At 48.3% G+C, this 55383-nt stretch carries 66 protein-coding genes and 3 pseudogenes; 45 read left to right on the forward strand and 24 right to left on the reverse strand.

Annotation, left to right across the window (positions count from 1 at the left end; all coding sequences use genetic code 11):
* Nucleotides 1-288: 288 nt before the first annotated feature.
* The 12 genes from C1A10_RS09605 to C1A10_RS09660 all read left to right on the forward strand — a co-directional run bounded on the left by C1A10_RS09605 (nucleotide 289) and on the right by C1A10_RS09660 (nucleotide 9401).
* Nucleotides 289-708 carry a sigma-70 family RNA polymerase sigma factor gene (locus C1A10_RS09605; RefSeq protein ID WP_101910061.1) on the forward strand — a complete coding sequence of 140 codons (420 nt, stop codon included), beginning with the start codon at nucleotides 289-291 and terminating at the stop codon, nucleotides 706-708.
* Nucleotides 709-1339: 631 nt separating this feature from the next.
* Nucleotides 1340-1726, forward strand: a complete 387-nt coding sequence (locus C1A10_RS09615; RefSeq protein WP_101910063.1) for a type II toxin-antitoxin system PemK/MazF family toxin — start codon at nucleotides 1340-1342, stop codon at nucleotides 1724-1726.
* Complete coding sequence (locus C1A10_RS18480) at nucleotides 1723-1881, forward strand: hypothetical protein (RefSeq protein ID WP_180951079.1); 159 nt, start codon at nucleotides 1723-1725, stop codon at nucleotides 1879-1881. Before C1A10_RS09615 ends, C1A10_RS18480 begins: the two co-directional genes overlap by 4 nt.
* Nucleotides 1882-1973: 92 nt before the next feature.
* Complete coding sequence (locus C1A10_RS09620) at nucleotides 1974-3554, forward strand: recombinase family protein (protein WP_101910064.1); 1581 nt, start codon at nucleotides 1974-1976, stop codon at nucleotides 3552-3554.
* 1 nt (nucleotide 3555) lies between these two features.
* Nucleotides 3556-4449 carry a recombinase family protein gene (locus C1A10_RS09625; RefSeq protein ID WP_101910065.1) on the forward strand — a complete coding sequence of 298 codons (894 nt, stop codon included), beginning with the start codon at nucleotides 3556-3558 and terminating at the stop codon, nucleotides 4447-4449.
* Nucleotides 4422-6041 (forward strand): recombinase family protein, encoded by a 1620-nt coding sequence (locus C1A10_RS09630; protein ID WP_101910066.1) that lies wholly within the window; start codon nucleotides 4422-4424, stop codon nucleotides 6039-6041. The genes C1A10_RS09625 and C1A10_RS09630 overlap by 28 nt, the downstream gene beginning before the upstream one ends.
* A gap of 14 nt (nucleotides 6042-6055) precedes the next feature.
* Nucleotides 6056-6796: a metallophosphoesterase family protein gene (locus C1A10_RS09635; protein ID WP_101910067.1), complete on the forward strand. Its 741-nt coding sequence runs from the start codon at nucleotides 6056-6058 to the stop codon at nucleotides 6794-6796.
* 8 nt (nucleotides 6797-6804) lie between these two features.
* Nucleotides 6805-7077 (forward strand): DUF7736 domain-containing protein, encoded by a 273-nt coding sequence (locus C1A10_RS09640; RefSeq protein WP_101910068.1) that lies wholly within the window; start codon nucleotides 6805-6807, stop codon nucleotides 7075-7077.
* Nucleotides 7078-7091: 14 nt separating this feature from the next.
* Complete coding sequence (locus C1A10_RS09645) at nucleotides 7092-7373, forward strand: DUF4314 domain-containing protein (protein ID WP_089608610.1); 282 nt, start codon at nucleotides 7092-7094, stop codon at nucleotides 7371-7373.
* Nucleotides 7374-7385: 12 nt separating this feature from the next.
* Nucleotides 7386-7862: a hypothetical protein gene (locus C1A10_RS09650; RefSeq protein WP_101910069.1), complete on the forward strand. Its 477-nt coding sequence runs from the start codon at nucleotides 7386-7388 to the stop codon at nucleotides 7860-7862.
* Nucleotides 7863-7872: 10 nt separating this feature from the next.
* Nucleotides 7873-8418 (forward strand): hypothetical protein, encoded by a 546-nt coding sequence (locus C1A10_RS09655; protein WP_101910070.1) that lies wholly within the window; start codon nucleotides 7873-7875, stop codon nucleotides 8416-8418.
* 83 nt (nucleotides 8419-8501) lie between these two features.
* Nucleotides 8502-9401, forward strand: coding sequence for a DUF1016 N-terminal domain-containing protein (locus tag C1A10_RS09660; protein ID WP_101910071.1), 900 nt, complete (start codon nucleotides 8502-8504; stop codon nucleotides 9399-9401).
* A gap of 519 nt (nucleotides 9402-9920) precedes the next feature.
* Here C1A10_RS09660 and C1A10_RS18755 read toward each other — a convergent pair.
* The 5 genes from C1A10_RS18755 to C1A10_RS09675 form a co-directional block, all read right to left on the reverse strand.
* A complete protein-coding gene (locus C1A10_RS18755; RefSeq protein WP_341456903.1) occupies nucleotides 9921-10787 on the reverse strand; it encodes a site-specific integrase in 867 nt (288 codons plus the stop codon).
* Nucleotides 10709-10936 carry a tyrosine-type recombinase/integrase gene (locus C1A10_RS18760; protein ID WP_341456904.1) on the reverse strand — a complete coding sequence of 76 codons (228 nt, stop codon included), beginning with the start codon at nucleotides 10934-10936 and terminating at the stop codon, nucleotides 10709-10711. The genes C1A10_RS18755 and C1A10_RS18760 overlap by 79 nt, the downstream gene beginning before the upstream one ends.
* A 166-nt stretch (nucleotides 10937-11102) precedes the next feature.
* Nucleotides 11103-11234: a hypothetical protein gene (locus C1A10_RS18845; protein WP_278309117.1), complete on the reverse strand. Its 132-nt coding sequence runs from the start codon at nucleotides 11232-11234 to the stop codon at nucleotides 11103-11105.
* 110 nt (nucleotides 11235-11344) lie between these two features.
* Entirely contained in the window at nucleotides 11345-12166 is an 822-nt protein-coding gene (locus C1A10_RS09670; RefSeq protein ID WP_180951080.1) for a sugar phosphate isomerase/epimerase family protein, read from the reverse strand.
* A 19-nt stretch (nucleotides 12167-12185) separates the two neighbouring features.
* Entirely contained in the window at nucleotides 12186-13232 is a 1047-nt protein-coding gene (locus C1A10_RS09675) for a substrate-binding domain-containing protein (RefSeq protein WP_101910073.1), read from the reverse strand.
* Between the two features lie 400 nt (nucleotides 13233-13632).
* On the opposite strand from C1A10_RS09675, the gene C1A10_RS09680 reads away from it, so the two are divergent.
* The 14 genes and pseudogenes from C1A10_RS09680 to C1A10_RS18225 all read left to right on the forward strand — a co-directional run bounded on the left by C1A10_RS09680 (nucleotide 13633) and on the right by C1A10_RS18225 (nucleotide 22299).
* Nucleotides 13633-13965, forward strand: coding sequence for a cupin domain-containing protein (locus C1A10_RS09680; protein ID WP_101910074.1), 333 nt, complete (start codon nucleotides 13633-13635; stop codon nucleotides 13963-13965).
* Between the two features lie 24 nt (nucleotides 13966-13989).
* Entirely contained in the window at nucleotides 13990-14463 is a 474-nt protein-coding gene (locus C1A10_RS09685) for an RpiB/LacA/LacB family sugar-phosphate isomerase (RefSeq protein ID WP_101910075.1), read from the forward strand.
* Nucleotides 14464-14508: 45 nt separating this feature from the next.
* A complete protein-coding gene (locus C1A10_RS09690; RefSeq protein ID WP_101910076.1) occupies nucleotides 14509-15057 on the forward strand; it encodes a TRAP transporter small permease in 549 nt (182 codons plus the stop codon).
* Entirely contained in the window at nucleotides 15054-16346 is a 1293-nt protein-coding gene (locus C1A10_RS09695; protein WP_101910077.1) for a TRAP transporter large permease, read from the forward strand. Before C1A10_RS09690 ends, C1A10_RS09695 begins: the two co-directional genes overlap by 4 nt.
* A gap of 10 nt (nucleotides 16347-16356) precedes the next feature.
* Complete coding sequence (locus C1A10_RS09700) at nucleotides 16357-17103, forward strand: 5-deoxy-glucuronate isomerase (RefSeq protein ID WP_101910078.1); 747 nt, start codon at nucleotides 16357-16359, stop codon at nucleotides 17101-17103.
* Between the two features lie 15 nt (nucleotides 17104-17118).
* Nucleotides 17119-17778 (forward strand): ribulose-phosphate 3-epimerase, encoded by a 660-nt coding sequence (locus C1A10_RS09705; RefSeq protein ID WP_101910079.1) that lies wholly within the window; start codon nucleotides 17119-17121, stop codon nucleotides 17776-17778.
* 69 nt (nucleotides 17779-17847) lie between these two features.
* Nucleotides 17848-18906 (forward strand): TRAP transporter substrate-binding protein, encoded by a 1059-nt coding sequence (locus tag C1A10_RS09710; RefSeq protein ID WP_101910080.1) that lies wholly within the window; start codon nucleotides 17848-17850, stop codon nucleotides 18904-18906.
* Between the two features lie 111 nt (nucleotides 18907-19017).
* A complete protein-coding gene (locus tag C1A10_RS18850; protein ID WP_278309118.1) occupies nucleotides 19018-19386 on the forward strand; it encodes an FAD-dependent oxidoreductase in 369 nt (122 codons plus the stop codon).
* Between the two features lie 31 nt (nucleotides 19387-19417).
* Nucleotides 19418-20167 (forward strand): NAD(P)/FAD-dependent oxidoreductase, encoded by a 750-nt coding sequence (locus C1A10_RS09715; RefSeq protein WP_278309119.1) that lies wholly within the window; start codon nucleotides 19418-19420, stop codon nucleotides 20165-20167.
* A 279-nt stretch (nucleotides 20168-20446) separates the two neighbouring features.
* A complete protein-coding gene (locus C1A10_RS18210; RefSeq protein WP_242968904.1) occupies nucleotides 20447-20548 on the forward strand; it encodes an FAD-dependent monooxygenase in 102 nt (33 codons plus the stop codon).
* Nucleotides 20549-20553: 5 nt separating this feature from the next.
* Nucleotides 20554-20754, forward strand: coding sequence for a ParA family protein (locus tag C1A10_RS09720; RefSeq protein WP_180951081.1), 201 nt, complete (start codon nucleotides 20554-20556; stop codon nucleotides 20752-20754).
* A gap of 304 nt (nucleotides 20755-21058) precedes the next feature.
* Nucleotides 21059-21469 carry a COG3415 family protein gene (locus tag C1A10_RS09725; RefSeq protein ID WP_101910081.1) on the forward strand — a complete coding sequence of 137 codons (411 nt, stop codon included), beginning with the start codon at nucleotides 21059-21061 and terminating at the stop codon, nucleotides 21467-21469.
* Nucleotides 21470-21563: 94 nt separating this feature from the next.
* Nucleotides 21564-21959, forward strand: a pseudogene (locus C1A10_RS18765) (transposase); the annotation flags it as partial.
* A gap of 43 nt (nucleotides 21960-22002) precedes the next feature.
* Nucleotides 22003-22299, forward strand: coding sequence for a hypothetical protein (locus C1A10_RS18225; RefSeq protein ID WP_145997721.1), 297 nt, complete (start codon nucleotides 22003-22005; stop codon nucleotides 22297-22299).
* Between the two features lie 452 nt (nucleotides 22300-22751).
* Here the strand turns inward: C1A10_RS18225 and C1A10_RS09735 are convergent.
* Nucleotides 22752-23718 (reverse strand): annotated as a pseudogene (locus tag C1A10_RS09735) (IS481 family transposase).
* A gap of 308 nt (nucleotides 23719-24026) precedes the next feature.
* Complete coding sequence (locus tag C1A10_RS09740; RefSeq protein WP_145997722.1) at nucleotides 24027-24851, reverse strand: hypothetical protein; 825 nt, start codon at nucleotides 24849-24851, stop codon at nucleotides 24027-24029.
* A gap of 33 nt (nucleotides 24852-24884) precedes the next feature.
* Here C1A10_RS09740 and tnpA point away from each other — a divergent pair.
* Nucleotides 24885-25199 (forward strand): annotated as a pseudogene (gene tnpA / locus C1A10_RS09745) (IS200/IS605 family transposase); the annotation flags it as partial.
* Between the two features lie 64 nt (nucleotides 25200-25263).
* Here the strand turns inward: tnpA and C1A10_RS19005 are convergent.
* A complete protein-coding gene (locus C1A10_RS19005) occupies nucleotides 25264-25497 on the reverse strand; it encodes a DUF4368 domain-containing protein (RefSeq protein WP_479724266.1) in 234 nt (77 codons plus the stop codon).
* A gap of 30 nt (nucleotides 25498-25527) precedes the next feature.
* Entirely contained in the window at nucleotides 25528-25656 is a 129-nt protein-coding gene (locus C1A10_RS19010; RefSeq protein WP_479724267.1) for a hypothetical protein, read from the reverse strand.
* Between the two features lie 115 nt (nucleotides 25657-25771).
* Here C1A10_RS19010 and C1A10_RS09755 point away from each other — a divergent pair, with 115 nt between their 5' ends.
* The 6 genes from C1A10_RS09755 (at nucleotide 25772) to C1A10_RS09785 (ending at nucleotide 30222) form a co-directional block, all read left to right on the forward strand.
* Complete coding sequence (locus tag C1A10_RS09755) at nucleotides 25772-26293, forward strand: TRAP transporter small permease (protein WP_101910084.1); 522 nt, start codon at nucleotides 25772-25774, stop codon at nucleotides 26291-26293.
* Nucleotides 26290-27567, forward strand: coding sequence for a TRAP transporter large permease (locus C1A10_RS09760; protein ID WP_101910085.1), 1278 nt, complete (start codon nucleotides 26290-26292; stop codon nucleotides 27565-27567). Before C1A10_RS09755 ends, C1A10_RS09760 begins: the two co-directional genes overlap by 4 nt.
* A gap of 30 nt (nucleotides 27568-27597) precedes the next feature.
* Complete coding sequence (locus tag C1A10_RS09765; RefSeq protein WP_101910086.1) at nucleotides 27598-28044, forward strand: tautomerase family protein; 447 nt, start codon at nucleotides 27598-27600, stop codon at nucleotides 28042-28044.
* Nucleotides 28045-28058: 14 nt separating this feature from the next.
* Nucleotides 28059-28469 carry a tautomerase family protein gene (locus tag C1A10_RS09775; RefSeq protein ID WP_207654723.1) on the forward strand — a complete coding sequence of 137 codons (411 nt, stop codon included), beginning with the start codon at nucleotides 28059-28061 and terminating at the stop codon, nucleotides 28467-28469.
* A 74-nt stretch (nucleotides 28470-28543) separates the two neighbouring features.
* Nucleotides 28544-29404, forward strand: coding sequence for a DUF6282 family protein (locus tag C1A10_RS09780; protein WP_101910087.1), 861 nt, complete (start codon nucleotides 28544-28546; stop codon nucleotides 29402-29404).
* Nucleotides 29405-29487: 83 nt separating this feature from the next.
* Entirely contained in the window at nucleotides 29488-30222 is a 735-nt protein-coding gene (locus tag C1A10_RS09785; protein ID WP_180951082.1) for an N-acyl homoserine lactonase family protein, read from the forward strand.
* A 531-nt stretch (nucleotides 30223-30753) separates the two neighbouring features.
* On the opposite strand, the gene C1A10_RS09790 is transcribed toward C1A10_RS09785, so the two are convergent.
* Together C1A10_RS09790 and C1A10_RS09795 are read right to left on the reverse strand one after the other, a co-directional pair.
* The gene (locus C1A10_RS09790) at nucleotides 30754-31089 is read right to left on the reverse strand and encodes a carbohydrate ABC transporter permease (RefSeq protein ID WP_101910089.1); all 336 of its coding nucleotides are present in this window, start codon (nucleotides 31087-31089) and stop codon (nucleotides 30754-30756) included.
* Between the two features lie 61 nt (nucleotides 31090-31150).
* On the reverse strand, nucleotides 31151-31408 hold the full coding sequence (locus tag C1A10_RS09795) for a type 2 periplasmic-binding domain-containing protein (protein WP_145997723.1): 258 nt from the start codon (nucleotides 31406-31408) through the stop codon (nucleotides 31151-31153).
* Between the two features lie 426 nt (nucleotides 31409-31834).
* Here C1A10_RS09795 and C1A10_RS09800 point away from each other — a divergent pair, with 426 nt between their 5' ends.
* The 11 genes from C1A10_RS09800 to C1A10_RS09850 all read left to right on the forward strand — a co-directional run bounded on the left by C1A10_RS09800 (nucleotide 31835) and on the right by C1A10_RS09850 (nucleotide 42444).
* Nucleotides 31835-32626, forward strand: a complete 792-nt coding sequence (locus tag C1A10_RS09800; RefSeq protein ID WP_101910091.1) for an IclR family transcriptional regulator — start codon at nucleotides 31835-31837, stop codon at nucleotides 32624-32626.
* A 173-nt stretch (nucleotides 32627-32799) separates the two neighbouring features.
* Nucleotides 32800-34467: a thiamine pyrophosphate-dependent enzyme gene (locus C1A10_RS09805; RefSeq protein ID WP_101910092.1), complete on the forward strand. Its 1668-nt coding sequence runs from the start codon at nucleotides 32800-32802 to the stop codon at nucleotides 34465-34467.
* 94 nt (nucleotides 34468-34561) lie between these two features.
* Nucleotides 34562-35464: a sugar phosphate isomerase/epimerase family protein gene (locus C1A10_RS09810; protein ID WP_101910093.1), complete on the forward strand. Its 903-nt coding sequence runs from the start codon at nucleotides 34562-34564 to the stop codon at nucleotides 35462-35464.
* 20 nt (nucleotides 35465-35484) lie between these two features.
* Nucleotides 35485-36453, forward strand: coding sequence for a D-2-hydroxyacid dehydrogenase (locus tag C1A10_RS09815; protein ID WP_101910094.1), 969 nt, complete (start codon nucleotides 35485-35487; stop codon nucleotides 36451-36453).
* Between the two features lie 1174 nt (nucleotides 36454-37627).
* Complete coding sequence (locus C1A10_RS09820) at nucleotides 37628-37942, forward strand: ArsR/SmtB family transcription factor (RefSeq protein ID WP_101910095.1); 315 nt, start codon at nucleotides 37628-37630, stop codon at nucleotides 37940-37942.
* 91 nt (nucleotides 37943-38033) lie between these two features.
* On the forward strand, nucleotides 38034-39047 hold the full coding sequence (locus C1A10_RS09825) for a permease (protein ID WP_101910096.1): 1014 nt from the start codon (nucleotides 38034-38036) through the stop codon (nucleotides 39045-39047).
* A 12-nt stretch (nucleotides 39048-39059) separates the two neighbouring features.
* Nucleotides 39060-39821 carry a DUF2703 domain-containing protein gene (locus C1A10_RS09830; RefSeq protein WP_101910097.1) on the forward strand — a complete coding sequence of 254 codons (762 nt, stop codon included), beginning with the start codon at nucleotides 39060-39062 and terminating at the stop codon, nucleotides 39819-39821.
* Between the two features lie 35 nt (nucleotides 39822-39856).
* The gene (locus C1A10_RS09835) at nucleotides 39857-40201 is read left to right on the forward strand and encodes a thioredoxin family protein (RefSeq protein WP_101910098.1); all 345 of its coding nucleotides are present in this window, start codon (nucleotides 39857-39859) and stop codon (nucleotides 40199-40201) included.
* 209 nt (nucleotides 40202-40410) lie between these two features.
* Nucleotides 40411-41013 carry a TetR/AcrR family transcriptional regulator gene (locus C1A10_RS09840; protein ID WP_242968905.1) on the forward strand — a complete coding sequence of 201 codons (603 nt, stop codon included), beginning with the start codon at nucleotides 40411-40413 and terminating at the stop codon, nucleotides 41011-41013.
* An 87-nt stretch (nucleotides 41014-41100) separates the two neighbouring features.
* Nucleotides 41101-41718: a class I SAM-dependent methyltransferase gene (locus C1A10_RS09845; RefSeq protein WP_101910099.1), complete on the forward strand. Its 618-nt coding sequence runs from the start codon at nucleotides 41101-41103 to the stop codon at nucleotides 41716-41718.
* 27 nt (nucleotides 41719-41745) lie between these two features.
* Entirely contained in the window at nucleotides 41746-42444 is a 699-nt protein-coding gene (locus tag C1A10_RS09850; RefSeq protein ID WP_207654724.1) for a class I SAM-dependent methyltransferase, read from the forward strand.
* A gap of 117 nt (nucleotides 42445-42561) precedes the next feature.
* On the opposite strand, the gene C1A10_RS09855 is transcribed toward C1A10_RS09850, so the two are convergent.
* From C1A10_RS09855 to C1A10_RS09865, 3 genes are read right to left on the reverse strand one after another with little or no spacing between them, the layout of a single operon-like run.
* A complete protein-coding gene (locus C1A10_RS09855) occupies nucleotides 42562-43038 on the reverse strand; it encodes a methylated-DNA--[protein]-cysteine S-methyltransferase (RefSeq protein ID WP_101910101.1) in 477 nt (158 codons plus the stop codon).
* Complete coding sequence (locus C1A10_RS09860; protein ID WP_101910102.1) at nucleotides 43035-43583, reverse strand: bifunctional transcriptional activator/DNA repair enzyme AdaA; 549 nt, start codon at nucleotides 43581-43583, stop codon at nucleotides 43035-43037. The genes C1A10_RS09855 and C1A10_RS09860 overlap by 4 nt, the downstream gene beginning before the upstream one ends.
* Complete coding sequence (locus C1A10_RS09865; RefSeq protein ID WP_101910103.1) at nucleotides 43580-44236, reverse strand: DNA-3-methyladenine glycosylase family protein; 657 nt, start codon at nucleotides 44234-44236, stop codon at nucleotides 43580-43582. Before C1A10_RS09865 ends, C1A10_RS09860 begins: the two co-directional genes overlap by 4 nt.
* 367 nt (nucleotides 44237-44603) lie before the next feature.
* Here C1A10_RS09865 and yaaA point away from each other — a divergent pair, with 367 nt between their 5' ends.
* Nucleotides 44604-44828, forward strand: coding sequence for a peroxide stress protein YaaA (gene yaaA / locus C1A10_RS09875; RefSeq protein WP_101911622.1), 225 nt, complete (start codon nucleotides 44604-44606; stop codon nucleotides 44826-44828).
* Between the two features lie 32 nt (nucleotides 44829-44860).
* Here the strand turns inward: yaaA and C1A10_RS09880 are convergent, their stop codons facing one another.
* The 10 genes from C1A10_RS09880 to C1A10_RS09925 form a co-directional block, all read right to left on the reverse strand.
* Entirely contained in the window at nucleotides 44861-46033 is a 1173-nt protein-coding gene (locus C1A10_RS09880; RefSeq protein ID WP_101910105.1) for a YibE/F family protein, read from the reverse strand.
* A 438-nt stretch (nucleotides 46034-46471) separates the two neighbouring features.
* The gene (locus C1A10_RS09885) at nucleotides 46472-47491 is read right to left on the reverse strand and encodes a zinc-dependent alcohol dehydrogenase (RefSeq protein ID WP_101910106.1); all 1020 of its coding nucleotides are present in this window, start codon (nucleotides 47489-47491) and stop codon (nucleotides 46472-46474) included.
* A gap of 30 nt (nucleotides 47492-47521) precedes the next feature.
* Nucleotides 47522-48490: a D-2-hydroxyacid dehydrogenase gene (locus C1A10_RS09890; RefSeq protein ID WP_101910107.1), complete on the reverse strand. Its 969-nt coding sequence runs from the start codon at nucleotides 48488-48490 to the stop codon at nucleotides 47522-47524.
* A gap of 28 nt (nucleotides 48491-48518) precedes the next feature.
* Entirely contained in the window at nucleotides 48519-49415 is an 897-nt protein-coding gene (locus tag C1A10_RS09895) for a sugar phosphate isomerase/epimerase family protein (RefSeq protein ID WP_101910108.1), read from the reverse strand.
* Nucleotides 49416-49447: 32 nt separating this feature from the next.
* The gene (locus tag C1A10_RS09900) at nucleotides 49448-50383 is read right to left on the reverse strand and encodes a transketolase family protein (RefSeq protein ID WP_101910109.1); all 936 of its coding nucleotides are present in this window, start codon (nucleotides 50381-50383) and stop codon (nucleotides 49448-49450) included.
* Nucleotides 50383-51216, reverse strand: a complete 834-nt coding sequence (locus C1A10_RS09905; RefSeq protein WP_341456905.1) for a transketolase — start codon at nucleotides 51214-51216, stop codon at nucleotides 50383-50385. The genes C1A10_RS09900 and C1A10_RS09905 overlap by 1 nt, the downstream gene beginning before the upstream one ends.
* A gap of 16 nt (nucleotides 51217-51232) precedes the next feature.
* A complete protein-coding gene (locus tag C1A10_RS09910; RefSeq protein ID WP_101910110.1) occupies nucleotides 51233-52729 on the reverse strand; it encodes a tripartite tricarboxylate transporter permease in 1497 nt (498 codons plus the stop codon).
* 85 nt (nucleotides 52730-52814) lie between these two features.
* On the reverse strand, nucleotides 52815-53882 hold the full coding sequence (locus C1A10_RS09915; protein ID WP_101910111.1) for a tripartite tricarboxylate transporter substrate binding protein: 1068 nt from the start codon (nucleotides 53880-53882) through the stop codon (nucleotides 52815-52817).
* Nucleotides 53883-53917: 35 nt separating this feature from the next.
* Nucleotides 53918-54427 (reverse strand): tripartite tricarboxylate transporter TctB family protein, encoded by a 510-nt coding sequence (locus C1A10_RS09920; RefSeq protein WP_101910112.1) that lies wholly within the window; start codon nucleotides 54425-54427, stop codon nucleotides 53918-53920.
* A gap of 19 nt (nucleotides 54428-54446) precedes the next feature.
* On the reverse strand, nucleotides 54447-55208 hold the full coding sequence (locus C1A10_RS09925; RefSeq protein ID WP_101910113.1) for a GntR family transcriptional regulator: 762 nt from the start codon (nucleotides 55206-55208) through the stop codon (nucleotides 54447-54449).
* Nucleotides 55209-55383 lie beyond the last annotated feature (175 nt).

Here is a 55383-nt window from a genome sequence, read left to right on the forward strand (position 1 = left end):
AGGTTTCGTCCCTTTCCGAGGTGTAAATAGAGACAGAGCAACTCGTACATATCCTCCTTCACCTCTACAATTTAATTATACAAGGTTAAAAAAGTTAGCACTTTGCCGTGGGCATCGTGCTGACTTTTTTCTTTCGACAAGAAAATCTATACAGCGACTAAATATTCCATATAATGGGATTTTTTTCGCTGTTTTTTATATAGGCGAAGTTATTCCGCACTGCCGCTCTCCTCCGCTTCTGACATTTTGATTCACCATCAAAATTTCAGAAAACGGAGGACAAGCCATATGGCAGAGAAAAAAGAATATCGAATCAAGGTGCAGGGGCAGCTCGTCCCTGTCAGCGAAGAAGTCTATTTGACCTATCACCGCATGAAGCGCCGCGAAACTTATCTGGAGGAAAGGGATACGACAAACGGCGTCTTTTATTACAGTGCCCTGGATACGGAGGGAACCAATGGTGAGGATGTAATTCCAGACCTTGTTTCTCCCCGTGTGGAGGATGCCGCAGTGGACAAGCTGTTGGCAGAAAAGCTCCACCAGTGCCTCTCACAGCTCACCAAAGAAGAACAGGAGCTGATTTTTACTCTGTTTTTTCAGAATAAAAGTGAGCGTCAACTCGCTGCGGAAACCGGCATTCCACAGAAAACCATCAATGACCGGCGGCACAGAATTCTGGTCAAACTAAAAAAACTTATGAAAATTTAAAAATAAGTCCGCTCAACCCCCTCACGAAATCGGCTTAGTAGTGAGGGGGTTTTTCTATTCTCCCTCACGGCTCTTTGAAAACTTCATATCCGATGACCTGAATACGTTAGCTGACGGACCCCGAAAGGGAAAGCGACCCCGGAGGATGCGCCAAGACCACCTGTAGGCAGGCAGCAAGAAAAGCGGAATCACTCATTTTTCTGTTCGCTCGTTTCTTTCTGCTCCTATCAAAGACGGCCAAATAAGGTGCAAAGCGGTACCCATCCGGCCGGAAAACAGGCTGTGGCAGCCTGTCTCGCAATGACCCCGTCAGCCTATATTGATACTTCTGTCCAGTCACAGCCCCCCTTGACCGGGGGATCACGCAATGAGGGCAGCCGGCAGAGATCCTGGCGGGGGTGGAATTCCCATGATGCGGTGAAGCCAGCCGCAGTTCAGGCCGTCGCCTTTGTTGTGCAAGGCATTGCTTTGCACAGTGCGCTTGGGGAGTAGTGTCGAATTAAGCGCCTTGATTACAGAAAAAAGACTTAATGTCAGAAGCGATGGGGATCGCTCTGCCTTCACAGCAGGGCGGTCCCTATATTTGTGTCATTAAGAAAAAAGAGGATTTCACATCAAGGAGGTGTAAAGTTTGGACACAATAAAGCAAGGTGTCAGCCGTGGCGATATTTACTACGCCGATTTAAACCCCGTTGTAGGCTGTGAGCAGGGAGGCATCCGCCCCGTACTTATCCTGCAAAACAATATCGGAAACCGCCACAGCCCCACCACCATCGTCTGTGCCATCACCGGCAGGCCGAAAAAGCCCTTACCAACTCATACAGCTATTACCGGTGCGGGCAAATTGTCCAGGGAGTCCTTTGCACTTCTGGAGCAGATACGCACCATTGACCGGTTCCGGCTTCGGGGCTTTATCGGCAGGCTGGACGAGCAGGAGATGGAAGAAATCAACCAGGCACTTTCTATCAGCGTCGGACTGAGTCCGGCGATTTTTTTATTTGGGAGGGAAACGCCATGACAAACACCCAGGTAACCGATAACCTTATGTTCGTTGCCGCCCTGCAGCAGCTCGTGCAGCTTGCGGCCGCCAAGGGCATGACGGAGTCGGAAATCGAAAAGGTCAAAAAGGACTTGGAACGCAGGCTGCGGCCCACCATTATCGCTCCTTGCTGACCCCCTGTCTTGTTTTCTGTTTGTTTTCAATGATTCAGTAGCTATGTGCGGGGAGGTGTGGTAGTGTATGTCGTTGAAAGGAGGGAAAAAAGATGTATAACCCCAATTTAGCATCGGCGGAACCGCCGAAAATCACTGTCATATCAGCAAAATCGCAAGAGATCGCAAAGCTCCGCGTGGCGGCATACGCCCGTGTGAGCAGCGACTCGGATGACCAGCAGAACTCCTACATCGCACAGGTGGACTACTACACCAAAAACATTGCCGCCCATGAGGGCTGGGAGCTGGCGGACATCTACGCCGACGAAGGCATTACCGGCCTTGTGGCAAGCAAACGGGACGATTTCAACCGCATGATACAGGACTGCCGGGACGGAAAAATCGACCGCATCCTCGTTAAATCCATATCCCGCTTTGCGAGGAACACCAAGGAGTATATCCAGTATGTGAGGGAGCTCCTCCGACTGGGCGTCTCCATCCACTTTGAAAAGGAAAACATCGACACCGGCAAGATGACGTCGGAGCAGATCGCCACCATCTACGGCGCTTTCTCACAGATGGAATCCCAAAACCACTCGAACAATATGCGGATCAGCGTCCGCATCCGAATGGAAAAGGGCGACTACGTTTCACCGACAACCCCCTACGGCTATAAGCTGGAGGAACGCACCCTGGTGATCATCCCGGAGCAGGCCGAGGTGGTGCGCCGCATTTTCACCGCCTATCTGAGCGGCCAGGGCAAGGAGGATATCGCAAACGAGCTGAACCGGCTGGGTATCCCCCGCACGAAAGACCGAAAGATGTGGTATTCAACCACGATAGGGTATATCCTGACCAACATCTCCTACACCGGGGATATGGTCTGGCAAAAGAGCTTCGCTACCAACGACATCCCCTTCCGGCAGGTACGGAATAAAGGAGAAAAGCCCAAATATTTCGTGGAGAACTGCCATGAGCCGATTATCTCCAAGGATGAATTCCAGCGGGTGCAGGCGCTTCTGGAAACTCGCAGGTTGCAGATAGCGGGCACGGTTTCCTCCGCACTGCTGAAAAAGAAACTCCACTGCGGAAACTGCGGTACCCTGTTCCGAAGGAAAATCGTCAATGAAAAGGTCTACTGGGCTTGCCGGAGGCATGACAGCCATAAAGACCTTTGCCCGATTTCTCAGGTACCGGAGGAACAGATTATCACGGCAATCCTCCGAATGTACCACAAGCTGAAACGGCACCGTGAGCAAATCCTGTCGCCGCTCCTAAGTCAGCTCACTGAGCTGAGAGAAAAGGAACTCCGTTCCAATCGAAAGATCAACGACATAGATAAGGAAATAGCACAGTTAACCGAGCAGAATCTCGTTCTTGTTCGACTCAAGTCGAAGGGATACGTAGATTCTGCTCTTTATTTATCCCAAACCGGCGATATCGACTTCAAGCTGCGGGAACTGCGCCGTCTGCGCCGCCGCATCATGGAAACTACCGGCGAGGATGGGCAGATCAAGGCCACGGAAACAATGCTGGATTATCTGGAGTCCAGCCCCGAACACTTAGGGGAGCTCACCGAGGAATTGTTTGAAGCCTTGGTGGAGAACATCACCATCTCCTCGGAAACCGAGATGAACCTCACCCTTTACAACGGGCTCACCCTGAAGGAAACCATGGAAAGGACGGTGCGGTAGCATGGCATGGCAGAGAAAAATCCCCTTCGGCTATATGATGAAAAACGGTGAAATCCTGTGCTGCCCCACGGAGTCGGCAGCCGTCAAAGAGATTTTCAGGCTTTACTCCGAGGGGGTGGCCTACAGCAAGATTGCCGATGAGATGATGCTCCGGGGCATTGCCTATCACAAGCACACCGACCAGTGGAATAAGCACATGGTCAAGCGCATCCTCGAAAATGAACGTTACCTCGGAGAAAAAGAGTATCCGTCGATTATCGAATCGGAAACCTTTATGCGTATCCAGCTTATCAGGGGAGATAAAAATACCTACACCCCATGCCCGGAGTACATCAAGCCCATCCGTGAAAAGGCGGTCTGCGGTGTGTGCGGCGGGAAGATGGCCAGGGACACAAGAGCATCAAGCAAGGTTCGCTGGTACTGCCAGACGGAAGGCTGTACCAACCGCCGCTACATAGAGGACGAGGACATCCACACCGCCCTGACAGGACGGCTGAACACACTGGCTCAGAACCCCGACCTCTTTGTCTGGCCCTTCCCAAAGCAGGCTGGAGAGCTGACGCTGGAGGCGGCCCGCATCCAGAATGAGGTGATCCGAGAGCTGAACAAAGCGGAGCCGGGTGTAGAATACACCAAAATGCTGATACTGGCCTGCGCCGCCGAGAAATACAGCGGACTGCCCGATGATACCCCTTATCACCAAATGAAGATATTGCGGGAGAGAATCACAGAGCGCCCGATGGACGATGAGCTCCGCAATGAAATCCTCCAAACCGCCGTACAGGAAATCCGGTTTACAGAGGTTGGCTTGGAGCTGCGGCTCATCAACGGAGAAACCCTTGAAGCGAATGGAAAGGAGATTGGACGATGCCTGCGACAGCAACAAGGAAAGTAACGGTTATCCCTGCCGATCCGATATACGCCCAAAAGGATATCCGCAAAAAAGCCCTGCGTGTGGCTCCTTACTGCCGGGTTTCCACCAGCTCCGAGGAACAGCTCGACAGCTATCAGGCGCAGATTGAATACTACACGGAAAGAATCGCCGCCCAGCCCGAATGGACCATGGTGGATATGTTCGCGGACGAGGGCAAAACCGCCACCTCCACCAAAAAGCGCAAGGATTTCCTGCGGATGATCAAAGCCTGTGAAAAAGGCAAGGTGGATCTGGTCATCACCAAATCGGTATCCCGGTTCTGCCGGAATACGCTGGACGGCCTCGACTATGTCCGCAAGCTCAAGCGAATGGGCGTCGGGGTTTTCTTTGAAAAGGAGAATGTCAACACCCTCTACATGGACAATGAGATGATCCTCACCTTTATGATGAGCCAGGCTCAAGCCGAGAGCGAGTCCATGAGCGGCAATATCCGCTGGGGCCACCGCAAGAACTTCAAGGACGGCAAGGTCTACTACCACTATGCGGGATTCCTCGGCTACCGCAAGGGCGAGGACGATCTGCCGGAAATTGACCCAGAGGAAGCGGAAATCGTCCGCAGGGTTTTCTCCCGATATCTGGTCGGGCACAGCGTCGCTAAAATCATCGCTGACCTTGAGGCGGACGGCATCAAAACGGTGCGGGGCAAGGAGAAATGGAATGATGGCGTCATCCGCGGCATGCTTAAAAACGAAAAATACATCGGGGACGCCCTGCTCCAAAAGACCTTCATCGCTGACCTTTTCACCCGCCAGTCCAAGAAGAACAACGGAGAGCTTCCCCAATATTATGTCGAGAACTGCCATCCCGCCATCATCGACAAGCTGACCTTCCAGCGGGTGCAGGAGGAAATGGCCCGCCGTTCCAGCCTGAGAAAGGTCAGCGCAAACGCTAAAACCGAGCTTGCCAAGTACAGCGGCAAGTATGTGCTGACCGAACTTTTATCCTGCGGGAACTGCGGAAGCCCCTACCGCCGTGTCACATGGACGAGGCCGGAGGGCAAGAAAATCGTCTGGCGGTGCATCAATCGGTTGGAGAACGGCAAAAAGTTCTGCAAGGATGCCCCCACGCTGGAGGAAAGCCGCATCCACGCCGCCGTGGTCTCCGCCATGAACGAGATGTTCAGCCTGAAAACCATGAAATCTCTGCTGCAGGACAGCATCCTGTCTGCCCTTTCGGGGAACAGCGGAGAAACGAGTATCGCAGCCATCGACAGCAGACTGTCGGAGCTGCGGGCACGGCAATATGAGCTCCTCCAATTCGCCGCGTCTGTGGGGGCAGACTCCACCCAATACGATGAGGATTTGAACGAAGTCAGCATGGAGTTTTCCGCACTGGTCTCAAAACGCAGCGAGCTGGAAAAAAACCAGCAGGGCATCGCACAGGCAGACAAACGAGCCGAGCAGATCGCCGCTGAGCTGGACAAAGTGGACACGGGAATCACCTGCTTTGACGAGCTGACGGTGCGGCAGCTCATTGGCGCCATCAAAGTGCTGGGTGAAGATAAACTGCTTATCCGTTTCAAGGATGGAACGGAAATCGAGCAGATCATGTAACGGAGGAACCGACCATGATTTATATTATAGGAGACACCCACGGTAATTTCCGCAGATTTGAAAAGGAATACTTTCCCGCAGGGCAGAGCCTGTGCCGGGATGACTATATTATTGTCTGCGGCGATTTTGGGATATGGGATGAAACACCCCAATCGAACCGGGATCTGGACTGGCTGAACAATCAGCCGTTCACCACGCTGTTTATAGACGGCAACCACGAAAACTTTGACCTGCTGAACCGTTTTCCGGCCATGAAATGGAAGGGCGGCGATGTCCATCAGGTGCGGGAGCATATCCTGCACCTGATGCGCGGGCAGGTCTTTGAGATCGGCGGGATGACCTTTTTTACAATGGGCGGCGCCGCCTCCCACGATATCAGCGCAGGCATACTGGAGCCGGACGATCCCGACTTCCTGTATCGCAAACAGGTGCTGGACAGGCACAGGGCGCTGTACCGCATCAACCATATTTCATGGTGGAAAGAGGAACTGCCCTGCGATGAGGAATATGAAACGGCCCTGAAGAATCTGGAGAACGCCGGCTGGCGTGTGGACTGCATCCTGACTCACTGCGCTCCCGACAGCATTGCGGCACAGGTGTGCCATCCCTACAAACCGGACCGTCTGACCAGCTTCTTGGAAACGGTCAAACGCCGGTGCAGCTTCGACTACTGGTTTTTCGGGCACTACCATGACAACTGCACCGTTGAGGGACAATTCATTCTGCAATGGGAGCAGATGGTGGAAATACAATGAGGAAACATATGGAGGGAAAGAGTACGACAAAGGAAGAAGCAATTGCCAAGGGTGAAAGCCGCTGGTACGAGGGGAAATCCCCACAGGAAATTGTGGAGTTTCAATTATATGAAGATCGGCTGTGCATGCCCCTGGAGCTTTATCGGGAAGCGGTGGAGAAAGTGCTGGGCCGGCCCGTGTTCACTCATGAGTATAAAGAACCTGAAAGGCTGATAGCCGAATATGAGGCTGTCAAGGCTGTGGACGGCAGCCAATCACAACAGGGCCATGAGATGGCCTGATAGGAGGAATCGTGATGTTTATGGACCACAAGCAGGTACAACGTATCAAGGATCAATACCCGCAGGGAACCCGCATCCGTTTGATTGGAATGGATGACCCCTATGCCCCCATTCTGCCCGGTACGGAGGGAACGGTGAATGTTGTGGATGACATTGGAACGCTTCACTGTACATTTGACAACGGGCGCACTCTCGGCGTCATTCCAGGCGAGGACAGCTTTTCCGTGATCTCGCGTCCGGAGCAGCCTGAACTGCAGGAAAGCGAATCCGAGCAGTTCGGCATGAAGATGGAATGAGGGTGAAATAAAATGGAAGAAAAAGATTTGCGGGCGGTCTATATAGACCGCCTGAACGCTATGCTTCCGACAGTGGAGTTTGCAAAGCTGGACCACTCCTGCAATTCGGACGATTTCAGCTATGCCAAAGAGATACTGAAACGGATGCATGACCTTTGCATTGAGGTATACGGCACGGACTATTTCGACGACTACACCTATGAAATCGTTGATCTTCCCGCTGTCATTCGAGGCCGCAACACCGGCCATATCGGGTTGGGCATCGTGACCCTTGATCTGGAGTCCTCCGGCGAGCATTGGGGAACCTTCTTTCTGACGCCGAAGGGTGTCATTGAACAAGGCGGCGAAAATATCACGGCCGCAGAGTCCAAGTACCTGTCAACCGTATATATTCCTTACGAATACTGGTACACCGTCCCTGTCGAGGGGGATATTCATGTGGATTTCGACAATGTACCATGGAGGGTGCAGGATCTTCTGAACCATTGAACTCCGTACCATGACAGACCGTGAGGGGCTTGTTATCCAGGGCTGTGGCGGTGACCTCTCGGAATGGGTAGACGGCATCAATGAACTGCTGACGCAGGAGGGCATCCTGCAAAACGGCGATACGTTCAAAGATGTTTCCGTCTTTGAGCATAACGGCTGTACCAATCTGCTGTTTTCAATGGAAAATATGGATCTGGACATAGGAAAGCTCGCCATGTGGCGGCTGCAGAGCCATGCAACCTTTGGCGGCACCTGGCTGAGTGATTATCTCCCCAACCGGCTGGGTGTCGATATGAACGGGCCGCCTGTTCAAAAGAAAAAACCCGATTGCGCCCTCATCGGGCAGGACGGCAATATTTTCAATCTGATGGGCATCGCCGCCCGAACATTGAAGGAAAACGGACTTGGGGATCAGGCAAAAGAAATGCGGGAGCGGATCACCGCCAGCGGCAGCTATGACAACGCGCTCTGCATCATCGGAGAATATGTCAACATCACCTCTGTCGAAGATGCCCAGGAGCAGGACTGCGGCTTTGAAATGGAGCAAAGCTACTGATACCCTCTTAAAATATCACCGGCAGAGCTGACTCTGCCGGGTACATAAAAACAGGCTCACAACGAGCCGGAAAGGAGAAGCCCATGAAAGCACTGAAAAATGATGGTTCCCTCTATATGGAGCAGATCGCATCTGCCATAACAGCTTGCTACCAAAGCTATGACAAGCCATCCAACCAATCTCTGATGGAGCTTTATACCCTGATCGGCCGATGCATCTGCCGCCAGGGAGAAAAAGCCTTTGTCGCTCACTTGGCCGAAACCCTCGCCATCCGGTTCCCATTGCTGAAAGGCTTCTCCCTTCGCAATCTCCGCAGGATGCGTGACTTTTACCGCACCTACGCAAACGATCCGGCTCTCATGGAAAAAGCGCAGTCTCTGAGCTGGACGCAAAACGCCGTTATACTGGAGTGCTGCGAAAGCGATGAGCAGCGCTCTTTTTATATCAGACTTGCGGCAGCACAGAATCTTTCCAAGCTGGCCCTCATGAAAGCCATTCAGGAAAATGCCTTTGATATTTTATATAATGAAGAAAGTCCTGCTGAAAACACTGAACCCGATATTGCCCCTGTAAGCGATATATCGTCCAATACGGGCGTAGACACTACAGCAACCGTTGAAACGGCGTGTGCGCCGTTTGTGCCAGCGTGTGAACCGCTCCGCCAAGGAGTTGATATGCCCAGCAGAACGGGCAGCTTATCTACCGCGGTCTCCCCATGGAGAGAGGGCAACCGGCAGGCCAAACGCAAAGCAGATGATGATCCGCCTCCGCTCAGTTTCATCAATCACCATCCACCTGATTCTCCGCCTCTTGTATTATGGTTAGACAAGCTGAAACCACCGCAAAACTTTCCGCCCGGTATGCGACCTCGAATGGAAAATCTCCGGGAGCTTTTTATAAGCGCAATAAAACAAAACACCCCCGCCAAATTGACGAGGGCAGTTTTGTGCCAGAACAACTTGTGTCTTTGCACATTATCATAATCCGCAGAGCCAGGATCGAGGCTCACCGAATACAAAGCGCCTCTCTGCATTCGACACCACAAGCATATCTAATTTGAAAAAAGTCAATAGATTCTCCTTCGGCATAACTGCTGAACAACTACCAATAATGTTGGATAAGACCGTGAGTTGCTTATATTAGATCTTCCTGATATAATATTAAAAGTCTTTATTGGGGTCTACAGTTTTATCCTCAGAGGTAAAACTGCTGCTTGATTTTTTAACGGATCGCTATTTTTTACGGGGGGTTCGAGAAATTTTTTTTCCACGGTTTTCACACAAACCCGCATGAACAGCTGATTTATGCGGGTTTTCTTTTGCCTTTCAGATGGTTGCTCTTTCTTTATATCTATCGTGGTGCCTGAAACTGTGGTGCCGTGGCACCACGAGAGATTTTTCAATATTCAACATATTCAGGAATTATGAATATTGTGGTGCCAAAATAGTGCCAAAACGTATAAAACAGCATAAAAAGAGAAGCGGTTGTATGAGAATTTACACTCATTTACCGCTTCTTTTTGTTAGTCTGAACTTGGGAGAAGGGCCTTGTGATAAACCTCCAGAACTTTGTTTTCTTTCCAGACGGACATCCACATACTGCGCTGTGACGGCTTCAAGATTGGTTGAAATGCCAAGAGATATACCGATTCCCTTTAGCGTATGTCCTAAGATTTCCCCCGCCGTGTAAAAGTCACCTGTCAGTTGATGCATATTCGTGGCCGCTGTATGTCGCAGGTCATGGAAACGGATGTGCGGCAAATCCAGTCGACGGATTAACTGTCCAAAATCGGAGGAAACGCTTTCTCGCCGGAAGGGTGCTCCATTTGGTTTTGCTACAACCAGGTTATTATCATAGTATGTACCACCGCTCAAAGATGCGAGTTCTTTTTGCCTTTTCTGCAACATAAGCTGCCGCTCAAAAAACAGCCGGGCTTCCCCGGTGATGGGCAATACCCGGTCATTAGACTTGGTAGGAGCCATTTCAGTGATGGTGGTTGTGCCTGCCGGTACGCGAAACGGAAGCTGTTCCACAACGCCGAATACCTCATTCTCCAAATCTACATTTAACCAGCGCATACCTAATATTTCGCTGATTCGTAGGCCGTACATTCCCCCAAGCATAACGAGCATTTCCCATTCCGTACCCACTACATTTGCCATCAGCTGCTGCATCTGCGCAACTGTATAGGGATCAGGGGTCTTGCCCTGTTTGCCAAATTTCGTAATGATGTCGCGGGCAGGATTGTTCTCTATGTAGCGGTACTTCCGAGCGGCCTCCAGCGCAACACTTAAAATACGCTGGGAATACCGTACCAAGCTCTGTGACAACCCTTTTTCAAACATCTTCTGAAACATATCGTCCAGCATAGCGGGAGTAAGTTGCCGCAGCTGCACATACCCAAATTTGGAATAATATAATTGCGAATATATCCTTTGTAACTTGCAAATGTGCTTGGCCTTAAATTTGCTTTGCCATGGTTTTCCACCCATGTTTCCATATACTCTTTCACACTCATCTTACTTTCCAGTGGGGCGAAGAAAATCCCGCAAAAATTTGTTCTTCATCTGCAACTGTTTGTTTTCCTGTTCTAGCTCTTTTTGCGTTGTAAGGGGTCTTTCTCTCGGATGCCCTTTTTGTCTTGGCGCTTCTCGCCGTATATTTGCTTCTAGCCGCAATCCACTTCAACTTTGTATTGCATATCGGCTAATTTCATATTCTCGACTAAGCTCTCGTATTGGTACGCCGGTTTTATACTTTGTCACAACTTCTTCTATGCTTTGGGGATAATGCTTGTGCCCTTTCTTTCCTGACATATGAAAACCTCCTGTCATAGTTTATTCTACGACAGGAGGTTTTTTCATTCAATGTCCGTTTATCTTGTTGCGGTACATGGCAAAGGGGCGGTTTTTGTTCATAAAAAAGATTAAGGCGTTTTCTGGATGCGTTGGGCCAATCTGACCAGATAATCAGCAGTAAGAGCGATATCCTCTCGCAAAGAGTAGAAGTTGCAGCCTTCCAGTGTGATGGTGCCGGTGTAGCCAATAGCCTGCAGCATGCGTAACACAGGGGCAAAATCCAGAGCACCAAGGCCCGGAAAATAACGATTATTGTCCGACAGATGCAGATTCTGATACGGCGATTGATATTCTACCAAAGGAGACAGCAGGTGCGGTTCCTCAATGTTCATATGATAGGTGTCCGGCAGAATATGCAGTTTATCTTGTAGCTTCCGGCAAAAAGCGGCACCCTCGCAAACGCGGTTTACCAGCAGCGCTTCATAATGGTTGGTGGCTTCCAGATAAAGTGGAGCCAGATCCAGCGCACCGCAGGCCAACAGTTCGCTTAGAGATCGTTCCAACTGTGCGGCGGCAATGGCACGGTCTCCGCCGGGCCCGCCTTTAATAAAGCCGCAGATCACGCCGGCTTGCGCCTGATGGGCATAGGTCAGCATTGTGCGGATAGCAGCTACACTTTTCCGACGCACAGTTTCGTCTTCTCCGCTGAGCGAAAGTTTGTTGTGATTAGCATAGGCACCGGAGGCCACCATAGTCAGGCGCAGGCCGTACCGGGTCAGGTGCTCTGTCATCTGCTGAGGTGTGGGGTTATCAAAATCGATAAGGTTTAGCTCTACACCGTAGAACCCCCGCTGTTGCAAAAGGGCGAGAGTATCGCAAAAATCAACATTGTCCAACTGTCGGGGGGCGGCCAGCTGAATGCACAAAGGGTACAGATAAAGTTCAGACACAATGAATTTCCTTTTTGGTTTAGAGATAATCGCAATAGTTGTTGTTCATAATAATGCCCAGCTTGACGTAACGAATTTCCTCCGCTACAGCCTGACCGGAAAGATATTCGTAGAGCATCCAGACGGCATTCTTGCTCTGTAGTTCGGGTGCCTGCCAGATAGTGGCATCTACAGTACCGTCTTCCAGATAGGGCACAAGTTCCTCAAAGATATCGCTACCGATTGCCACGACCGAATGATCCCGTCCGGTGCGTTTAAGGGCCTTGCACATCGAGATTACATTTGAGGCACTGTTACAGTAGATTCCTGTGATGTCGGGATGGTTTTCCAACTCCTGTACGACAACATCCTCCAGAGAACTGCTACCGCCGGTATTGTTGATTTCGAAGATAGCAAGGCTGGGATAGTTACCGTCCACATAGCTGAAAAAGCCAAAGGAGTTGGCGCGCAGCAGGCTCATCAGGCGGTTGCCGCCCAGTAAAAGGATTCGTCCGGTGGGCGGCACCATTTTGCATAGAAGCTCGGCAGCCAGACGGCCGGTACGTTCGCCGCAAGCTGTTACACAGCCGATCCGGCAGGAGTCTACCGCATCGGAATCCACCGTTACCACAGGAATACCTTTTTCCTTGAGCTGCTCAAAATAAGGGTTCAGGCTGGTATCATCCCAGCAATAGGTGATAACCCCGTGGATGTCGTCCCGTTGCAAAATATTCTCAAAAATGTCGAACTGTTCGGCACTGGTGTGTCCGCAAGGCATGCGGATCAAGGTGACATTATAGTCCAGCATCATTTTTTCGGCCTCATCGATGCCATCCCAAATCTTGCGAAAAAACTGATTGATGTTGTGGGGCAGCAGCGGCAGTACGATGGCGACGTTCCACATACCGCGCTTAAGGCAAGAGGCCGCCACATTCACAGAGTAATTCAGTTCATTGGTAATCTCCAGAATGCGGGCGCGAGTCTGCTCACTTACGCCTGGCTTGCCGTAGATGGATTTATGTACAGTGGGGATGGATACTCCAGCCAGCTTAGCGATGTCCTTAATAGTGGGTTTTGTACTTTTCATATATTCCTCCCCTACAGTGCGGCTTGAAAAAACCGACTAAGGCTACTCTTATGTCAATTATAATAAACGATATAAAGTAAAAAATCAAGTATAAAAAAACGCATATAATCGTCTAGCTAAATACACAATTTAATAAATTTAAAACTATATAAAATGTAAAAATTGTAAAAAATCTATTGCATTTTGTTTAAGTTATGATATTCTAAAAATATGTAAAGATAAACGTTTATCTACTCAAAAATTGCATAAAAAACTTTAAATTCGCTATATATTGGGCTGATTTAGTTCGAAATGCAAAAGATGCAACATAATATTGTTTAATCGTTTATCAAACATACTGCCTGAGATCCTTGTCCGGGCAGTAAAACCGTCTAATTTCTTATTAAGGAGGAAATAATTGATGAAGTATTTTGCAACTGTCGACCGTTCGGTAGAGCGTTTGCCTGCCGGCGCGAAAAACTACCCCATCTTTTTAGATGAGAAAGCCCCTATTGCCGGGTGCAACGCTAGCATGGGCCAGTACTACTGCGAAGAGTACCCCACACCCGGCGTACACGAAGACAACGAGGGCTTTTATGTGGTAAGTGGCAAAGGTATGGCCGTGGTGGGCGATGAAGAAAACAAGATCGCAGCCGGAAGCTTTTTTTACGCTCCTGCCGGTGTGCCCCACGCTATCAAAAAGGATGCCGGCACCCCGGACCTTGAGATTGTAATGTTCCATTTTGCCAAATAAAAACGTTCAAGGAGGGCTTAAATCATGAAAATAGTAATTGCCTGCGAGGCTTCTTCCTTCGAACTAAAGGAAGCTGTTAAAAAAAGAATCGAGGCACAGGGGTATGAGGTGCTGGATGTAGGCCAGACCAGCGCAGACCAGAGCGTTCTGTATTACGAGGCAGCCCAAAATCTGGCCAAGGTTATCCAAAGCGGCGAGTGTAATCGTGGTATTGTCATGTGCGGCACCGGTGCAGGAGTTTCGATGGTTGCCAATAAGTACAAAGGTGTTTATTGCGTAGCCTGCGAAAGTGTTTTTACCGCAGAAAAAATCTCGCTGATTAATAATGCCAATGTGTTGGCCATGGGTGCCCGCGTAGTAAGCCACGATATGGCTGGCGAGATGGCTGAAAAGTTTTTGGCTGGTAACTGGTGTGAAGGCTTTGCTGAGCAGCGTCGGTTGAATAACGAAAAAGGCTTTGCTATTCTGCAACAGTTGGAAGCCGAACAGAGCCAATAAATTCCAGGCTGCTTGCAGCCTGCGCAACACAGGGGGATTTAGCACATGAAAAAAGTGTTAGAATGGGTCAACAAAGGGTTGAACGCCATTTTCCATTTCTTACAGTTTTATTCCAAGGTTGTGTTGGTGGCCGTCGTGGTCATTGTCAGCGCCCAGGTTATTTCACGAAAATTTCTGCATTACAGCATCATCTGGTCTGAAGAGGTGGCACTGTTGCTGATGGTTTGGACAGCGTTCATTTCGCTAGCTATCGGTGTTGCAAAAAAGCTACATATCTCGATTGAGTTGTTTTACAACAAGTTCCCAAAGCCTATCCGTACATTTTCGGACTGGCTCAGCTATTTGGTTACTGTTTTTGTGGGTTCAGCGCTTATGATCAATGGTGCCAGGCTTGTTATGGCTACTCTGCATTCCACCTTGCCCACCACCAAATGGCCAAGCTTCTTTTTGTATCTGATGATCCCGGTGGGCGGATTTTTCACCGTGTACTGTACCGTATTACATATGTTTTTTCCCAGCGCGGCCAGAGTGTTTGCGGACGAATTCGCCGACCCGGCCCCTAAACTGCCCCCTAAAGAGGAGGAAAAACAATGACGACGAGTATCGCAATTGCCTTGCTAGTAGGCGGGTTTATCCTGCTCATTATATTAAAAGTACCTATTCCCATCGCGCTCATTGCTTCTACGGCTGTTACCATGATCTATCTGGATCTGCCATTGATGACGATGGTGCAGCAGATGGCTAAATCCATCAACAGCTTTTCACTGATGGCGGTGCCCTTTTTCATTCTGGCTGGTGAGATTATGGGCTCGGGTGGCATATCGGATAGGCTGGTAGATTTCGCTAATGCCATTGTGGGCCGGTTCCGCGGCGGTTTGGCCTATGTCAACTGTCTGGCCTCCATGTTTTTTGGCGGCATTTCCGGTTCGGCTGTAGCCGATGTTTCCTCCCTGGGTTCTATCGAGATCCCTATGATGATGAAAACCGGTTATGACAGAGAATTTGCCACTGCGCTCACCGTTACCACTTCCTGCCAGGGCATTCTTATTCCGCCCTCGCACAATATGATCTTTTTTGCTTTGGCTGCCGGCGGTGTGTCGGTTGGCAAACTCTTCCTGGCAGGTGCCATCCCTGGCGTTGTGCTGGGCCTGAGCTTGATGGGCTATTCTGTTTTCGTTTCCATTAAGCGTCGATATCCTAAGGGCGAGGCTATGAGCCTGCGGCAGGTGTTGCATGTTTCTAAGGATGCATTTTTTGCGGTGTTTACCACTGTGATCATTATGGGAGGCGTTATCGGCGGCCTGTTCACAGCTACCGAATCTGCAGCTATTGCCTGTATCTATGCGCTGATTATCTCAATGTTTGTGTATAAAGAGCTTAAATTGAAGGATATTCCTAAAGTCTTGGGTAACGTAATTAACACCCTCTGTCTGTCTTTCAGCCTGATTGCGGCAGCTGGTGCATTTGGTTATGTGTTGGCCTACCTGAAGGTACCGGCCCTGCTTACCAATTTCCTGCTATCAATCACCACAAACAAGATCATTCTGCTGCTGCTGATTAATATAATGCTGCTGATGCTGGGCTGCATCATGGATATGGCGCCTATCATCTTCATCGTTACACCTATTCTGCTGCCGGTGGTCATATCCCTTGGGATGAATCCGATACACTTCGGTGTTATGATGATCTTTAATCTGGCCTGCGGTCTGTGTACCCCGCCTGTCGGTTCTGCCCTGTTTGTAGGGTGTGCTGTTGGTAAGATCTCTATTGAGCGGGTTGTTAAAGAAATGCTGCCTATGTATGCTATTATGATCGCCGTGCTCCTCATTGTTACTTTTGTACCGGCAATGTCAACCTGGTTGCCTAATTTGATCATGGGATAAGGAGGCTAATATGAAATCTCATTTTACTCCCGGCGAGACCCTTGAAAAGCTTGAGCCAGCAAATATGGGGCTTACCTATTGTTCGGCTCAGCGTCTGGAACTGGATACCCCCCTGGAGCTACAGAGCAGCTCCGAGGAACTTTGCCTTGTTTGCATCGGAGGTGAGTGTACTTATCGGTGTAACGGTAACACAGGCACCGCAACCTTGGGCGATATGCTTTATGTGCCGATTGAAACTGCCATCCAGCTGGATGGCAACCAGACGGTGCTTGCCCGGTTCGGCGCGCCTTGTACCCAAAAGTATAGCTTTGGACACATCCGCTTTTCTGAGGTAGACGCCGATGAAAGACACAAGGTGTACGGCAAGACTGAAAACGGTACCAGACGGGATGTCTGGAACTTTATCGACGAAAGCTTTCCTTCCGGCCGGTTCCTGACCGGTATCTGCTATAGCGTACCCGGCGGTTGGACGGCCTGGCCTCCCCATGAACACGGTAAAGAGCGGGAGGAAGTATACGTCTACTTCAACATGGGCAATGCGTTTGGTGTGCAGTGTGTTTATGACGAGCTGGAAACAGCAAGTGCCTATGTGGTTCAGAATGGCCATTTGGTGGCGATTCCGCACGGTTATCATCCCAATGTTGGCTGTCCGGCCGGTAGCCTGCGGTATGTGTACTGCATGGTTTCTACCACTGAAGGCGACCGCAATTTTATGGATCTGCGTACCCAGAAAATTTACGGCGATAAGTTAGAGTAAGGGAGGAGAAAAGCCATGATTAATACCGCTTCTGTCCTTAATATCAACTTTTTAGAGTTAAAGCAGGGCATAGACGCACTGGTGGCGGGTGGCACGACCTGCTTGCATATTGACGTGATGGATGGCCATTATGTGCCCAATTTGTGCATGCCGGTCAAATTCATACATGAGATCCATCAGGCTTATCCCCAGCTTACCCTGGACGTACACCTGATGGTGGATGATCCTGCCACCTATATTGGCCAGATGCAAGAGGCCGGAACAGATTATTTCTGCTTTCATACCGACAGTACCAGGTTTGTACGGCGCACTATCAATCAGATCCGCGCCGCCGGCATGAAGCCTGGTATCACAATTAATCCCTCTCAGCGCATCGATGAGATGCTACCTTATATGGAATATGTGGATATGGTCATGCTGATGGCTGTAGAACCTGGGTTTGCCGGTCAGGCCCTGTTGCCCGGCAGCATGGAACGGCTGGCCGAGATTGCCGAACTGCGCAAGCAGTATGGTTGCAGCTTTCTTATTTCAGTGGATGGCGGAATCGACTACGAAAAGGGTCACCAGTGTAAGGAGATCGGCGTGGATATGATCGTGGGTACCGTTCACACCATCTTTAAACAGCCCGATGGCATTACCGAGGCTTGCCGCCGCTTTGAGCGGGAGCTGGGCTGATGCCTCAAAAAAACCGTGTTATTGGCAGAAAATCCCTGCTGAAATTTCAAACTAATTAGGAGGATAACCATGAACTTGAAAAAAAGTTTAGCTATCGTACTTGCAACCATGCTGACGCTGTCCCTGACAGCCTGCAACTCTTCTACCGCATCATCATCCAGCGCTTCCGAAAGCGCCTTGGCTCCTGCCGAGCCCAGCACGCCCGCCGAGACTATAACTCTGCGTCTTGCCTCCAACCATACCGAGGATTTTGTTACTTCTAAGGCTTGCATTAAATTTGCTGAGCTCGTTGCTGAAAAAACCAACGGTGCTGTTGTCGTGGAAAACTACTTCAACGCTGTGTTGGGTGAAGAAAAAGCCACCATTGAGCAGGCTCAGTTCGGCGGTATTGATCTGATCCGTGTCAACATGTCTCCTCTGGCTGAATTCGTGGATGAGCTCAACGCATTGCAGTTCCCTTATATCTTTGCAAGCCGCGAACATTTTTGGGATGTAATGGATTCCGATGATATCGGTAAGGCCATCCTGCATTCCGACGCTATGGTCAGTAACAACCTATATGGTCTGTGTTACTACGATAATGGTACCCGTAACTTTTTCTTCTCTGATGCCGATGTACACACCCCTTCTGATATGGCCAACCTGTCCATTCGCGTGCAGGAATCCAACCTGATGATCGGCATGGTTAGGGCCATGGGTGCAAATCCCACCGCTATGACCTCAAGTGAAATTTATTCTGCTCTGCAGACCGGCGTTATCGATGGCGCTGAGAATAACCTGCCTTGGTACCTGTCTATGTCACTCAACGAAGTTGCTCCCAAAATCACAATGGACGAGCACAACCGTTCTGCTGACCTGCTTGTTATGTCCAAGGCTTCAATGGATAAGTTGACTGAAGACCAGATCACTGCGATTCAGGAAGCTGCCGACGAATCCAGCCAGTATCAGCGTGAGCTATGGGTAGAGAGCGAGAAAGAAGCTCGTAAGACCTGCCTGGAAGTTGGCTGCACAATCGTGGATCTCGAAGATTCCGAGCGTCAGCTGTTTATGGACTCTGTTAAAGAAATGAACGCTACCGAAGGCGCGAAGTACAGCGATTTGTTCGCTAAGATTGCTGCATTACAGTAAATTGAAAATTACCGCTTGGGTGCGGCGAGCCTGATGTGCAAATAATGTGCGAAGTGTACATAGCCGTCCGTTTGGCCGTGTACACTTTTTTGTACAAGGGAGAGAACGTATGTGAATCAAGAATTTAATGTTGTCGTAGTGGGCGGTGGAGTCGCAGGTAGTGCCATTGCCCGTGAATTGTGCCGTTATCAGCTTATCGTGGGTGTTCTGGGAAAAAATCTAGACGTCTGCTATGAAACAAGCGACCGTAATTCAGCCGTGTTGCACAGTGGTTTTGCCTATGAATCCGGTTTCCTTAAAGCAAAGCTCTGCGTGGAGGGCAACCATGAGTTCAATCATGTGGTCAAAGAGCTTGATGTGCCGTTTTTGCGCACCGGCAAGGTGCTGGTGGGCAACACGCCGGAAAGAGATGGCCAGCCTGCGCAAAACCCTGGAAGCAGGAAGGATCAACGGTGTGACCGGTCTGGAGATCATCGATAAAGAAAAACTGTACTAGTTGGTACCGGAGGTAGTGGGTGAGTTTGCTCTGTACAGCCTCTCCAGGGGAATTTTGGACTCTTTTAATTACACCATAGCACTGGCGGAAAATACCGTGCAAAACGGTGCAAACTACTTTTTTGATTGTGAAGTTACCGGCATCCGGTGGGAGCAGGGCAGGTATCGGCTGTTCACAAAGCAGGGAAATTTCACTGCAAAATGGGTGGTCAACAGTGCCGGTTTGGGCTGTAGGCGAATCGCCGAGATGTTAGGCATTCATGGGTATACCATTAAAGGCAGCAAAGGTACCCATATCATTTTGGATAAGCGTACAGGCCCTCTGCTGCCCATGCCGGTCTATTCGGTGCCCAGCAATACATATATGGGTATTCACGTTACGCCTACAGTAGACAGAACCGTCACCGTAGGCCCGGATGCTGAGTATATGGAAGATTTTTGGGATTATGGAGTACACCAAAAGAATATGGATTATCTGGCCGAAAGTGCCAGTTCGCTCTGGCCGCATATTCATCGGGCGGATTATATCCGCAACTATGCCGGCACTCTCTCCAAGTGGGTAGATGATCAGGGCGTGATCCACGATTTTGTTATCGAAACTCGGTCGGAAGCGCCTCAGGTGATCAACCTTATGGGTATCGAATCTCCCGAACTGACGGCGGCGCTGCCCATTGCCCGGTATGCGATCAATCTGCTCGTTAGTAGGAACGGCCGGACAAAAACCATGCCTTTGAACCGAAACGTCAAGGCATCCGGCGATTTGTGACGGCTACCGAAGAGCAAAGACCCGACCTGATCGCGCAGGACCCGAATTATGGCGAACTGATCTGCCGCTGCGAGTAGGTGACCAAGGCCGAACTGCTTTAGGTTATACACAACTCTCTCGGCGTTCACACCATGGTGGGCATTAAGTACCATACCCGCTGCATGATGGGACGCTTCAGATGCGCATAACGCAGTTTATCCAAGAGGAACTGAGTCTGACACCCGAACAGATCGAATATGCACGTGTAGGCTCCAATCCATTTACAGGGAGGATGCGGGAATGAACCAGCTGAAAAAAATTGATGTCATTATTGTAGGCAGCGGTCCGGCTGGGCTTGCAGCTGCGATTCGGTTATATAAAAAAGGTATAACCGACAGGTAACCGATATGATTCAGCAGAGCTTTGCTGATAAGGTTCCTATTTTTAAAACCCGCATTCCCCGTTCCATTAAGGTAGCAGAAGCCGTGCTGTACCATCAGACCATCTGTGAATTTATGCCGGGAAATCCTGCGGCAATCGCCTATGAGCAATTCGTGGACGAACTTCTGTCCAAGGAGCAGGACAAAACTGCGGAAAGGAGCGCATAATTATGGCTACACCAAAACCGAAAGCCCGTTTTGTGGATTTTGAAAAAATGTTGAGCAGTTGAGCCGTAGCAAGGCATTATCAGTGAACCAGCCGCGCCCCAAAATGGGCGCATAATGAGTGACGCCAACCGCACGTTGGCGTCACTTTCTACTTTTTGATTTCACTGTTAGCCGGTATCTCCGGCGAGTCATCTTCGAGCTCCGGTAAATTTTTGAATGGATCTTCGAACTCTTTAAAACTTATAGCAATTTAACAATTGAAGGGAAATAGGCATAATAGGAAGAAAAAAGTGGATGAGGGAAAATGATTAGTCTAGAAGTGCGAAAATTAATTGTCGCAGCACACGACAATGGGATGAAAATTCAAGAGATTTTAAAAACCTTTCAGGTAAAAAAGACAGCCGTATATAATTTGTTTCAATTGGTTAAAGAAACGGGCAGCGTAGAGCCCAGACCGCATGCGTACGGCAGAAAACCCGCTTTGAATTCTGAGGGTTTGATGCGTATGGAACAATTGATTGACGCTCAGCCGGATATTACGTTTCAGGAGATTAAAGATCAAATGAATTTGCAAATCAGCATTCCGGCAATCAGTAAGATTATCAGCGGTAAACTCCATTACCGCTATAAAAAAAGACGATACATGCCAGCGAACGCGAACGTCCGGACGTACAAGCGCGGCGAAAGTTATGGAAAGAGCAACAGCCAAACGTAGAAGCGTCCAACCTTGTGTTCCTGGACGAGAGCGGTGTAAATACAAACATGACAAGGCATTATGCCCGGGCCAAAGACGGAAGGCGGGCAAACGATCATACGCCGCTGAACACAGGCAGAACTACAACAATCGTCTCTTCTGTCCGGACAGACGGAACTACAGTGCCCCTGTTTTTTCCGGTTCGCTTAATGGCAAAATTTTTAAGGAATACATTGAACAGCATCTTGCACCAACTCTTCATACAGGAGATATCGTCGTTATGGATAATTTGCGTTCCCATAAAGTAAATGGAATCAAAGAAGCCATTGAGAAAGTCGGAGCGCATGTCCTTTATCTTCCGCCATACAGTCCCGACTTAAATCCCATTGAACAGATGTGGTCAAAAATCAAAGCACATCTTCGTAAAGTAAAAGCTCGCTCTGTTGACGTCCTTTTGAAAGCCTTGCCTGCCGCTTTTGATGCCGTCACCGTTCAGGATATTCTCGGCTGATTTTATCTCGACGGTTATTCCTGTTTATAAATTAAGATGCTATATGGTAGCACTTTTATATCAATTAGCTATTTGCTTTATTGTATTATTACTACTTCTTTGGGATTGGAGAAAAAATAAGAATGTATTAAAAAATGGAAGAATCTATACTGCAACTGTGGTTGGGCATAAATCATTATATCGTTTTCCAGTTGTACAGTTTTACGTAAAGGATTCTTTGATAGAACAAACCGTTACATGCGGACTCACTTTTAAAAGAATACCCTGCGGTAAAAGTTTAGATGTATATTATTGGGAAAAGATACCGGATATTGTTATTGTTGAAAATTCTCACGCATAGACAAAATCAATTTTTGGAATTTGCTTGTGTCTTATTCTTGCTTTGCTAGAAATAATGAATTATATATTTTCACATTGATTGCAATGTGCAATAAGATCCGGTTGCATTCCAATACTGTTCAAATGGACTCTATCACGGCAAATCTTGTGGCACATCCATTGCCACTCACCTGTGGATGAGCAGACCATCGTTGATAAAGTCTTATTGAAAAATATTAAAAGCGATTTTGTATTAAATAATTTATGCTATAGTATATAGGGGCTGATATAATGGAAAACAATAATGAAAAGCTAGCAGTTGTCATTTGTAGACAACCTAGGAGTATACCAAAAGGTGAAATCCTGGTAGAGGAAATTCAAGGAATTCATTGGGACAATATTTCTGGTGGTGTGAAAAGCCGACAAGGTGCTTATAATTTGTATGGATATATCTCATACGAGTTGGCTGTAAAATTAGGTGTACAGTCCCAGATTGAGATGGGACGGGTCAAAGTGGAAGAGATCAGGGTTTTCAGCCCATGATTTTACAATAAACTCATAGGGAGTCAGACCGCGAATAGTTTTTAGGCGTTTAGCAAAATTATAGGCGGCAATAAAAATGTCCAGATGCTTTTGAAGCTCGTCACCAGTCTCATAGTAATAGCGGTTGACCGTTGCATCCTTTATGGTACGATTCATGCGCTCAACCTGACCATTCGTCCACGGATGATTGGGCTTGGTAAGCCGGTGTTCAATGCCGTTTGCCCAGCAAATTTGGTCGAAAGGATGCCCACGAAGCATGTCAGTTGCACCGTTACGGTTCTTTGGAAGATCAGCGAATTGAATGCCATTGTCTGTCAGAATAGTGTGGATGCGATAAGGCACAGCTTCGATTAAGGGCTTCCAAGAAACCCTTTGCCGACTTCATTGTAGCTCTATCATATAGTTTCGCCATTGCAAACTTTGAAGTGCGGTCTATTGCCACGAAAAGGTGGAGTTTCCCCTGTTCCATCCGGAGTTCTGTGATATCGATGTGGAAAAAGCCGATGGGGTATTCCTTGAACTTTTTCTTGGGTTCGATTTCCTTTTTCAGATCAGGCAGACGACTGATGTCATGCCGCTTGAGGCAACGATGCAATGAAGATCGGGTCAAATGAGGTATGGGTTCTTCAAGCGCATACAGGCAGTCGTCCAGTGGCAGCAAGGTATGCTTGCGAAAGGCAACGATGAGTGCCTCTTCCTCTTTGGTCAAAATAGTGGAAGAAGGTACTTTGGGTCCCATCCGCAGGTCGCTTGCACTGTCGCGTTTTCGCCATTTGGCAACCGTCTTCGGATTGATGCCATATCGAGTTGCCAACGTCCTTAAACTCTCTTGACTATTTTGTATTGCTCGGCGGGTTGTCTCTGTCGTTCGGGCGCTCCCGTGTAATATTTGTCCCACAGTATTTCCGTCTCCTCTCTGTTTGGCTTTGTACCATTATACCATGGGACCGTAGACATTATGGAAAGGATGTTAAAATTTGTATTTGCTTTTCAGATAATAAAGATGAGCACTATAATGGCTATTCTTACTTAGAAAGTCTGGCAGGAGAAAAGCCAGAATCCATTATTTTACAAAACAGACCAAATGGACAACCTCCTTGCACAAAAAAATACTAGTAGCGTATTAAAGTCGCAATAACCATATATTTTATCCGAAAATGAAGAGCTCCACATATATACGTTTTAATTTTAAAAGGGGCTTACCGCTCATTTTATAAGGAGGAGTGGTATGGGCGATATAATGGCACCCGAACAGCGAAAAAAGACTATGAGCCATATAAAAAGGAAAGACACCAGTATCTTTCTGAACCAATATTTACTGTTTTGGTAGCCTGGATTAAGCTTTATCTGTCTTTCTCGGTAATTCATTTCATCCTTATGCTCTTGAATTAAATGGTCGGGATCCCTCAGTTGTAAAGGTACGATTATAGAATTACGGATTGCTTGTATAAGTGCTTTGGACTTTTCCGAATAAATATATAGCGAGTCCTTAGAAAGTAATTCGGTATCTGACAGAGTTTTCACATCTTTTGAAATTTGGATAGCGTAACCAGAAACGTGTTTCTTGTTTTCTTTTGTAAGCGCGGGAAGAGGGATTTTTTGTACTTCCTTCCCTGCACGAAGTTTTGCCCAAAATCCGGCAGGAGGCACAGGTATTCCTGCTGCAATACACCTTTTCCTTAAGGCCACATCTGATATACCATACCTTTTGGAAACAATCGTCATCGGCTCTGACCAAACTTCATTATAAAGCTTTTCGCGTTCCTCTATTGTCATTATTCTCACCTCAAACAAAAGTATATTATAAACTTGCTCTACTAGAAATAATTTCAGTATTACATCATCTCCTATCCTTAAAACCAAAGGACAGATTTTATAGCAATCCATATCTACATGAAAACCGTCGCTTGTATGTAAGCGACGGTTACTCTTTGTATAAAAACCACTGGATGTGCCAGTGGTACGAAAAAAGCTATAGCGATGAAAATATAAAAAAACTCCTTTTGATATAATAAAGATGCGGTCTGCCAACTGTACCAACATATCAAAAGGAGGACATTCAAGATGAATGACACCAACAGTTCAGCACATACAAAATGGAACTGCAAATACCATATAGTGTTTGCCCCCAAATACCGTAGGAAGCTTTTCTATGGAGAGATGAAAGCAGAAATAGGGAAAATACTGCGAGAGTTGTGCAACTGGAAGCAAGTAAACATTGTGGAAGCAGAGGTGTGTCCTGATCATATTCACATGCTTGTAGAAATCCCCCCTAAAATGAGCGTGTCGAGTTTCGTGGGGTTTCTCAAAGGAAAGAGCAGTCTAATCATACACGAACGACATGGGAATTTGAAATACAAGCATGGAAACAGAAGCTTTTAGTGCAGAGGGTACTATGAGTGTTATATATTAGGAAAACCGACAAACCGTTCAAGCGGTGAGCTTATCCCACCTGTAAATGCGAGTTGACTTCGATATACTCGATAATGCGGCGAAGCTCGTCGGCAAACTTAAACCTTATGCTAATGTCGCCGCCCTCGTATACCTTGATATGGTCAACCAGTTCAATCAGTATTTCCCTTGTCAGCTTGTCGATGTTTTCATATTTTCGGAAAGTAGTCAAAAAAGGATTTTCAATGTCAATACCGTTTTCCAATTCATCCCGTTCTGTTTTCAAGTTGGCAATAACTGCGCTGATGGCTTCATTTTACTGCTCGTAATTTTCGCTCATGTGGCGGTAATCGTTGTGCGTAATGCTGCCATCTTTCCAGTCCTGATAGAGAGATTGCTTATATCGCATGATTTTAGCAAGCTCTTTTTCTTTTGCGGCAATCAATTCATTCAGCCGTACAGACTGGCTCTTTTTAAGCGGAGCCAGATTAATTTGGGAAACGATAGCGGAGTAGCTAACCGCAATACAGTAAGTATAGCAATCGCGAGGAGTGTATCATATGAAAAAAGCACTCGGCAAGCTCAACCGAGCGTATATTCTTCTGCTCATCCTGATGGCCTCCGCTGTGACGCTTCTGGGGATCTACCAGGTTTTGGCTCGCTATGTGTTCAAGTGGCCCATCTTCTGGACGGAGGAGGTCATTCGCTATGTCTATATCGCAACCGTCATGCTGGGCATCAACTTTGCGGCCAAAACCGAAGCGTACACGGCTATCACGCTCGTCAGTGATTCCATCGCGCGGCGTTCCAAGACTGGCTACAAGGTTCTCAAGCTGATCCATCATCTGGTCCAGCTAATCTTTTTCGCGCTGCTGATGTACTGGGGCGCCCGCCTGGCTATCCACGCGGGCAATCAGAATCAGTTTTCATCGGCTGTTAAGATTCCCTTTGTTCTTGTTTATCTGCCGATACCTATCGGCGGACTCATGGGAGTCGCGGATGCAGTTGAGAAAATTATCATGCTCTTCCAAGCGCGACCGCCGCAGGAACACACCGGATCTGAGGAGGTGCATGTCGTATGACCGTCGCATCCATTATTATGATTGTCTCACTTCTTGTACTGATGATTCTCGGTTTTCCGATTGCCGTAAGCCTTGGCCTTTCGTCAATACTGGCCTTGCTGGTGGACGGCAAGATTTCGCTCATCGCTTTCCCGCAGCGGCTGTTCGTCGGTATCGACTCCTTCCCGCTCCTAGCCGTCATTTTCTTCCTCATCGCGGGAGAACTGATGCTGCAAGGCGGTATCTCCAAGCGCCTGGTCAATTTGGCTTCCTGTTTCCTCTCCGGTATCCGCGGAAGCCTTGCACTCATCTCGTTCGTGACCTGCGCCTTTTTCGGCGCACTGTCCGGATCGGCGCTTGCAACCACCGCGGCAATCGGCAATGTTATGTATCCCGAGATGCTCAAGGACGGCAGCTACGACAAGAAGTTCGCGCTGTCCATCCAGTCGGTTGGTGGTACGCTGGGCACGATGATTCCCCCCTCGACGCCGTTGATCCTCTACGGCATCCTGACCAGCGCCTCTATTGGCAATCTGTTTTTGGGCACCATTATCCCCGGTATCCTCATGTGTCTCCTTTACTGCGGCGTGGGATATATTATCATCCGTAAGCGCGGCATGGCCACGAACATGCGCAAGTTTGAAAAGGGCATATTGTTCGCGCTAAAAGACGGCATATGGGCGCTGCTCACCCCCGTCATCATCCTGGGGGGAATCTACACCGGTATCTTCTCGCCGACCGAATCAGCGGCTGTCGCGTGTCTCTACGCGTTGATTATTGGGCTGTTTGTATACAAGGAGCTGAACATTAAGACTTTGTATAAGGCCATGTACAACGCGACGTTGGGCAGTGTATCCATCATGTTCCTCATCGCCGCAGCCCAAGTATTCGGCTGGGTGCTGACGGTACAGGGGCTGCCCCAGGCGCTGACCTCATATCTGGTGAGCGTCATCCAGAACAAGTACACCTTTCTGCTGCTGGTTAACCTGATCTTCATAATAGCCGGGATGTTTATGGATGTCGGCACGATTATCCTTCTCGTCATCCCGCTGCTGTTCCCCACCGCCATACAACTCGGCATCAACCCGGTTCATTTCGGCGTCATCGCGACCATTAACCTGTCGCTCGGCAACGTCACACCGCCCTTCGGCACCTGTCTTTTCGTTGCCGCAGGTATTGACAAAAGCGTGAAACTGGAGGCAATTTACAAAGAGGTTATTCCCTTCTGCCTCATCGGCATTGTGGGTATTCTCATTACTACCTTTGTACCGTTTATATCCACGTGGATGATTTGAAAATTTTATGTATTATATGAAGGAGATAACATGCCAAGAACAACCATTGAAATATTGGAAGGCCGCTCACTGGAACAAAAAAGAGCGCTTGTGAAGCAGATTGGTCTGTCGGTTTCGGAGTGCTTTCATGTGCCGACGACGGCCGCCCTGGTACGTATTGTAGAGGTGAAATTCGAGGATTTCGGATCTGATTGTGAGCTGCGTTGTGACACATCTTTGCGCGAGGGCAAGCCTGCGTATGGACGCATACTCGAGCCCAGAATTACCGTGCAGTTCTTTGAGGGACACCCGTTCGAGGAAAAGCGTGCACTTGTGAAGGTTATGGCGGAGCGGGTCGCGAAAATTCTTGAGCTTCCATTGGAGGATGTGAAGATCTTCCTTTTGGAAATGAAGTACGATCAGATGGCCACAGGCGGTTTGTTTGCCTCCGAGGATCCGAAGGCTGCATCTTACACCTACACCATGGGTAACAATTAGAGGAGGATATTCATATGCCAAGAATCACTGTGGAAATGTTGGAAGGCCGCACGATGGAGCAGAAGCGCGCACTCGCCAAGGAGATCTGCGATGCGGTGGCTGAGATCTTTAAGCTGCCCACAAGCGGGGTAGCCGTGCGCCTCATGGATGTGAGCTTTGAGGACTTTGCGTGCGGGTCGGAGCTTTACTGTGACACATCTCTACGCGAGGGCAAGCCCGTGTACGGCGGCGGGGCGGATCCCCGCATCACCACTCAGTTCTTCGAGGGCCGTTCCATCGAGGAAAAACGCGCGCTTGTCAAGCGCTTAACCGAAATAACTGCCAAGATCCTTTGTATCCCTCCCGATAAAATCAAAATCTTCCTGCATGAGATGAAGGACGACCAGTTCTCGATTGGCGGTACTTTGCACTGCGATGCGAAGTAACACAATTTCGCAATGAAGGCCATGAATGCACGGGCATTTCCATGGCAACAAAAAGCAAAGGGGATTGTATACTCATGGGTAAAAATCGTGAACAAGCGCTGAAGCTGATCAAGGGTACATATGACCTGCACATACACAGCAGCCCCTCGCACTTTCCGCGGGTGATAGACGATTTTGAACTGGTGCGGGAAGCGGACGAGTACGGCATGGCCGGCGTGCTGATCAAAAACCATTACGAGACGACAGGCGCGCGAGCCTTGCTGGTGAACAAGTATTCTGGAGCCAAGACCAAGGCTTTTGGCAGCGTCACGCTCAACTGGCCGGTAGGCGGACTCAATCCGTTCGCTGTCCAGTCCGCGATCAGGATGGGAGCGAGATATGTCTGGATGCCCACCCGGGACACCGCACATTGCCTGAGCTACGGCGATCTGCCCGGAGATTTCTATAAACGCCCCGGGATCACTATCTTCGATGACAATGGCAAGGTGCTCAAGGTTGTGTACGAAATATTTGAATCGGCCAAGGCCGAGGGAGTATATGTTGCATCCGGGCATCTCTCCCCGTCGGAAACCATCGCCTTTTGCAAGGCGGGACGCGAAATCAATGCAAACGTGATCCTTACACATCCCGACTGGGATCGCACCGTCTTGCCACTGGAGACCCAGATGGAGCTCGCTAGAATGGGAGTGTTGGTGGAAAAGCTGGGGTGTAACATCCTGATGAATGACATTTCCCAGCAGGCGATGGCCGACTCCTTACGAAAACTGGGAACCGAAAATGTTTTTATGGCCACCGATTGCGGTATTGTGGGGACGATAAAGCCAGCCCCCGGTATGGCGAATTTTATCGAGCAGATGCTGGACGAGGGCATCTGTGAAAAGGATATCCGCACCATGACTGTAGATGTGCCCAAACGGATCCTCGGAGAGAAATAGGAATCCCCCGTTATTAGCCGCGGTGTTTCAGGATTCGCCTGATGCCTGCGGCGGTAAAATTAAAGAGAATAAGGAGGATAAACATGCTTTATACCATTACCCCTGTCTACATGGGCGCTGCCAAATTTGAGAAGTCGGAGGCTGTATACCGCCGTCACTTCGGTGTCAAGGAAGAAAATTGTTTTGTCGTCTTTTTGCTCCGCTCGGAATCGGAGCTCATCATGGTTGATTCGGGGCCGCCCCGCAAGGAGATCAACGACAAACTGCCGATGTTCAGCGACATTCCCGATTATGTCCCGATGGAGGAGGCGCTTGGCAAGGTTGGTGTGAAAACTTCTGACATCACAAAAATTATCCTCACCCACCTGCATTGGGATCACTGTTATAACCTGGATTTGTTTCCGAATACGCCGATCTATGTGCAGCGGAAGGAAATCACCTACGCGGTGGCGCCGATTGGGCCGGACATCCGCATGTTTAGCGCGCTGCCTGATTGTGGTAATCCCGGCTGGTTTGACGGTTGGGGTCGCTTCGTGGTTGTGGACGGCGACGTTGAGGTCGCCCCCGGCGTGAAGGTTTACTTGACGCCCGGCCATTCCCCGGGCAGCCACAGTGTGCTGGTGGAAACAAAAGAGGGTCCCTATCTCATACCTGGCGATTTTATTCCAAAGTTTGAAAACTTTACTGATGGAGTTCCCAACGGTATACACGGCAGTATCTACGAGTGGTACGACAACTACAACAAGATCAAAAATCTGACCGAAAACGTATTACCCGCCCATGACATGGCGATATTCAATCGCAAGGTATACGGCTGATTCTTATATGTTATACTGTGGAAGCCGCAGTGCATAAAGCAATTTAGACGGTCTGGGAAGAATCAGCGAAATTACATTGCGCTTTTACTCTGCTTTGGCAGGTTGGGCGGAGCAAGACAAAAGCCGCCCGCTGAGCAGGTGGGATTCGGCGCTCAAGCAAGCCTGCTCATTTATCGAATATTCCGTTTTAAACTGATCTTGATAAAAAGGTGGAGAGATCGCATCACCTGCAACTCGTCTGGCTGCGCCGCTCTTAGTTCTTTGCTTGAACCTTTCCTAAAAACACATTACCAATGAAAGGTGAAAGCACTTAGGAAACGCCATCGCAATATATCCGTTGTTGCTTATAGAAATTCGGCCTGATTATGACGTCACCAATCAATCTATATGTGTGAGTAATATGCAACCACATATCTCGAAAACTGGCATGATGATAGCGTCGGCGGGTTCACCATTCACAGATCCACCGAAGAATTCCGTAGTCCGCATTTAATAACCACTTCCACATGGTGCCTACAATAGTCGCAGGTATCACATAAGGAAGCAAAATGCAGACCGCAGCGTATTCGCCCCTTTAAAATTCTTATACAGAAGAAGTGCCAGCGAAAACCCAAAAAGCATTTGCAATCCCACGGATAATACAACAAAAATGATCGTCACCTGAACCGAATCCCAGAATTCCTTTTGCATGAGCGCTTCCTTATAATTTTGCAGACCTACAAATTCAGGAGTCCTGCCATTGAGCAAATTGTAATCGAAAAAACTTATATAAAGCGAATATAGCAAAGGATATATTAAAATAACCATAAAAATTGCCATTGGTATTTCCAAAAGGATAATCGTTAACCTTCGAATTTCCTTTTCCATCTGTTCCTCCGACAAAGATGTTTTAGGGCGAAGCGATACTTTGCCCTAACTTGGCAATATGTTATGCGGCAAGAATTGCTTCAATCTTATCCTGCATTTGCGCAAGCGCAGCGTCTATGTCTGCTGCACCCGGTATCGCATTGCTCAATCCTCTGATTAGGACTTCGCTGACTGCGTCATACCTAGGCCAGAGTTCACGCCTGGCTTTACTTAGGGATACCAGCACCTGCTGCATCTCAGGCAATGTTTCGAAGATCGATGCATCGTTCAAAACCGATACACGGCATACCGCAGAACCGTTCTTTGCGAGGGTCATCATATTTTCACCACTGATAAGCCATATACATCAGATACCCTTTTCTCTGTTTCGGACTAGTCGTCCTGTGCAGCCCCAAAATAGTGCGGCTTTACTGTCTTAAGCCGATCAAAGCAAATGTGGCAGCACTGTTAGGCCTGTGAGTAGCGATAAAACCAACTACATCAATTTGTTCCAACAAGCTATCAATCCTTTAGGTTGTGAATCTGGCCGTTTCCTATAGGATACTGTTGTGTAATATTTTAACACCAACCCTTCTGCTGAATTATTCCGATTGCTATAGTGAGCTTCCCTCTGAAATATGTATAGAGTTATGCGAAGTACATTGAAAAAACATTAATTTTAAATATAAAAATTTAATTGACGATATTGAAAACATTCGATATACTGTTACCAGTTGCAATTCAAAATTAGGAATGAGGGAAGATTATGCCGGAAGTTAAAAGGAACCTGACACCGCCAAACCAATCCTCAGACAAACTGCTGTCCATACTGGAAATGATGGCGAAACAGACCGCTCCGCTCCGCTTGCAGGATATTGCAACGCTGTGCGGAATGCACTCCAGCACCGCGCTGCGGTTTCTATCGGCTCTGCAAAAACGCAATTTTGTCGCACAAGATCCCGATACCGGGCGCTATTATATCACCTTCAAAATCTGTGCGCTGGCACAAAGTGTTTCCGCCTACAACGACATCCGCGGTATCGCGTTGCCCTTTCTTCGCAGCGTGGCCAATCGATTTAAGGAAAGTTGCAATCTGGCCATTGAAGATGATATGACCATCATGTACATTGAAGTAATGAATAGTCCGACCGGCACTTTGCTCAGCACGCAACGGATCGGGAATATTGCCCCTATGCACTGCACCGGCGTGGGGAAACTGTTTCTGACCGATTATTCTACCGCGGATTTGGACCGGTATGTTGCTATTAAGAAGCTGACCAGATTTACCGGCCACACCATTACCAATATCAGGAATTTGTCGGAGGAATTGGAGCGCATTCGTGACGTCGGTTATGCCTTTGATAATGAGGAATGTGAGGCTGGTGTGCGTTGTATTGCAGCCCCAATTCGGGATTATACCGGAAAGGTACACGCCGGGCTCAGCGTGAGCGGTCCCTCGGTTCGGATGACCGATGAGTTTATCTATACAAATCTGGAATTTTTGCTGGAGACAGCTCGGCAGATATCCATGTGCATGGGGTGGCGAGCCGACTGGTAATATTTCATATCCTGAAATATTCAGACACCAATCTGACAAGGAAAAAAATCATTTTTGTACAGGGTGTGGAAACCGATCGAAAACCTCTTGCATCATGGAGGATAGTCAGCTATTCTATTCATATATTACGAAATATAAATTGTCATTTCGAATAATGAAATGGAGTGAGCGCTATGAAAGCAGCTGAAGCAATGATCAAAATTCTGGAAATGGAAGGGATCGATACCGTATACGGAATTCCCGGCGCAGATATCAACGGATTCTATAAATACCTTGGGGAATCGGAGAAGATCAAGTCCTTCTGTCATCGCCACGAGGAAGCCTGTGTTCACGCTGCGGGTGGACACTACCGGGCCAGCGGTAAGATGGCGGTTGCCGCTTGCACCTCCGGCCCCGGTGCAACCAACTTTGTCACCGGCGTGTATACCTGCAACATTGACAGCATTCCTGTTATTGCTATCACCGGTCAGGCGGTTACTGCCCAACTGGGAAAAGACGCTTTCCAGTGTGTTGACATCGCCAAAATTTGTGAGCCTATTGCCAAAAAGACCTACCAGATTACCGATCCTTCCAAAGTAGCAGAAACCTTCCGCGAAGCCTTTTATATCGCGCAAGAGGGGAAACCCGGCGCGGTGGTCATCGACCTGCCACTGGATGTGCAAAACGCCGAGATTGAATTTGATCCCTCCGCATACAAATCCCTGACATGGGAGACCCCCGCTCCCAAATCGGAGGACATCACCAAGGCAATCCAAATGATTAACGAGGCGAAGAATCCTTTGCTGCTCATGGGCGGCGGTGTCATCCTGGCCAATGCGGCGGCGGAGTGCGTTCAGCTGGCTGAAGAGTTGAACCTGCCGGTCATCACCACCTGCATGGCAAAGGGCGGCATCCCGGTGGAGCATCCTCTGAATGCCGGGCATTGCGGTATCCAGGTGGGACAGCCCATCGGCAACAGGGTATTCCTTGATTCAGACCTGGTGCTGGGCATCGGCTGCCGCTTTACCGACCGCCACACCGGAGCCATCGACGTTTACCGTGGAGAGCGCAAGTTTATCCACATTAACATTAAGCCCTCCGAAATCAACAAGATTTTCCCTGCCGACCTGGGTATTGTTACCGACGCGAAAAAGGCGATCCTTGCCCTGCTGGAAGAGGCCAGGAAGACCGGCAGGAAGAGCCAGCATGTGGACATCGCCGGCATGCCTCAGCTCCGTAAGCAGCTGGCGCGCAAGGTGGATTATGATGCAAAACCCATCAATCCCCACAGGGTGTTCCACGAGTTGAACCAATATTTTGGCGACAAGGCTATTTTTACCACGGGCTGCGGCATCACGCAAATTTGGTCGGGCCAGCTTCAGAACATTGATGCGCCCCGCCTCTATTTGCCCGCTGGCGGTGCGGGCACTCTGGGCTATGATATTCCGGCGGCATTTGGTGCCGCTGTCTCCACCGGAAGACAAGCGGTTGCCGTTATGGGCGATTTTGGCTTCACTTTCCATGTCCAGGAACTGGCGGTCTGCGCCAAGAACAAAGTACCTGTCATCGTGGTTATTGTAAACAACGCCTATCTGGGTCTGATTCGCCAAAATCAGAAGTATGCTTATGGTTACGAGTGCGATGTGGAAATGCCGGAAAACCAGGGTATGATCGACTATGTTAAAGTTGCGGAGGGCTTTGCCTGTTATGGCGAGCGCGTTTTTGACGCCAGAGATATCCCGGCTGCTTTGGAACGGGCGCAAAAGAGTGGCAATCCTGCTGTAATCGACATTGTCTGCGATCCGCAGGTGGATTGTTCCATGGGTACCGCCCTTAACAACTGCAAGGAATTCGTATACTAACCAGCTCCAGGTGACTCCGGTGATTCCGTTTGCTTATGCGGTCTGCCGGAGTCATCCCGTATACAGAACTAACAAAACTGGAAGGAGAATCTATATGAAGGATTCCATTCACAAATATTTTCAGGTAGGTACTATCCAGTGGATGAGCCATCCCCCGGCTCAGTACGAACTGTTGGATTCCCTAAAAACCATTGCTTCGGATGATTATTTTGATGCCATCGAGATAAGCCAGATCAAAGACAGCGAAACGCGGGAGAAGGCAAAACAGATTCTGCGGCAGTCTCATTTGAAGGTCTGTTACGGCGCGCAACCACGCCTTCTCGGACCCAAGCTGAATCCAAATGACATCGACGAGAATGGGCGCAAAGCCGCCGAAAAAACTTTGCTGGATGCCATTGACGAAGCGGAATATATGGGTGCTGGCGGAATCGCTTTCCTTTCTGGCAAGTGGTCTGCAGAAACTAAAGAGCAGGCCTATGCCCAACTGCTCAAAACTACCCGCAGTCTCTGTGATTACGCTGCTGCCAAGGGAATGATGGTAGAGCTGGAGGTCTTTGATTTTGATATGGATAAGGCGTCCCTCATCGGCCCAGCCCCTTACGCCGCGCAGTTTGCCGCCGATATGCGCACAACCCACAATAACTTTGGACTACTGGTGGACCTAAGCCATTTTCCAACCACCTATGAAACCTCCAGGTTCTGCGTTCAGGCCATGCGCCCTTATATCACCCACCTTCATTTTGGCAATGCAGTAGTGAAACCCGGCTGTGACGGATACGGCGACCTGCATCCCCGCTTTGGATACCCCAACAGCGCTAACGATATCCCCGAGTTGCTGGACTACCTTCGGGTGCTGAGAGAGGAAGGCTTTTTCCGCAACGATGATCCCCTTGTATTTTCGATGGAAGTCACCCTCCGTCCCGGCGAGGACGGCAATATTATTTTGGCCAACACCAAACGGGTGTTGAACCGCGCATGGGCCCTATTAGAAGATTGATTGGAGAGGAGCGGCATCCTATGAAAATTGTCATACTGGACGGCTATACGGAAAATCCCGGTGACCTGAACTGGGATAGTATCAAAGCGTTTGGAGATGAACTGGCGGTCTATGACCGTACTTCCCTGACCAATATAAAAGAAGTGAATGAGCGGATTGGAGACGCTGAGATCGTCTTCACCAACAAAACTCCCCTGTGCCGGGAAACCTTTGAATCCTGCAAAAATATGAAATACGTGGGAGTGCTGGCCACCGGCTATAATGTGGTGGATGTAGCGGCAGCAAGGGAAAAGGGGGTTACCGTTACCAACATACCCTCCTATGGTACCGATGCGGTGGGGCAGTTCGCCATCGCCCTGCTGCTGGAAGTCTGCCACCATGTCGGCCACCATGACAAGGCGGTACATGAAGGCCGCTGGGAAAGTTGCCCCGACTTCTGCTTTTGGGATTATCCCCTCATCGAATTGGCAGGAAAAACAATGGGCATTATCGGTTTTGGACGCATCGGACAGGTGACCGGGCGCATCGCCAAGGCTATGGGAATGAAGGTTGTTGCTTTTGATGAACACCCCAGCGATTCCGGCAGGGCGGTTGCAGACTATGTCGGGCTACAGGAGCTTTTGGCCCAATCCGATGTCATCAGCCTTCACTGTCCCCTTTTCCCATCCACCGAAGGCATTATCAATAAGGTCAACATTGCCAAAATGAAAAATGGGGTCATCCTCATTAACAACAGCCGGGGGCCACTGATTGTGGAGCAGGATCTGGCAGATGCCTTAAACAGCGGCAAAGTGTACGCGGCGGGCCTGGACGTTGTTTCCTCAGAGCCCATCAAAGGAGATAATCCCTTGCTAAAAGCCAAAAACTGCATGATCACCCCCCACATCAGTTGGGCACCTAAGGAAAGCCGCCAGCGCTTGATGGATATTGCCGGGGACAATTTAAAACAATTCCTGGAAGGCAACACCATCAATGCGGTGACGCCCTGACAGAACGGTTTCGATGAGAGGAGCAGAACACCTATGGAGAAAGTTATTTTTGCACGTAACGGCTTCGTGGAGACCAAGCATCGTTCAAAGTGTGATCTTCGCCTGACTGCGGACAATCTGACGCGGCTTTTAGCGATCGATAGATAAATCCCGTCGAACAGAGCATACATGCATAAAGTATTTTACTTGTTTAGAAAACACTATCAGAAAAATTGATGCTGATTCTTTTAATAGCGTTTTCTTGATGCGTTGGTTCTCAACTCCCAATTGTGTTAGAGCATCCCCGTATTTTTTAAAGCTGCAAAAAGTGATGTCCACCGTTCAGGAAGCTTTCCGGATTGTACTGCACCAGTGCGGACGGACAGATATAGCGAGCCCCTATCATAGAGTATCGAAAGTTTATACAGTCTAACGTTGCTTTTCGAGCGGCGTCAGATCCTTTGTAGAGAAACCACTGGATGTGCCAGTGGAAGTATGAAAAAACTTTCAGCGGTCCATTGAATATCATGAAGCAGCGGTCTGGCAACTGTGACTAAACATATAACAAAAGTCTTTGTTATTTTGTAAAAATAGACATAATAAGCATTCTTCTTTTGTTAGTGGTACCAAAATGGTGCCCAACTTTCCTATACAATAACATAAAAGAATTCATAATAATAAAAGTGTTTATAAGGGGAACAGCTAAATAAAGGTGTTCCCCTTATAAATTAATAACTCTATATAAAGTAAAATAAACAAATATTATAAGAAAACAGTACTTGAAATGATCTTGTCTTTATAGCTTTGTGATGCCATACGGCAACAGCTGTGCAGATTCCCAATTCTTGGCGAAAGTGTCCAAATATGCAATTAAAATAAAGCAGTAGAAAGACAATAGGAGCACAACACTCGTTAAAGCGTTATGCTCCTATTGTTAATTTAAACGAATCAAAGAAATCGATGCGCTCTCTTCCTGTGGTGCGGTACATAATCCGGTTCGATGAGGGGGTTGCACGGAAGAATTTTCACTTTTCTAATATTTTAAACTGCTTGCCCTTATATAGAGAGAATGGCTTGTGTTTGGTCGTTCATAGACTTATAAAAAGTGCTGTATTCGTCATATTTCATATTGACAAAAATTGATTTGACATATATACTAATGACGTATCAAATAATATTGATATGAGGTGATCACTTGGCAACCATCTATGAGGAACACGCAAAGGTGTTCAAAGCATTTTGTGATGAAAAACGTTTAAGGATACTCGAACTTCTGCGTGGCGGCGAAAAATGCGCTTGCGTTTTGGTGGGACAGCTGGATTTAGGACAGTCAGGGCTATCTTATCACATGAAAATTTTAGTTGAATCAGGCATTGTGGAGAGTCGGCAGGAAGGCAAATGGACGCATTACAAAATCAGTGAAAATGGCAGCGCCTATGCCGGTATTCTGCTGAAGGAACTGACAACACCGAGCACAGTTTTGGAAGAAAAAATTTGTTGCAATAAATAAAGGCCATCGTCCGAATGGCTTTTATTAAGCAGAATATATCAAAATTATTTGATATATTGCCTCTATATTGAAAAAGTGAGGTTTAATTCCCATGCAAATGCTAAAAGCAATCTGGGACTTTTTCCAATACCAGATTCTCGGCATGAAATGGCTGAATGGGCTGATCGATAGCGGACTTTCCGCCATGGGACTTGATACATCTACCCATCTGATCGGAAGCATTGAGTTTTTTCTTTATGATGTAATCAAGATCACGGTACTGCTGTGCTTCCTGATCTTTCTCATCAGCTACATCCAAAGCTACTTCCCGCCGGAGCGCAGCAAGAAGATTCTCGGACGGTTTCATGGCATCTGGGCAAACTGCATTTCGGCTCTCCTGGGTACGGTGACGCCATTCTGTTCCTGCTCTTCCATACCGCTGTTTATCGGTTTTACGTCCGCAGGACTTCCGGTAGGCGTGACGTTCTCATTTTTGATTTCCTCCCCGATGGTGGACCTTGGCTCGCTGCTCCTGCTGATGAGCATCTTCGGAGCAAAAGTGGCTATCATCTATGTGGGCGTTGGTCTGGCTGTCGCGGTCATTGGCGGTACGATTATCGAGAAGCTGCACATGGAGAGATATGTTGAGAGCTTTATTCTGTCAGCGGGCAGCGTAGATATTGAATCCCCAGACCTGACAAAGAAAGACCGGCTGATCTACGCGAAGGAGCAGATGCTGTCCACCTTTAAAAAAGTCTTTCCCTATATCCTGATTGGCGTAGGGATCGGCGCTGTTATCCACAACTGGATTCCGGAGGAATGGGTATCGCTTGTGCTCGGCAGCAAAAACCCGTTCGGCGTCGTACTGGCAACGCTTGTCGGTGTCCCGATGTACGCTGATATCTTCGGCTCCATTCCAATTGCGGAGGCTCTGCTCTCCAAAGGAGCACAGCTTGGCACCATCCTGTCATTTATGATGGCGGTCACGACTCTGTCTCTGCCGTCCATGATCATGCTCCGTAAGGCGGTTAAACCGAAGCTGCTGGCGCTGTTTATTGCAGTCTGTACGGTCGGCATTATCATTGTTGGTTACTTTTTCAACTCCATTCAGGGCTTGATCATATAGGAGGAACGTATGATGGCAAGAACTTGGTATCCCGTAATCGACTATCTGACCTGTGCGGAGTGCGGTACTTGCATTGCAAAGTGTCCCCACGGTGTTTACGATTCCGCAAAGGCCCCATCACCCGTCGTAACAAATCCGGAAGCCTGCATTGATCACTGCCACGGATGCGGAAATCGCTGTCCGGCTGGCGCAATTACTTATGTTGGAGACGACACCGGCTGGACGCCGCCGAACGGCACACAGGAATCTGAGGAAATCTGCTGTTCCTGCGGATGTGAAGCATCTTCTGAGAAGAAGATTGTCGTCGAGTATCTCTATCTTGATCTACAGACCTGTGACCGCTGCATCGGAACGGACGCTGCGCTTGACGAAGTAATGGCGACACTTTCACCAGCGCTGCGGCTTGCCGGTTTTGATATTGAGTATAACAAAATTGAGATGAAAACGGCAAAACTTGCCGAACGGTTCAAGTTCTTTTCCTCTCCGACGATCCGTGTAAACGGGCAGGATATCTGCGGGCACGTGAAAGAAAACAGTTGCGGATGCTGTAGTGAAATCAGCGGAACAGATGTGGATTGCCGGGTATTTGAATACAATGGGAAAAGCTATGAAGTGCCTCCCAAAGAAATGCTTGCCGAATCAATTCTGAAAACTATATTCGGAACAACCGGCAGCTGTTCCTGCGGCGACTATATTTTACCCGATAACCTGAAAGCCTTTTACGAGGGAAAAACCAGTAAATCAGCATGCTCCTGCGGGGGCAGCTGCTGCTGACAAATAATATTAATTTATAAAGGAGCGTAATGAATATGTCACTGTTTGGAAAGAAAAAGGAAGAAACGGCTTCATGCTGTTGTGCAGGCAGCTGTGATGCGGAAAGCATGGAAAAAGCCGAGAGCGCAAAGGCCGACGGTGCGAGTGTAAAAATCCTCGGCAGCGGCTGTACAAAGTGTAACCAGCTTGAAGCGGCTACAAAAGCGGCACTGGAACAACTCGGTATGGATACAATGATCGACCATGTGAGCGATTTTTCACAGATCGCAGCCTATGGAGTAATGTCTACGCCGGCACTGGTGGTTGACGGTAAAGTAGTTTCATATGGCAAAGTGCTTAAAACGGAAGAGGTCATAAAAATCCTGCAAAAGGTCAGATAGCATCTATGGCGACGTTCTGCACCAGCTTTTGCAATATCGATAATTTTCATTCATTCCGTTTCGGCTGTAACTTCCGGCGAAGATTGCTGATATTGCAACCGTTTCTTTTAGTTGTAACTACCGTATTTCATGCAATAAACGTTTTCTTTATAGACTGAAAAGATTGACAAAGCAGATGTTCACGGTGTACCATATGACTGTAATTGCTATTGTGGTCATATGGTGATGAGGATGCGACAGCGTTTACACAGCAGGAAGAAACCATTATTATTGGAAAATTGAAAAGTGCGGCTCAGGAAAGCGCCTTTTCCCTTGGCATGCGTAAAACGACGGTAGACCAGCTCGTCGCGGCAGCCGGTATTTCCAAGAGTGCCTTTTATAAGTTTTATGATTCCAAGGAGCTGCTGTTCTTCGATGTGATGGAGGATCTGCACACTGAGATTTATAAGACTGCGGCTGCTGCATTGAGTCAAAACCAAGCGCTTTCGGCCGCTGATCGGGCGGCCGAGGCGGTGCTTGCTGCCTGCCGGACCATGGAAAAATCTGGTATGATGGCCTTTGTAGAGCGGGATGTTCTCTATCTCCTGCGCAAGGTGCCGGAGGATTACCAGAAAAAGCACTGTCACAGCGACGAAGTGCATGTCCGGGAACTGCTGGGGACAGCGGGACTTTGTCCAAAGGGAGGCATGGATCTGACCGCTGCTGTAGTCCGGGGACTCATACTCACAATTTCTCATCGGCATGAGATCGGGATTCTTTACCCCCAGGTGCTGGATACGCTGGTGCGCGGCGCCTGTCGGGAACTGTTTTAAAGAGGCTGTCCGGCAAGGACGGCTTCTTTAAGCGAATCTGGTTAGCGTAATCTAACCGAGTTGGATAGATAGAAGGGATGCGGAAATATGACGGACGGGACAAACATTAATTTCTGGCAGCGCATGGCGAAACTTTACGCACCTTTTATGCGAAGCGCGGCTCCGCTGTACGATGCGGTCTGCGGGCGGTGCCGCCCCTATCTCAACCAGAAGATGGATGTACTGGAACTGGCCTGCGGCAGCGGGCAGTTGACCTTCCGGCTGGCGGAAGGTGTCCGATGGTGGGAAGCAACGGACTTTTCGGAAAAGATGCTGGCGGAGGCAATGAAACATCCCGGCCCGCAAAACCTAACTTTTGCGGTACGGGACGCGACGAACCTGCCGTATTCCGACGCTTCTTTTGATGCGGCGCTCATCGCCAACGCTCTGCACGTCATGCCGTCGCCGGAGGGGGCGCTGGCAGAGATCCGCCGCGTTCTAAGGCCCGGCGGTCTTTTATTGGCCCCCACGTTTATCTGGGGGACGGATATTCGGCAGCGCATCAGTACGCGGTTGATGGCGCTGGCGGGTTTTCACGTGTTCTACAAATGGAGCGCCGGGGAATTTGTGGCCTATGTGGAAAAACAGGGCTTTGCGGTACTGGGGCGCGAGATGCTCGGCGGTGGGATTCGGCCCCTATGCTGCCTGATCGCCCGAAAAGTGTGAAAAAAGTCAAAAGGAGCGATGATGGAAATGGCACATGAAGAAATCCGACAGGCATACCAGATGCTGGGTCAGGAGGCAACCGCCTACGACGGTATGATTACCTGCTCCACGTTCTTTGGCAGGATGATCTGTAAACTGGTGTGGGATATGAACAAGGCGGATAATGACCGCTATCTCCAACTGGCGCTTTCCGGAATCCCGGAAGACTTTGCCGGAAAACTGCTGGAGGTTCCCGTGGGCACGGGCGTGCTCACCATGCCGGTGTACCGAAAGCTGGAAAATGCGGATGTGACCTGCTTAGACTACTCGGCGGACATGATGGCTACCGCGCAAAAGCGCGCGGCGGCGTCAAGCCTTTCCCATGTCCGCTTTCTGCGGGGTGACGTTGGTGCACTCCCCTTTGAGGATGAACGCTTTGACACTGTTTTATCCCTGAACGGCTTCCACGCTTTCCCGGACAAGGAAGCGGCTTACCGGGAAACCTTCCGGGTACTGAAACCCGGCGGTGTCTTCTGTGGGTGTTTTTATATCCGGGGCGAAAATCGGAGCACCGACTGGTTTATCCGTCATTTTTACGAGCCGAAAGGCTTTTTCACCCCACCCTTTGAGACGGCAGAGAGCCTGAATAAAAGGCTGGAAAGCCTTTACACAAGCGTAACCCTGGAAACGGTAAAGTCCATGGCGTGCTTTTGCTGCCGAAAGAGGAAAAAGGAAAATGCCTCATAAAGAAAACAAGGACTGCAGGTACTCCGAGGGGAACGATTATACCCCATCCGCATTTCCCGGCAGATTACTTGTAAGAACAGTCGCTGCAGATATGCTCAAATAACCAAGACATTCCATTTACAGCTCCTCTTTGCGTACCGGTCGGCCCTGCTCCAGCTCCAGCAGAGCCTTTTTCATAGAAAGGCCGCCTGCATAACCGGTGAGTGTGCCGTCTGCTCCAATGACTCGATGACACGGAACGGCAATTGTAATTGGGTTTTTGTTGTTTGCCATCCCCACTGCGCGGCTTGCTTTCGGATTGCCGATCGCCACCGCTATCTGCTTGTAGGTACGGGTTTCTCCGTACGGAATCTGGCAAAGCGCATTCCACACGTTCTTTTGAAACGCCGTGCCATTAAGCTCGCATGGGAAGTCGAAGATCCGGCGCTTCCCTTTGAGATACTCGCATATTTGGTGAAAAGCCAGATCCGAAACCGCCGAACGCTCGCTGTCGGCGTCAATCTGATCCACTTTCTTTAAAAGAACAACTGCCGAATCAGTATATCCGATTTTCAGAACTCCGAATTCAAAATTATAGAAGGCGTATCTGCTCATTTTTGATGCTCCTTTCGGTATGCGGCCGGGGATAAGCCTGTCCCGTTTTTGAAGAAACGGTAAAAGGATGATAATCCGCCAAATCCCACGGAATATGCGATATTAATAATCTCGTCATCGGTGTCTGAAAGCAGCCGTTTTATTTCTGCTAAACGCAAATTGCTCACATATTCAGACAGGGTAACACCGTATTCCTCTTTAAAGATTTCAACCATGCGGCGCTGGGATACTCCCAGATGCTGTAGCTCCTGATTCAGTTCACATCGTTTGCTAAATGAATCGTCCAGTAACCGCTTCGCCTTTTCTGCAATTTCTTTGATTGGCTGATAGTCTGAAAGGTCGCTTCTACAGCGCTTGCAGGGACGGAATCCAGCAGCTCTCGCTTGCTGTGCGGTATCAAAAAAGCAAACATTTTCCCGCTTGGGCATTTTGGATTTGCAGGAGGGGCGGCAATAAATTCCGGTGGACTTCACCGCGTAGAAAAAAATGCCATCATAAGACGCATCATTTTCGGATACCGCCTTCCACATTTTTTCCTGCGTCATTTCTTTGCCACCGCCTTTTTCCTTGCTAACGCGTAGTCCCTCATTTCCGGAATCGCACCTCCGGCAATGGCCCAGAGATACAGGCTTGCCACCGTGCCATAGGGAGAGTAACGCCTTGCGTATTTGGAAAATTTTTGCCGGTCGATGCTTCTATGATGATACAGCATCCGCATTCCGCGGTGGATAGCGAGGTCCCCGAAGCTCACAACATCGGGACGCTGCATGCAGAATATCATAATCATTTCAGCAGTCCACACGCCGACCCCTTTCAGGGCCGAAAGCTCTTTTATAACCTGCGTATCAGGCAGAGCGTTGAGTGCCTCTATATTAAATTCTTTGGTTTTTACCTTCTCCGCAAAGTCTTTGATGTACGCGGCCTTTTTAAACGTTATGCCGAGTTTTTGAAGTTCATCCAGTTCCATAGAATATATCGCATCAGCATTGAGAGCCCCAATCCTGTCACGAAGTCTTTGCCAGATAGTTGCTTGCGCACGGGTGGAGATCTGCTGCCCAATGATATGATGAACTACGGAGGAGAAAAGATTATCGTCAACCGTTCGGTATATATGCCCTATCTGGTCAATCGCCGTGCCGAGCAGCTTATCACGGCTTTTTAAGAAGGCAATTTCTTCACTGCCATATTCAAAATACAAAGAATCACCTCCAGTACGATCATTATAGCATTGGTATCCAGGAATTTTCTTCTCAATTTTGGATATTCAATTTATGTAATTTAAATTTCTGCACACCATAGGGAACGGCTATAAATCACTGTGCATGCTAACCCGAGTTGGAGGTTATCGATCTGGCTTATAACCTCTTTTTCTGCATCTGCAATATTGCATAGAATCGCATGGGTTTTCCATTTATCGGGATCTCGGTATATTCCATATAAGCGGCGTTCGTGTTACCAAGCGGATTAAATGGCCATGAGTGAATGATAAGTATCGGTAGAATCTCTACTGGTACTTTTTTATCTGATACAGTGTTCGCAAACATGTGTTAATCATTCTATTGTATATGATTTATAGACATGATTTCAATAGAAAGGTTATTGAAAAAGGTACCATGTGCAAGATGGCGCGGGGCGAGATGGTGCGCTGGCTTGCTGAAAACTCGATAACAAACCCTGCCGATATCAAGGGCTTTGATCGTCTGAGATATACATACCGTGAAGAGCTTTCCAGTCACGATCATTTTGTGTTTATCAAAAAAGGAGGAACCAAAGATCCCGCAAGCTGGTAGCAAAGCGTATGATGATCAATCAGAAAAACACCTTACATCCTCCTATGTTGACTAGGCATACGCGCATAATTCTTTGAGTGCTTTCCGGAAAGCATTCCCGCGGAAAGTATTGTGGCAAATGGTATCGTGAGTAAAATGCTCAGACTTCCCACAAGCGATTGCAAAAACTCAAATATAATTTCTTCTTTGTTCAGCAAGCTGATAAGTGGATAGTTTGAAGAAGCATACATCAGCACAACGGTGAGGGAACTGCCTATATAGGCGAGAATCAGCGTATTCGTCATAGTGCCCATTACATCCCGTCCAATTCGCAGCCCCGACTGTACCAATGCGCCGGCGGAGATGGCTCTGTTATTTTCTTTCAACTCCCAGAGTGGTGAAACAACCGACATGGACATATCCATAATCGCCCCCAAGGCACCGATGGTAATCATGGAAAAAAGAATCGCTTTCACATTTAAATTCTCTATTCCCAGAAGCGAGCTAAGCATATAGGTACCTTCGTTTAAATATCCCGTCAGTTTCATACTTTTGTCCATAACAACTGTAACAAGGCCGGAAAAGAGGACGCCAGTGATACAGCTTAAAGCTGCCGCAAGGCTCTTCCCATTGATCCCGAATACAATCGAATCCGTAACAACAACGATAAAGGCGCAGATTACCGTGCAAGACAGGTAAATATTGCAGCCAGCCTTGATAGCTGGAATAAATACATAGAAAACGGACAGACAGGTAAGCCCCAAAGAAAGAAGCGTACTGATTCCCTTCAGGCCGCCCAACAACAGAATAAACAGGATGAATACCGCGCCGAGGATTGCTATTTTATCGATCCGGAAATAGTACTGGAACAGGTACTGGTCACCGTAAGCGAGCAGAGACACTTTATCGCCAACAGAAATAGGAACGACATTGGAGTCGGGATCGGTTATTTTCTGCACCGCCGTCATGGATGCCTGATTGTCCCCGCCACCCCAAAACGGCCTGGCCGTAAAGGTGATTTCCTGCACGTTCGGCTGAAGCACGTCCTGAACGATATGATCAATTGATAGAACCTTTGCGTATACCATTGTATCCAATTCGGTCTCTTTGTCAAAAACAATACCGGAATGCTGTTGGCCAGACACATAAAGATTGCCGTAATAAACGAAAAGGACCGACAATATTAAAATAAACAGGCGGGCTGCTGCTTGGGCTGCAGTTTTCATAATTCCTCCATATAACGCATCTTATCTTTTCCTTACGTCAAAAGCATATGAGTAAAAAAGAGAAATTATAAATGCTAAAAAAATATAGAAGAAATTTATTCGGACAATATTGATTTTACACTGTGCACCGCGAATACCTGAAACGCCTTTTCCTTTCAGATCGAAGCACAGACTTAATGCAGCAATCAAATCAGGTTATACATGTGAAATTCTGATCATGATTTTACCCGATTGCTTCATCTGATAGGATGTAGATCCCTAATGTATTGTTCTAAAGATCAGTGAGCTGAATAAGAAAACCTATAGTCATGTCAAGGTGTGGCTCAGCCGTCCTTTGCAGGAGAGTAAAACACCCATATGTCAAATTCCCCGCATAAACACACTGTTTATGCGGGGAATTCTGTTGAATTGCATGTACTTATTTGACACGTTCCGCTTTTACATCTTAATGATCATTTTCATAACATCGTCGGGGTGCTCGTCGGCGAAATTTAAGGCTTCCTGATATTGGCTGAACGGGAAAACCTGGCTGACGGTTTTGGAAATTGTAATCTTTCCTTCATTCATTAACCGGATAGCATCTTCGAAATCTTCCCATACATACATCATATGGCCGATCAGGCTGATTTCCCGTCGCTGAACCATCGGAATCTCAAAATTCACAGGCGCTTTGTAGTTACCGGTCAAGATGATTTCGGAATTTGGGCGTGCTGCCGCAATGATATCGGCAAATACTGAAGGAATTGCTACGCAGTCGACGATAACATCTGCTTTTCGATCGCCGAACGCATCTTCGATCGCGTCTTTCAGGGAGCAGGCGGAGGTATTAACCGCATAATCGATTCCGCATTCTTTGGCATAGTCCAGCTTTTTCTGATTGATATCGGTTACCATTACCTTACCCGCGCCCAATCCTTTTGCGGCTTGGGCGACAAAGTTGCCGATCGTACCGGCACCGACTACAACCACATTTCCATCCTTAAACATTTGACTGCGTTTGATGGAGCCTACACCGACTGCCAGCGGCTCAACCAGCGCAACCATTTCGTCCTTCATGTCTTGCGGCACGTGATGGAGATAGCGCGGATCGATTGCAAAATATTCGCAATTGCAGCCGTCCATATGTACGCCGATCACTTTTAAATGTTCACAGACGTTAAACCGGCCTTGCCGGCATGGATAGCATTCCCCGCACGTTACCTGCGGTTCAATCGTCACCTTGTCTCCAACATGAAACCCTTTCACATTTTTCCCGGTCTTTTCAACAATGGCGCATACCTCATGCCCCATCACAACCGGCATGGCACAGTATTTATGTTTTCCATGATAAATTTGCATGTCGCTGGCACATACGCCAAAGCACAATATTTTCAATAAAACCTGATCTTCTGTCAGATCGGGTACAGAAGCCTCTTCGAACTGGAGATGAAAAGGCTCCGCAACTCTAGCTAATTTCATGATGACACTCCTTTACCCATGCCGTATAGATTATTTGTTCACAACATTAGTCGGCGCTTTGGAAACAAAAGCTTTTAAATTCTCAACCGCAATGTCCATTAATCTCTGACGGCTCTCTTTGGGCGCCCAGGAAATATGGGGCGTGATGATGCAGTTTTTCGCATTTAAAAGCGGATTGTCGCCCTGAATCGGTTCGGTTGACACGACATCCAGCCCCGCGGCGTAAACTTTCCCGCTGTTGAGTGCATCCGCAAGGTCCTGCTCCACAATGAGCGGGCCTCTGGAGTTGTTCAGAATAATAACGCCGTCTTTCATCTTCGCAATGGTATCTTTATTAATAACTCCCTGTGTTTCGGGAAATAGGGGGCAATGCAGTGCGATCACATCGGATTTTTGCAGCAGTTCGTCCAGCGCTGCGTATTTGCAGGTGTCACTTTCCAGCGCGGGGTTTTTATAGGCGTCGTATGCAAGCACATTCATGCCAAGAGCCTGAGCCAGCCTGCCGGTTGCCTGACCGATGCGGCCAAACCCGATGATTCCCATCGTTTTGTTCGCCAACTCAATCAGGGGATAATCCCAGAAGCACCAGTCCGCGTTATTTTCCCAGCGCCCCGCATACACCGCGTCGCTGTGGTGAGCAGCATGATGGCAGATTTCCAGCAGCATTGCGATCGCGAACTGTGCAACGGCGCTGGTCCCGTAAGTCGGGATATTGCATACCGGAATTCCCTTTTCCTTTGCTGCGGCTACATCCACTACGTTATAGCCTGTGGCAAGCACGCCAACATACCGGATGGAAGAGCATGCATCAAATACTTCCCTGGGGATGGGTGTCTTATTTGTAATGACCGCCTGCGCGTCCCCGATTCTTTTGATTACTTCTTCGGTATCTTTCAGAGACGTCCTGTCATATACCGTCAGCTCGCCGAGCGCCTCCATCGGCTTCCAGCTCAGGTCGCCGGGGTTTTCCGTATAACCGTCTAAAACTACAATTTTCATAACCAGAATCCTTTCCAATCAGGCAAGTTCAGTCGTCCAACAATGCCCATGCACGGTTAATGGTGCGTTTTGTGTTTGCGAGGATAATATCCGCGTCTTCATCTTTCCACGGTTTTACTTCGAGAGAGAGCACATACGGGTTCTGGGCATTGAAAAATCCTTCTTCTTTTAACACCCTGAAGAAATCCAGCAGTTCATCTGTATCATTTGCGCTGTTGGGGAACCCAAAGCGCGGATGCTGGTCCCCATATGCCTCGCAGCCATCTTTTACGACTGCATTTCCAATATGTAAATGTGTAATGTAAGGGCGAAGTGTGCGGACGACGAACCGGCTGGTTTCATAGGTGGTCGGGAAGTGGGAAAGGTCTACCAACAGCCCGAAATTCGGATGGGTTTTCCGCATATCCGCTGCAAATTCAGCCGCGTACGGTGCGGGGCCAATCAAAGCCGCCTTGTCCATGTCATAGTCGAAAACTTCAAGTTCGACCATCATATTCTTAGTCAGGGCATAATCGCAGACAGCGCGGGTCGTTTTCAGCAGCTGTGCATAATGCTCGTCTTTGTGGTCAGGGACCCATTTCCCGGACAGAAAAGCAACCCCTTTTGCGCCAAGATACTCCGCTTCATCCACTGCTTCCAGCAGTGTGTTCTCGGCTTTTTTCCGCTCTTCCTCTTCAAGCGCGTTCGGATTCAGCTTTGGCCCGAGAAGCCTGGGCTGTGCACCGTAGCACACCTTTAAATGCGACTGCGCCAGCAGGTTTTTTGCCTGCTCCCGCAGTGAATCGTCTGCGATTCTGCCGATTTCCAGGGCATCAAAAAATTCATCGCATGCAATCGTCTTAATGGATTCCAGTAATGGATAGGCCGGGTGGCTCATCCACTGGATGGTACCAATTTGGAAATACTTGTGTATGGAATCTCTCATAACCAAAACCCCCTGTAACTTTCTGTTATACTTTATTTTCGTGATACGGCGCGTTCCGCCGCCGAAGCAATGGCGTCAACATCCAGCCCGTATTTTTTCAGCAGGTCACTGTAGGCGCCGGACTCGCCGTGGCAGTCTTTCATACCGATCATTTCAACCGGCACGCCGATTCCTTCCTGCGCAAGGACTTCGGAAACCGCACTGCCTAATCCGCCGATGATGTTATGTTCCTCAGCGGTCACGATCGCCCCGGTTTCTTCCGCCGCTTTTCTGACAATCCCGCGGTCAATCGGTTTAATGCAGAACATATCCACAATTCGGGCAGAAATTCCCTTACCGGCAAGAATTGCGGCTGCTTCCACAGCTTCACTCACCATCAGGCCGCAGGCAATAATAGTCACATCGGTGCCTGCATGTACCTCTGCTCCTTTTCCGATTTCAAAGTTGTAATTTGCAGGATGGCACACAGGTACAGCGTCTCTGGAAAGCCGGATATACATTGGCTGATTGACTTCAACCGCCGTTTTCACCATCCACTCGGTGATGATCTCATCGGAAGCAACCATCACCGTGATATTCGGCAGAGCACGCATAACCGCAATGTCCTCCAGTGAATGATGGGTTGCGCCGTCATAGGCGTCGGACAACCCGCTGTAACCGCCCATCATTTTAATATTGAGGCCGGAATAGGACATATACGCCCGCGCGCCGAGAGAACCAAGAGTGGTAAGAAACACCGCGAAGGTGTTCACAAACGGTATTTTCCCGTTTCTTGCCATTCCTGCCGCAATTCCAACCATCGCGTATTCCGCAATACCGCAGTTAAAGAATCTTTCGGGATACGCCTGCCCGAAGACAGACGATTTCGTAGAGCTGGAAACATCCGCGTCTAAAACAACAATATTCGAGTTTTCCGCGCCGTACTTTTTGAGACACTCCCCATAGACATCACGAATTGCTTTGGACATCAGGATTCACCCCCCAGTTCTTTCATTGCCTTAGCATAAGAGGCATCGTCGATTGGTTTGCCATGCCAGGCGTTTTGACCCTCCATAAAGGAAACACCCTTGCCTTTAATGGTATTGGCCAAAATGATGGAAGGCTGGCCTTTATGGCTTTTTGCCTGATCAATCGCATCGCAGAGGGCGGATACATCGTGCCCGTCACAGGAAATCGTATGATAGCCGAACGCCTCAAATTTTCTCCCCACATCGCCCATCGGCATAATCGCGTCGGTTGTGCCGTCCAGCTGAACCTTATTCCAGTCCAGGATGGAGATCAGATGGTCCGCCTTATACTTTGCGGCATTTTCACAGGTCTCCCAGACAACACCCTCGTTGATCTCGCCGTCGCCCAGAATCGCGTAGGTATAGGCATCCATGTTGTTCAGTCTGTCGGACAGTGCCATTCCCAAAGCGACCGGATAACCGGCTCCGAGCGGCCCGGTGGAAACTTCTACGCCGGGGGTGTCCTTAGAGCAGGGGTGGCCCTGAAGCATGCTGTTGATCTGCCGCAGGTTTTTCATCTCTTCCACAGGGAAGAATCCCTTTTCCGCAAGGACACGGTAGAGCATCGGTGCCGCGTGGCCTTTGCATAATACAACCTTATCCCGGGTTGGTTCAGACATGTTTTTCGGGGAAATATTTGCCTTTTCAAAATAAACAGCTGTCAGAATTTCACAAACGGAAAGCGAACCTCCCGGATGGCCGGTCTGAATACGATGCAGAGCGGTAATTACATCTTTACGAAACTGAAGGCATACCTGCTCCAGTTCGTTTTTCCGTTGAGAGGTAATACTCATGTTGATTCTCCTACAATTAAATATTTAAGCCGATTTTCTTTTGGCGTATTTTCTTGCTGAAGAGAGGGACAAATACAAACAGCAAAGAAATAATTAAGCAGACAACCGCGATGGGGTGCTGCAAAATCATGGCAAAGTTTCCGTTTTCGGAAATCATGCCCATCCGGTAATATTTCTCAATCAGCGGACCAAGAATAAAGCCCAGAATAATAGGCGCCATATCGACCCCGAGTTGATCCAAAATATAGGCCAGGATACCGGTGACGATCAGAATCCAAATATCAAAGGTACGGTTGTTCAGTGCGAATACTCCCAGCACGCAAAACATGACAATTGCAGGGAAGAGGATGGAAAATTTTACATTGACCGCTTTGACAAAAATGTTCATCAGCCCAAGTTCCATCACATACATGACAATGTTGGCAAGAAAATAGGAGACCATAATGGTGCCCACAATATCAATATTCTGTGTGAACAAGAGCGGGCCGGGCTGGAGCCCCTGAATCATTAAACCGCCTATCAGTGCGGCAGTGGTCAGATCGCCGGGAATGCCAAGGGTAATCAGCGGAATCAATGCCCCGCCGTTGACCGCATTATTGGAAACCTCCGAAGCGCAGATTCCTTCTGCGGAACCGTGCCCGAATTTTTCCGGGTGCTTTGACATTGCTTTTGCCTGATTGTAAGAAATCAGAGTGGAAGCGTTTTGTCCAATGCCCGGCAGAATTCCAATTCCGGTACCTATCAGACAGCCAAGTGTGAGTGGTTTCAGGCAGTCCTTCATTTCACTTAACGGCGGTAAGAATGAAATCTTACCCAAATGAATTTTCATTTTTGGCTTGCCAAGATCCCGGGATTGATTAAAAATCTCACGGATCGCGAACAGTCCCATCATCAACGCTGTGGACTGAAGGCCGCTTTGCAGCTGCCATGCGCCGAAGGTCAGACGGGAAACGCCGGAAACCGCGTCCAACCCGATACAGCCGACGATCAGGCCGATCAGGGCGCCAATCAGGCCCTTTAAAAAATCGTTGGACGACATGGTGACGACTACCATCAACCCAAGGAAAGCCACCGCGAAGTATTCCCAGTTGCCAAAAATTAAAGATACCTTGGCCAATTGCGGCGCAATCGCAAATAGGGCTACCGCAGAGAATGTTCCGCCGATGAGGGAGGCAAAAACACCTATTGCCAAAGCCTGGCCCGGCTTTCCGCTTTTCGCCATCGGATATCCGTCGTAACAGGTGAAAATGGATGAAGGAGTACCTGGAATATTAATCAGGGTTGCTGTAATCAGGCCTCCGCTGATTCCGCCTACATAAATGGCAACCAGCAAAGTAAGGCCTTGGATCGGTGTCATAGTAAAAGTAAAGGGAATCATTAGCGCCACGCCCAAAGTTGCCGTCAGCCCGGGAATACATCCGAATACGATTCCGAAAAAGATGCCAAAGAACAGCAAGGCAAGCGATATCGGATCCGAAAACAAGGCGGTAAAGCCTGCTATAATAGCATTCATGCCTGATATCCTCCGTATTTCCTTTCATTTTAAGCTGCAGAGAACCAGACTCTGCAGCTTAAAATTTTTGAGTTTCAGTAATACTTTATTTGGATGAGCTTTCTGTCCCCATCATTTCTTCAAAAACAGGATAAAGCGTATCAGCCCACTTGGAAACTTTGAGCTGCATTTCATCGCCTCTTACAAAGTTTACTTCCAAGCCAAGGTCCTCAACCGACTTTATAAATTCCTCGTTCTTAGTGACCTCTTCGATAGCATCGGCCAATATGTTGATGACGGCAGGATCGGTATCTTTCGGGGCATAGTAGCCGCGCGGTTTAGTGGTCGTGATGTCATAGCCCAATTCCTGGGTGCACTGAATTTCCGGCAATGCTTTTGCCCTGCGGTCGCCGATTACCATCAGCGGAATGGTGTCTCCGGAGGCAACAGATGAACGGATGTCGGAACTGGAATTTGTTTCCATCTGGATATGATTCCCCATCAGGGCTGTCTTGGAGGCGGATCCTCCGTCATAGGGGACAAGCGTAACGTCGTCCTTAATGCCCAGTGCTTCCAGGACACGGAGTGTGTCGCCATAGTTAACATTCTGCGCACCGGTAGTGCCCCACTTTACTTCACCCGGATGCGCCTTGATGTAGGCAACCGCTTCGTCGATGGTCTTCCATCCGCTTTGTTTGTTTGTGGAAATCACGTTAAAATCATCCACGACGCCGCAGATCATTTCCATTTCACTCCACAATGCATCCGGCGCAGTTCCGTTTAAAGTGTAGGAAACAACATCCATCGGATTGTGGGCCAGAATTGTATAACCGTCATTCGAAGAGGTAGCAGCCTGCTGGCATCCGATATAGCCTGCCGCACCTTCTACGTTGATCGCGACCAGATTCTGGTCGTTTGGAAGTTTAATATATTTCATGATAGCGCGAGTCAGAATATCCGAGCCGCCGCCCGGAGCATAAGGGATAATGACCTGAACCGGTTTCTTGGGGTAATCGGTCGTTGCCGGAGTTTCAGCAACAGATGATGCAGGGGCCGAACTGGATGGAGCCGATTGAGCCTTGCTGCTGGATGCGGGCGCTGAGCTGCAAGCAGTCATGGATGAGGCTGCCAGCGCCAAACCCAATGCCAGAGAGACCAAACTTCTTGCTTTCATTTTTGAGTTCCTCCCAATTTTACATCTTAAAATTTTTAAGGTAATTGCACACTTAAACCATATGTAAATATAATTTTCAGTACAACCACCAGAATAACAGAATAAATTGCGGAACGGAGAAGCATTTTCCCTAACGCTTTCCCCTTATATTCTTTTAGGGATTTATTGTCTTCTTTTACTGTATACAGGGTGCAAAGAAGGAAAATGGCCAAAAAGGTGGAAACAATAAATCCGATGATGGGCAAAACCAAGGTATAAAGAATTAAGACGATGGCTGAAATAAGGATCGTGCTGTTCATCTGAAAAGAAAAACCGGTTACTGCTGCATCTTTGTTAAAATTGATCGATTTTCCGATTAATACCAAAGATACAATCCCTAGAATGATTGCCAGCAGATGGATATACACATCAGCACGTGCAAAATATCCTCCCATTGTGACGGCGGGCATATTGGTAACAATTTTGTCACTGAACAGCAGGAAAAAACTCAACGCCAACATCATGATTCCAAGAATAAAATCGTTCATTGTTTTAATCAGTTTCATAAGGCTTTTCCTCGCTTTCTCAAATCCCGTTTGATTCCTGCTGATAAAGCTTTACCACATTTTCAATACGTTGGCGCGCTTGAGCACCGACATCTAAATCCATTCGCGGACGCATAATGTGTTCATGAACCGCGGCGGTAAGCTTTGAAAGATTCTGTTCCCGCACCGCCTCGAGAATAAGATGATGCTCGTCATTATCGAGCTGCAGATGCTTACGCGAAAGCGGGTGTTTATTTTCATCCAGAAATGCAAAGTAACTGTATCGGTTGGCTCTTAAACTGGTATAAAACGAAATAAATGCCTGATTGTCCACCGTTTCCATATAGTGGCGATGGAAGTAAAAGTCCAGTTTCAGCCATTTGTCGTAATCAAGTTCCGGAGCATCCAGGACTGCGCGCATCTGTTTAATATTTTCTTCCATGATGGTAACTAATTCAGGATGCTGCTGACTGTAACTGATAATAGTCGGAATCGCAAACAATTCACACATCATACGGATTTCCATATTATCCTGGTATTCATGATAGCTGATCCGTTTTACAATCATGCTTTTGCGGGGAATTGCTTCCACATAGCCCTCGGCAATCAAACGATTCAGAGCTTCTTTAATTGGTGTCTGGCTGATTTTCAGCTCTTCAGCGATTTCCCTGACAATCAGCTTCTGGCCCGGGGCAAGGGCTCCGGTATGAATTTTGTCGCGGATTTTGTTTGTTACAACATCAACAAGCCCAGTATTCACAATAAGTTCTTCAATACCTTCTACTTTGTATGCATCCTTCATCTTTTCAACCTCAAGCTCTTTGGTTTTTCAATCTTTAATTTTCAATTGAAAATCAAAACTTATGACTTGATTATAAAGGCGATTTGAAATATTGCAATAGTTTCTTTCTAATTTCCTCTGTTTTTCTATATAGTTCATTTAATTTTCACAAATATATACCCCCTTCGATTGGTTA

Source organism: Marasmitruncus massiliensis, assembly GCF_900186535.1.
Taxonomy (GTDB): Bacteria; Bacillota; Clostridia; order Oscillospirales; family Ruminococcaceae; genus Anaerotruncus; species Anaerotruncus massiliensis_A.

What these genes read in the sequence shown, in the direction of transcription:
- C1A10_RS09605 (WP_101910061.1), top strand. Translation starts at nt 289, where the DNA reads ATGGCAGAGAAAAAAGAATATCGAATCAAGGTGCAGGGGCAGCTCGTC.
- C1A10_RS18480 (WP_180951079.1), top strand. Translation starts at nt 1,723, where the DNA reads ATGACAAACACCCAGGTAACCGATAACCTTATGTTCGTTGCCGCCCTG.
- C1A10_RS09620 (WP_101910064.1), top strand. Translation starts at nt 1,974, where the DNA reads ATGTATAACCCCAATTTAGCATCGGCGGAACCGCCGAAAATCACTGTC.
- C1A10_RS09625 (WP_101910065.1), top strand. Translation starts at nt 3,556, where the DNA reads ATGGCATGGCAGAGAAAAATCCCCTTCGGCTATATGATGAAAAACGGT.
- C1A10_RS09630 (WP_101910066.1), top strand. Translation starts at nt 4,422, where the DNA reads ATGCCTGCGACAGCAACAAGGAAAGTAACGGTTATCCCTGCCGATCCG.
- C1A10_RS09635 (WP_101910067.1), top strand. Translation starts at nt 6,056, where the DNA reads ATGATTTATATTATAGGAGACACCCACGGTAATTTCCGCAGATTTGAA.
- C1A10_RS09640 (WP_101910068.1), top strand. Translation starts at nt 6,805, where the DNA reads ATGGAGGGAAAGAGTACGACAAAGGAAGAAGCAATTGCCAAGGGTGAA.
- C1A10_RS09645 (WP_089608610.1), top strand. Translation starts at nt 7,092, where the DNA reads ATGTTTATGGACCACAAGCAGGTACAACGTATCAAGGATCAATACCCG.
- C1A10_RS09650 (WP_101910069.1), top strand. Translation starts at nt 7,386, where the DNA reads ATGGAAGAAAAAGATTTGCGGGCGGTCTATATAGACCGCCTGAACGCT.
- C1A10_RS09655 (WP_101910070.1), top strand. Translation starts at nt 7,873, where the DNA reads ATGACAGACCGTGAGGGGCTTGTTATCCAGGGCTGTGGCGGTGACCTC.
- C1A10_RS09660 (WP_101910071.1), top strand. Translation starts at nt 8,502, where the DNA reads ATGAAAGCACTGAAAAATGATGGTTCCCTCTATATGGAGCAGATCGCA.
- C1A10_RS18755 (WP_341456903.1), bottom strand. Translation starts at nt 10,787, where the DNA reads ATGCTGGACGATATGTTTCAGAAGATGTTTGAAAAAGGGTTGTCACAG.
- C1A10_RS18760 (WP_341456904.1), bottom strand. Translation starts at nt 10,936, where the DNA reads ATGAGTGTGAAAGAGTATATGGAAACATGGGTGGAAAACCATGGCAAA.
- C1A10_RS18845 (WP_278309117.1), bottom strand. Translation starts at nt 11,234, where the DNA reads ATGTCAGGAAAGAAAGGGCACAAGCATTATCCCCAAAGCATAGAAGAA.
- C1A10_RS09675 (WP_101910073.1), bottom strand. Translation starts at nt 13,232, where the DNA reads ATGAAAAGTACAAAACCCACTATTAAGGACATCGCTAAGCTGGCTGGA.
- C1A10_RS09680 (WP_101910074.1), top strand. Translation starts at nt 13,633, where the DNA reads ATGAAGTATTTTGCAACTGTCGACCGTTCGGTAGAGCGTTTGCCTGCC.
- C1A10_RS09685 (WP_101910075.1), top strand. Translation starts at nt 13,990, where the DNA reads ATGAAAATAGTAATTGCCTGCGAGGCTTCTTCCTTCGAACTAAAGGAA.
- C1A10_RS09690 (WP_101910076.1), top strand. Translation starts at nt 14,509, where the DNA reads ATGAAAAAAGTGTTAGAATGGGTCAACAAAGGGTTGAACGCCATTTTC.
- C1A10_RS09695 (WP_101910077.1), top strand. Translation starts at nt 15,054, where the DNA reads ATGACGACGAGTATCGCAATTGCCTTGCTAGTAGGCGGGTTTATCCTG.
- C1A10_RS09700 (WP_101910078.1), top strand. Translation starts at nt 16,357, where the DNA reads ATGAAATCTCATTTTACTCCCGGCGAGACCCTTGAAAAGCTTGAGCCA.
- C1A10_RS09705 (WP_101910079.1), top strand. Translation starts at nt 17,119, where the DNA reads ATGATTAATACCGCTTCTGTCCTTAATATCAACTTTTTAGAGTTAAAG.
- C1A10_RS09710 (WP_101910080.1), top strand. Translation starts at nt 17,848, where the DNA reads ATGAACTTGAAAAAAAGTTTAGCTATCGTACTTGCAACCATGCTGACG.
- C1A10_RS18210 (WP_242968904.1), top strand. Translation starts at nt 20,447, where the DNA reads ATGAACCAGCTGAAAAAAATTGATGTCATTATTGTAGGCAGCGGTCCG.
- C1A10_RS09720 (WP_180951081.1), top strand. Translation starts at nt 20,554, where the DNA reads ATGATTCAGCAGAGCTTTGCTGATAAGGTTCCTATTTTTAAAACCCGC.
- C1A10_RS09725 (WP_101910081.1), top strand. Translation starts at nt 21,059, where the DNA reads ATGATTAGTCTAGAAGTGCGAAAATTAATTGTCGCAGCACACGACAAT.
- C1A10_RS18225 (WP_145997721.1), top strand. Translation starts at nt 22,003, where the DNA reads ATGGTAGCACTTTTATATCAATTAGCTATTTGCTTTATTGTATTATTA.
- C1A10_RS09755 (WP_101910084.1), top strand. Translation starts at nt 25,772, where the DNA reads ATGAAAAAAGCACTCGGCAAGCTCAACCGAGCGTATATTCTTCTGCTC.
- C1A10_RS09760 (WP_101910085.1), top strand. Translation starts at nt 26,290, where the DNA reads ATGACCGTCGCATCCATTATTATGATTGTCTCACTTCTTGTACTGATG.
- C1A10_RS09765 (WP_101910086.1), top strand. Translation starts at nt 27,598, where the DNA reads ATGCCAAGAACAACCATTGAAATATTGGAAGGCCGCTCACTGGAACAA.
- C1A10_RS09775 (WP_207654723.1), top strand. Translation starts at nt 28,059, where the DNA reads ATGCCAAGAATCACTGTGGAAATGTTGGAAGGCCGCACGATGGAGCAG.
- C1A10_RS09780 (WP_101910087.1), top strand. Translation starts at nt 28,544, where the DNA reads ATGGGTAAAAATCGTGAACAAGCGCTGAAGCTGATCAAGGGTACATAT.
- C1A10_RS09785 (WP_180951082.1), top strand. Translation starts at nt 29,488, where the DNA reads ATGCTTTATACCATTACCCCTGTCTACATGGGCGCTGCCAAATTTGAG.
- C1A10_RS09790 (WP_101910089.1), bottom strand. Translation starts at nt 31,089, where the DNA reads ATGGAAAAGGAAATTCGAAGGTTAACGATTATCCTTTTGGAAATACCA.
- C1A10_RS09795 (WP_145997723.1), bottom strand. Translation starts at nt 31,408, where the DNA reads ATGATGACCCTCGCAAAGAACGGTTCTGCGGTATGCCGTGTATCGGTT.
- C1A10_RS09800 (WP_101910091.1), top strand. Translation starts at nt 31,835, where the DNA reads ATGCCGGAAGTTAAAAGGAACCTGACACCGCCAAACCAATCCTCAGAC.
- C1A10_RS09805 (WP_101910092.1), top strand. Translation starts at nt 32,800, where the DNA reads ATGAAAGCAGCTGAAGCAATGATCAAAATTCTGGAAATGGAAGGGATC.
- C1A10_RS09810 (WP_101910093.1), top strand. Translation starts at nt 34,562, where the DNA reads ATGAAGGATTCCATTCACAAATATTTTCAGGTAGGTACTATCCAGTGG.
- C1A10_RS09815 (WP_101910094.1), top strand. Translation starts at nt 35,485, where the DNA reads ATGAAAATTGTCATACTGGACGGCTATACGGAAAATCCCGGTGACCTG.
- C1A10_RS09825 (WP_101910096.1), top strand. Translation starts at nt 38,034, where the DNA reads ATGCAAATGCTAAAAGCAATCTGGGACTTTTTCCAATACCAGATTCTC.
- C1A10_RS09830 (WP_101910097.1), top strand. Translation starts at nt 39,060, where the DNA reads ATGGCAAGAACTTGGTATCCCGTAATCGACTATCTGACCTGTGCGGAG.
- C1A10_RS09835 (WP_101910098.1), top strand. Translation starts at nt 39,857, where the DNA reads ATGTCACTGTTTGGAAAGAAAAAGGAAGAAACGGCTTCATGCTGTTGT.
- C1A10_RS09845 (WP_101910099.1), top strand. Translation starts at nt 41,101, where the DNA reads ATGACGGACGGGACAAACATTAATTTCTGGCAGCGCATGGCGAAACTT.
- C1A10_RS09850 (WP_207654724.1), top strand. Translation starts at nt 41,746, where the DNA reads ATGGCACATGAAGAAATCCGACAGGCATACCAGATGCTGGGTCAGGAG.
- C1A10_RS09855 (WP_101910101.1), bottom strand. Translation starts at nt 43,038, where the DNA reads ATGAGCAGATACGCCTTCTATAATTTTGAATTCGGAGTTCTGAAAATC.
- C1A10_RS09860 (WP_101910102.1), bottom strand. Translation starts at nt 43,583, where the DNA reads ATGACGCAGGAAAAAATGTGGAAGGCGGTATCCGAAAATGATGCGTCT.
- yaaA (WP_101911622.1), top strand. Translation starts at nt 44,604, where the DNA reads ATGATTTATAGACATGATTTCAATAGAAAGGTTATTGAAAAAGGTACC.
- C1A10_RS09880 (WP_101910105.1), bottom strand. Translation starts at nt 46,033, where the DNA reads ATGAAAACTGCAGCCCAAGCAGCAGCCCGCCTGTTTATTTTAATATTG.
- C1A10_RS09885 (WP_101910106.1), bottom strand. Translation starts at nt 47,491, where the DNA reads ATGAAATTAGCTAGAGTTGCGGAGCCTTTTCATCTCCAGTTCGAAGAG.
- C1A10_RS09890 (WP_101910107.1), bottom strand. Translation starts at nt 48,490, where the DNA reads ATGAAAATTGTAGTTTTAGACGGTTATACGGAAAACCCCGGCGACCTG.
- C1A10_RS09895 (WP_101910108.1), bottom strand. Translation starts at nt 49,415, where the DNA reads ATGAGAGATTCCATACACAAGTATTTCCAAATTGGTACCATCCAGTGG.
- C1A10_RS09900 (WP_101910109.1), bottom strand. Translation starts at nt 50,383, where the DNA reads ATGTCCAAAGCAATTCGTGATGTCTATGGGGAGTGTCTCAAAAAGTAC.
- C1A10_RS09905 (WP_341456905.1), bottom strand. Translation starts at nt 51,216, where the DNA reads ATGAGTATTACCTCTCAACGGAAAAACGAACTGGAGCAGGTATGCCTT.
- C1A10_RS09910 (WP_101910110.1), bottom strand. Translation starts at nt 52,729, where the DNA reads ATGAATGCTATTATAGCAGGCTTTACCGCCTTGTTTTCGGATCCGATA.
- C1A10_RS09915 (WP_101910111.1), bottom strand. Translation starts at nt 53,882, where the DNA reads ATGAAAGCAAGAAGTTTGGTCTCTCTGGCATTGGGTTTGGCGCTGGCA.
- C1A10_RS09920 (WP_101910112.1), bottom strand. Translation starts at nt 54,427, where the DNA reads ATGAAACTGATTAAAACAATGAACGATTTTATTCTTGGAATCATGATG.
- C1A10_RS09925 (WP_101910113.1), bottom strand. Translation starts at nt 55,208, where the DNA reads ATGAAGGATGCATACAAAGTAGAAGGTATTGAAGAACTTATTGTGAAT.